At 42.9% G+C, this 57671-nt stretch carries 55 protein-coding genes and 1 pseudogene (2 of these 56 only partly in view); 30 read left to right on the top strand and 26 right to left on the bottom strand.

The genetic code is table 11. The annotated features are described in order from the left end of the window. The 7 genes from RMY31_RS17675 to RMY31_RS17645 all read left to right on the top strand — a co-directional run. Positions 1-409, top strand: the 3' portion of a protein-coding gene (locus tag RMY31_RS17675; protein WP_322656736.1) for a hypothetical protein. It extends 260 nt beyond the left edge of the window; only the last 409 of its 669 coding nucleotides appear in the window; its start codon lies off the left edge, out of view; its stop codon occupies positions 407-409. Next, a complete protein-coding gene (locus tag RMY31_RS17670; protein ID WP_322656735.1) occupies positions 396-1157 on the top strand; it encodes a class II aldolase/adducin family protein in 762 nt (253 codons plus the stop codon). The genes RMY31_RS17675 and RMY31_RS17670 overlap by 14 nt, the downstream gene beginning before the upstream one ends. 244 nt (positions 1158-1401) lie before the next feature. Further along, positions 1402-2523: a sulfonate ABC transporter substrate-binding protein gene (locus RMY31_RS17665; protein ID WP_322656734.1), complete on the top strand. Its 1122-nt coding sequence runs from the start codon at positions 1402-1404 to the stop codon at positions 2521-2523. A gap of 124 nt (positions 2524-2647) precedes the next feature. After that, positions 2648-3469: an NADPH-dependent oxidoreductase gene (locus RMY31_RS17660; RefSeq protein ID WP_322656733.1), complete on the top strand. Its 822-nt coding sequence runs from the start codon at positions 2648-2650 to the stop codon at positions 3467-3469. A gap of 13 nt (positions 3470-3482) precedes the next feature. Continuing rightward, a complete protein-coding gene (locus RMY31_RS17655) occupies positions 3483-4271 on the top strand; it encodes an SDR family oxidoreductase (RefSeq protein ID WP_322656732.1) in 789 nt (262 codons plus the stop codon). 167 nt (positions 4272-4438) lie between these two features. Further along, entirely contained in the window at positions 4439-5113 is a 675-nt protein-coding gene (locus RMY31_RS17650) for a hypothetical protein (protein WP_322656731.1), read from the top strand. A gap of 9 nt (positions 5114-5122) precedes the next feature. Next, positions 5123-5692, top strand: coding sequence for a hypothetical protein (locus RMY31_RS17645; protein WP_322656730.1), 570 nt, complete (start codon positions 5123-5125; stop codon positions 5690-5692). A gap of 47 nt (positions 5693-5739) precedes the next feature. Here the strand turns inward: RMY31_RS17645 and RMY31_RS17640 are convergent, their stop codons facing one another. The 5 genes from RMY31_RS17640 to RMY31_RS17620 form a co-directional block, all read right to left on the bottom strand. After that, positions 5740-7521, bottom strand: coding sequence for an alpha/beta hydrolase (locus RMY31_RS17640; RefSeq protein ID WP_322656728.1), 1782 nt, complete (start codon positions 7519-7521; stop codon positions 5740-5742). A 672-nt stretch (positions 7522-8193) separates the two neighbouring features. Further along, complete coding sequence (locus RMY31_RS17635) at positions 8194-9111, bottom strand: DMT family transporter (RefSeq protein WP_322656761.1); 918 nt, start codon at positions 9109-9111, stop codon at positions 8194-8196. Positions 9112-9322: 211 nt separating this feature from the next. Then, the gene (gene eis, locus RMY31_RS17630) at positions 9323-10501 is read right to left on the bottom strand and encodes an enhanced intracellular survival protein Eis (RefSeq protein ID WP_322656727.1); all 1179 of its coding nucleotides are present in this window, start codon (positions 10499-10501) and stop codon (positions 9323-9325) included. Between the two features lie 419 nt (positions 10502-10920). Continuing rightward, entirely contained in the window at positions 10921-12279 is a 1359-nt protein-coding gene (gntT, locus tag RMY31_RS17625) for a guanitoxin biosynthesis MATE family efflux transporter GntT (RefSeq protein ID WP_322656726.1), read from the bottom strand. A gap of 263 nt (positions 12280-12542) precedes the next feature. Next, complete coding sequence (locus RMY31_RS17620) at positions 12543-13337, bottom strand: DUF2993 domain-containing protein (protein WP_322656725.1); 795 nt, start codon at positions 13335-13337, stop codon at positions 12543-12545. Between the two features lie 129 nt (positions 13338-13466). Here RMY31_RS17620 and RMY31_RS17615 point away from each other — a divergent pair, with 129 nt between their 5' ends. Further along, positions 13467-13859, top strand: coding sequence for a hypothetical protein (locus tag RMY31_RS17615; protein WP_409878040.1), 393 nt, complete (start codon positions 13467-13469; stop codon positions 13857-13859). 124 nt (positions 13860-13983) lie between these two features. Here RMY31_RS17615 and RMY31_RS17610 read toward each other — a convergent pair whose 3' ends face one another. Next, positions 13984-14124, bottom strand: coding sequence for a hypothetical protein (locus tag RMY31_RS17610; protein WP_409878039.1), 141 nt, complete (start codon positions 14122-14124; stop codon positions 13984-13986). Between the two features lies 1 nt (position 14125). Here RMY31_RS17610 and RMY31_RS17605 point away from each other — a divergent pair, with 1 nt between their 5' ends. Next, positions 14126-14308: a hypothetical protein gene (locus RMY31_RS17605; RefSeq protein ID WP_322656722.1), complete on the top strand. Its 183-nt coding sequence runs from the start codon at positions 14126-14128 to the stop codon at positions 14306-14308. A 26-nt stretch (positions 14309-14334) separates the two neighbouring features. Here the strand turns inward: RMY31_RS17605 and RMY31_RS17600 are convergent, their stop codons facing one another. Both RMY31_RS17600 and RMY31_RS17595 read right to left on the bottom strand, forming a co-directional pair. After that, positions 14335-14514 (bottom strand): helix-turn-helix transcriptional regulator, encoded by a 180-nt coding sequence (locus RMY31_RS17600; RefSeq protein ID WP_322656721.1) that lies wholly within the window; start codon positions 14512-14514, stop codon positions 14335-14337. A gap of 113 nt (positions 14515-14627) precedes the next feature. Continuing rightward, positions 14628-14816 (bottom strand): hypothetical protein, encoded by a 189-nt coding sequence (locus tag RMY31_RS17595; protein WP_409878038.1) that lies wholly within the window; start codon positions 14814-14816, stop codon positions 14628-14630. Positions 14817-16707: 1891 nt separating this feature from the next. On the opposite strand from RMY31_RS17595, the gene RMY31_RS17590 reads away from it, so the two are divergent. Continuing rightward, a complete protein-coding gene (locus tag RMY31_RS17590; RefSeq protein WP_322656719.1) occupies positions 16708-18615 on the top strand; it encodes a choice-of-anchor Q domain-containing protein in 1908 nt (635 codons plus the stop codon). A 224-nt stretch (positions 18616-18839) separates the two neighbouring features. On the opposite strand, the gene RMY31_RS17585 is transcribed toward RMY31_RS17590, so the two are convergent. From RMY31_RS17585 to glyA, 3 genes are all read right to left on the bottom strand, one after another. Next, positions 18840-20093, bottom strand: coding sequence for a competence/damage-inducible protein A (locus tag RMY31_RS17585; protein ID WP_322656718.1), 1254 nt, complete (start codon positions 20091-20093; stop codon positions 18840-18842). Between the two features lie 326 nt (positions 20094-20419). Further along, the gene (locus RMY31_RS17580; protein WP_409878037.1) at positions 20420-20668 is read right to left on the bottom strand and encodes a hypothetical protein; all 249 of its coding nucleotides are present in this window, start codon (positions 20666-20668) and stop codon (positions 20420-20422) included. A gap of 121 nt (positions 20669-20789) precedes the next feature. Then, on the bottom strand, positions 20790-22073 hold the full coding sequence (glyA, locus tag RMY31_RS17575) for a serine hydroxymethyltransferase (RefSeq protein WP_322656716.1): 1284 nt from the start codon (positions 22071-22073) through the stop codon (positions 20790-20792). Positions 22074-22664: 591 nt separating this feature from the next. Between glyA and RMY31_RS17570 the strand changes: the two genes are divergently transcribed. Together RMY31_RS17570 and RMY31_RS17565 are read left to right on the top strand one after the other, a co-directional pair. Then, the gene (locus RMY31_RS17570; protein ID WP_322656715.1) at positions 22665-22862 is read left to right on the top strand and encodes a hypothetical protein; all 198 of its coding nucleotides are present in this window, start codon (positions 22665-22667) and stop codon (positions 22860-22862) included. A 152-nt stretch (positions 22863-23014) separates the two neighbouring features. Continuing rightward, positions 23015-23491, top strand: a complete 477-nt coding sequence (locus RMY31_RS17565; RefSeq protein ID WP_322656714.1) for a Tic20 family protein — start codon at positions 23015-23017, stop codon at positions 23489-23491. A 3-nt stretch (positions 23492-23494) separates the two neighbouring features. Here RMY31_RS17565 and RMY31_RS17560 read toward each other — a convergent pair whose 3' ends face one another. Continuing rightward, positions 23495-24268 carry a fumarylacetoacetate hydrolase family protein gene (locus tag RMY31_RS17560; protein WP_322656713.1) on the bottom strand — a complete coding sequence of 258 codons (774 nt, stop codon included), beginning with the start codon at positions 24266-24268 and terminating at the stop codon, positions 23495-23497. Between the two features lie 480 nt (positions 24269-24748). Between RMY31_RS17560 and rpsF the strand changes: the two genes are divergently transcribed. Together rpsF and RMY31_RS17550 are read left to right on the top strand one after the other, a co-directional pair. Continuing rightward, positions 24749-25075 (top strand): 30S ribosomal protein S6, encoded by a 327-nt coding sequence (gene rpsF, locus RMY31_RS17555; RefSeq protein WP_322656712.1) that lies wholly within the window; start codon positions 24749-24751, stop codon positions 25073-25075. A 209-nt stretch (positions 25076-25284) separates the two neighbouring features. Then, positions 25285-25836 carry an Npun_F5560 family protein gene (locus RMY31_RS17550; RefSeq protein WP_322656711.1) on the top strand — a complete coding sequence of 184 codons (552 nt, stop codon included), beginning with the start codon at positions 25285-25287 and terminating at the stop codon, positions 25834-25836. Between the two features lie 750 nt (positions 25837-26586). On the opposite strand, the gene RMY31_RS17545 is transcribed toward RMY31_RS17550, so the two are convergent. Next, positions 26587-26940 carry an STAS domain-containing protein gene (locus tag RMY31_RS17545; protein ID WP_322656710.1) on the bottom strand — a complete coding sequence of 118 codons (354 nt, stop codon included), beginning with the start codon at positions 26938-26940 and terminating at the stop codon, positions 26587-26589. A gap of 463 nt (positions 26941-27403) precedes the next feature. On the opposite strand from RMY31_RS17545, the gene RMY31_RS17540 reads away from it, so the two are divergent. Further along, the gene (locus tag RMY31_RS17540) at positions 27404-28033 is read left to right on the top strand and encodes a DedA family protein (RefSeq protein ID WP_322656709.1); all 630 of its coding nucleotides are present in this window, start codon (positions 27404-27406) and stop codon (positions 28031-28033) included. Positions 28034-28087: 54 nt separating this feature from the next. Here RMY31_RS17540 and RMY31_RS17535 read toward each other — a convergent pair whose 3' ends face one another. The 4 genes and pseudogenes from RMY31_RS17535 to pheS all read right to left on the bottom strand — a co-directional run bounded on the left by RMY31_RS17535 (position 28088) and on the right by pheS (position 31380). Then, entirely contained in the window at positions 28088-29284 is a 1197-nt protein-coding gene (locus tag RMY31_RS17535) for an argininosuccinate synthase (RefSeq protein ID WP_322656708.1), read from the bottom strand. A 549-nt stretch (positions 29285-29833) separates the two neighbouring features. Beyond that, the gene (locus RMY31_RS17530) at positions 29834-30055 is read right to left on the bottom strand and encodes a transposase (protein ID WP_322656707.1); all 222 of its coding nucleotides are present in this window, start codon (positions 30053-30055) and stop codon (positions 29834-29836) included. Positions 30056-30169: 114 nt separating this feature from the next. Further along, positions 30170-30259, bottom strand: a pseudogene (locus tag RMY31_RS17525) (hypothetical protein); the annotation flags it as partial. Between the two features lie 119 nt (positions 30260-30378). After that, positions 30379-31380: a phenylalanine--tRNA ligase subunit alpha gene (gene pheS / locus RMY31_RS17520; RefSeq protein ID WP_322656706.1), complete on the bottom strand. Its 1002-nt coding sequence runs from the start codon at positions 31378-31380 to the stop codon at positions 30379-30381. A 319-nt stretch (positions 31381-31699) separates the two neighbouring features. Here pheS and surE point away from each other — a divergent pair, with 319 nt between their 5' ends. From surE to RMY31_RS17475, 9 genes are all read left to right on the top strand, one after another. After that, positions 31700-32509 (top strand): 5'/3'-nucleotidase SurE, encoded by an 810-nt coding sequence (gene surE / locus RMY31_RS17515; RefSeq protein WP_322656760.1) that lies wholly within the window; start codon positions 31700-31702, stop codon positions 32507-32509. A gap of 388 nt (positions 32510-32897) precedes the next feature. Next, entirely contained in the window at positions 32898-33794 is an 897-nt protein-coding gene (locus RMY31_RS17510; RefSeq protein ID WP_322656705.1) for an MBL fold metallo-hydrolase, read from the top strand. A gap of 258 nt (positions 33795-34052) precedes the next feature. After that, positions 34053-35135, top strand: coding sequence for a bifunctional riboflavin kinase/FAD synthetase (locus RMY31_RS17505; protein WP_322656704.1), 1083 nt, complete (start codon positions 34053-34055; stop codon positions 35133-35135). Positions 35136-35285: 150 nt separating this feature from the next. Beyond that, on the top strand, positions 35286-36194 hold the full coding sequence (locus RMY31_RS17500) for an AAA family ATPase (RefSeq protein ID WP_322656703.1): 909 nt from the start codon (positions 35286-35288) through the stop codon (positions 36192-36194). A gap of 790 nt (positions 36195-36984) precedes the next feature. Further along, complete coding sequence (locus RMY31_RS17495) at positions 36985-37578, top strand: cytochrome C (RefSeq protein WP_322656702.1); 594 nt, start codon at positions 36985-36987, stop codon at positions 37576-37578. A gap of 339 nt (positions 37579-37917) precedes the next feature. Then, complete coding sequence (secA, locus tag RMY31_RS17490; protein ID WP_322656701.1) at positions 37918-40710, top strand: preprotein translocase subunit SecA; 2793 nt, start codon at positions 37918-37920, stop codon at positions 40708-40710. A gap of 148 nt (positions 40711-40858) precedes the next feature. Next, positions 40859-41317 carry an aspartyl protease family protein gene (locus RMY31_RS17485; protein WP_322656700.1) on the top strand — a complete coding sequence of 153 codons (459 nt, stop codon included), beginning with the start codon at positions 40859-40861 and terminating at the stop codon, positions 41315-41317. A gap of 629 nt (positions 41318-41946) precedes the next feature. After that, positions 41947-42441 (top strand): hypothetical protein, encoded by a 495-nt coding sequence (locus RMY31_RS17480; protein WP_322656699.1) that lies wholly within the window; start codon positions 41947-41949, stop codon positions 42439-42441. A gap of 116 nt (positions 42442-42557) precedes the next feature. Next, positions 42558-43850 (top strand): hypothetical protein, encoded by a 1293-nt coding sequence (locus tag RMY31_RS17475; RefSeq protein ID WP_322656698.1) that lies wholly within the window; start codon positions 42558-42560, stop codon positions 43848-43850. A 62-nt stretch (positions 43851-43912) separates the two neighbouring features. Here the strand turns inward: RMY31_RS17475 and RMY31_RS17470 are convergent, their stop codons facing one another. Together RMY31_RS17470 and RMY31_RS17465 are read right to left on the bottom strand one after the other, a co-directional pair. Next, entirely contained in the window at positions 43913-44425 is a 513-nt protein-coding gene (locus RMY31_RS17470) for a hypothetical protein (RefSeq protein WP_322656697.1), read from the bottom strand. Between the two features lie 149 nt (positions 44426-44574). Continuing rightward, positions 44575-44739 (bottom strand): hypothetical protein, encoded by a 165-nt coding sequence (locus tag RMY31_RS17465; RefSeq protein WP_322656696.1) that lies wholly within the window; start codon positions 44737-44739, stop codon positions 44575-44577. Positions 44740-45012: 273 nt separating this feature from the next. Between RMY31_RS17465 and ftsH2 the strand changes: the two genes are divergently transcribed. After that, complete coding sequence (ftsH2, locus tag RMY31_RS17460) at positions 45013-46899, top strand: ATP-dependent zinc metalloprotease FtsH2 (RefSeq protein ID WP_322656695.1); 1887 nt, start codon at positions 45013-45015, stop codon at positions 46897-46899. Between the two features lie 95 nt (positions 46900-46994). Here ftsH2 and RMY31_RS17455 read toward each other — a convergent pair whose 3' ends face one another. Then, positions 46995-47303, bottom strand: a complete 309-nt coding sequence (locus tag RMY31_RS17455; protein WP_322656694.1) for a DUF4278 domain-containing protein — start codon at positions 47301-47303, stop codon at positions 46995-46997. A 274-nt stretch (positions 47304-47577) separates the two neighbouring features. On the opposite strand from RMY31_RS17455, the gene RMY31_RS17450 reads away from it, so the two are divergent. The 3 genes from RMY31_RS17450 (at position 47578) to RMY31_RS17440 (ending at position 50189) form a co-directional block, all read left to right on the top strand. Continuing rightward, positions 47578-48834, top strand: a complete 1257-nt coding sequence (locus tag RMY31_RS17450) for an ADP-ribosylglycohydrolase family protein (protein WP_322656693.1) — start codon at positions 47578-47580, stop codon at positions 48832-48834. Positions 48835-49171: 337 nt separating this feature from the next. Next, positions 49172-49318 carry a hypothetical protein gene (locus tag RMY31_RS17445; RefSeq protein ID WP_322656692.1) on the top strand — a complete coding sequence of 49 codons (147 nt, stop codon included), beginning with the start codon at positions 49172-49174 and terminating at the stop codon, positions 49316-49318. Between the two features lie 325 nt (positions 49319-49643). Continuing rightward, positions 49644-50189, top strand: a complete 546-nt coding sequence (locus tag RMY31_RS17440; protein ID WP_322656691.1) for a hypothetical protein — start codon at positions 49644-49646, stop codon at positions 50187-50189. Positions 50190-50246: 57 nt separating this feature from the next. On the opposite strand, the gene RMY31_RS17435 is transcribed toward RMY31_RS17440, so the two are convergent. Beyond that, a complete protein-coding gene (locus tag RMY31_RS17435; protein ID WP_322656690.1) occupies positions 50247-51557 on the bottom strand; it encodes an aminopeptidase P N-terminal domain-containing protein in 1311 nt (436 codons plus the stop codon). Between the two features lie 263 nt (positions 51558-51820). On the opposite strand from RMY31_RS17435, the gene RMY31_RS17430 reads away from it, so the two are divergent. Continuing rightward, positions 51821-51973, top strand: a complete 153-nt coding sequence (locus RMY31_RS17430; RefSeq protein WP_322656689.1) for a hypothetical protein — start codon at positions 51821-51823, stop codon at positions 51971-51973. Between the two features lie 167 nt (positions 51974-52140). Here RMY31_RS17430 and RMY31_RS17425 read toward each other — a convergent pair whose 3' ends face one another. After that, positions 52141-52866 (bottom strand): DUF4386 domain-containing protein, encoded by a 726-nt coding sequence (locus RMY31_RS17425; RefSeq protein ID WP_322656688.1) that lies wholly within the window; start codon positions 52864-52866, stop codon positions 52141-52143. 111 nt (positions 52867-52977) lie between these two features. Then, a complete protein-coding gene (locus RMY31_RS17420) occupies positions 52978-53586 on the bottom strand; it encodes a cupin domain-containing protein (RefSeq protein ID WP_322656687.1) in 609 nt (202 codons plus the stop codon). Between the two features lie 247 nt (positions 53587-53833). Here RMY31_RS17420 and RMY31_RS17415 point away from each other — a divergent pair, with 247 nt between their 5' ends. Then, a complete protein-coding gene (locus RMY31_RS17415) occupies positions 53834-54847 on the top strand; it encodes an AraC family transcriptional regulator (protein WP_322656685.1) in 1014 nt (337 codons plus the stop codon). A gap of 535 nt (positions 54848-55382) precedes the next feature. Here RMY31_RS17415 and RMY31_RS17410 read toward each other — a convergent pair. The 3 genes in view from RMY31_RS17410 to RMY31_RS17400 are tightly spaced (at most 16 nt apart) and all read right to left on the bottom strand, a layout consistent with a single transcriptional unit that may run on beyond the window. Then, positions 55383-56435, bottom strand: a complete 1053-nt coding sequence (locus RMY31_RS17410; RefSeq protein WP_322656684.1) for a glycosyl hydrolase — start codon at positions 56433-56435, stop codon at positions 55383-55385. Between the two features lie 16 nt (positions 56436-56451). Further along, complete coding sequence (locus RMY31_RS17405) at positions 56452-57615, bottom strand: FAD-dependent monooxygenase (protein WP_322656683.1); 1164 nt, start codon at positions 57613-57615, stop codon at positions 56452-56454. Positions 57616-57624: 9 nt separating this feature from the next. After that, positions 57625-57671, bottom strand: partial view of an NAD(P)/FAD-dependent oxidoreductase gene (locus RMY31_RS17400; protein ID WP_322656682.1) — the final stretch only. The gene runs 1279 nt beyond the window's last position; the window shows 47 of its 1326 coding nt (coding positions 1280-1326); the start codon falls outside the window, past its right edge; the stop codon is at positions 57625-57627.

The raw sequence follows: 57671 nt of genomic DNA, 5'->3' as shown, positions 1-57671 counted from the left end.
CCGTTCTCTTACAGTTTTCAGCTTGGTAATTCCTCCTGATTCAACAACTCCTATCCACGATCATCTGGCTTGGGGATTAATTGGTTTATACAAAGGCAACCAGCAAGAGACAGTCTATCGCCGTGTAGATAGCGGTGATTCCGAAGGACATGCAGAATTAGAAGTAGTTGAAGTGCGATCGCTGCAACCGGGTGATATCTACCGTCTGTTACCCCCAGATGGTGATATTCATGCTGTCAAAACCACATCCCAGACTGCATCTGTATCTATCCATATTTTAGGTAACGATACTGGCTGCATCTTACGTCACCAGTTTATCCCAGAATTCCACAGCGTTAAATCGTTTCGCTCTGGATATTCTAACGCTCCTTGCAAAGAGGAGGAGGAAAAAGAACATGCCCAAGTATGAAAGACCGCAACCCCCTGTATTCGAGCAAGTTGAAGACGAACGCTTGCACCGCAAGCAACGCCTCGCAGCTGCCTTTCGCCTGTTTGGGCGGTTTGGATTCAGCGAAGGAATTGCAGGACATATTACAGCTCGCGATCCGGAGTTTACAGACCATTTTTGGGTGAATCCATTTGGGATGTACTTTGGTCATATTCGCGTCTCTGACTTAATATTAGTTAACAGAGAAGGCGATGTAGTTAAAGGCGATGCTTCTGTAAATCGAGCTGCCTTTACGATCCATTCCCAGCTGCACGAGGCTCGAACCGATGTGATAGCTGCGGCACATGCTCACTCAGTATACGGTAAAGCCTGGTCTAGTTTGGGTCGCCTGCTAGATCCTTTAACTCAAGATTCCTGCTCGTTCTATGAAGATCATGCGTTGTTTAATGACTATACAGGTGTCGTGTTAGATACCTCCGAAGGACAGCGACTGGCGGAAACCTTGGGCAATAAAAAGGCAATCATATTGCAAAATCACGGCATCTTGACTGTGGGACACACAGTGGATGAAGCTGCCTTTTGGTACATTACCTTAGAGCGATCGTGCCAAGCGCAACTGCTGGCAGAAGCTGCAGGTAGACCCCGTATCATCAATCACGAAACAGCACGTTTAGCACAAACTCAAGTAGGGTCGCATTCAAGTGGGTGGTTCAGCTTTCAGCCACTCTATGAGAGGATTGTGCGCGAAGAACCCGATTTACTGGAATAGTGCTGTATTTTTGGCATTAGAAAAAATAGGTAATTATATAAATTAGTAATTTGTAATTAAGATACATAGATATCGACTGTTTACAATACTTTGTTAATCAAACAATACTACCTATCTCGATTGGATATTATTAGATAGCCTTAATCTATACTGCTCTTGTATCAAATTTTCCTGACATTTATCCATATACTACTATAAGTCTATAGATTTATAGTATTTATCAGAATTTGGAGAAATCATGCTGATGGTTAGACTAATTTTCCGTCGCTTAGTTGCGAAATGGCTCTCATTAACAAAATTTAGTAATCTTCGATTTAATAAGCAACAGAAACTGCTTTTTGCTAATTCCCGGTTAACAGTAACAGGTGCTTTTCTTACAGGTCTTTGTTTAAGCTTATTATTTGCTGCCTGCTCATCGCCCTCATCTGTCAATTCATCCAATTCCAGTGCGACATCTGTTATTAATTCTGCTCCTATAAAAGCGAGTGTATTACGATTTGGCTATCAGAAATCTAACATTCTGCTGAAAACTAAGGGAGTATTAGAAAAGCGCTTGTCACCAGAAGGAGTATCTGTAGAGTGGATTGAATTTCCAGCAGGACCACAACTTCTAGAAGCCATGAATGTGGGTAGTATTGACGTTGGACACGTAGGAGAATCACCACCGATATTTGCTCAAGCAGCAGGAGCATCACTCACTTACATTGCGGGAATTGCTGCTAGTCCTGCTGGTTCAGCAATTCTGGTTCCACAAAATTCATCAATTCAAAACCTAACTGACCTCAAAGGCAAAAAAATTGCTTTTCAAAAAGGTTCTAGCGCTCATTTATTGTTAGTCCAAGCTTTAGCAAAAGCTGGATTGAAATATACTGACATTGAGCCTAAATATTTACCTCCAGCTGATGCCCGTGCTGCCTTTGTCAAAGGTAGTGTAGATGCCTGGGTAATTTGGGATCCGTTTTATGCAGCGGCGCAAGAGGCAACTAAAGCTCGTGTCCTCATTGATGGTACAGGTATTAATAAACAAGGAGGATATTATTTAGGGTCTCGCAAGTTTGTGACTGAAAATCCCCAAATCGTCAAGGTAACTTTGGAGGAAATTCAAAAGCTAGAAGAATGGTCTAAACAGCATCGCGAAGAAGTAGCACAAACTCTAGCACCTGTGCTAGGAATTGACATAGAAACAATGAGAAAGGCAACTAATAGACGAACTTTTGGTATTGTGCCAATTGATGATAATCTGATAAATTTACAACAGCAAGTTGCTGATACTTATTATCAATTAAAATTGATACCCAAGCAGCTTAATGTCAAATCAGCAGTGTTGACAAAAGAAGAATACGCTGCATTTTCGCCCAAAATTTAAAGTCAATTTGTTGACTGTAACTTTTAACGGTCAATGTGGAATTTTCTTGGTGTGATAGCTGGCAAAGAGCGATTTTGAATTGTTTTACCACTTCTTTCTTCAGACTTGATAATTCACACTTACTATGACTAATCCTACAGAACTGTTGCGATCGCGCTATGGTGAGATTCCCTTTAATTCAGAAATTAACTGGAATGAATCTCTGACAACACTGTTATCTCACCGCTCAATTCGTGCTTATCTAACCGATCCTTTACTACCAGGAACTTTGGAACTCATAGTTGCAGCGGCTCAATCTGCATCTACTTCTTCAAATCTGCAAACCTGGAGTGTAGTAGCAGTAGAAAATCAAGAACGCAAAGAAGAATTATCAAAGCTGGCGGGAAATCAAGCGCACATTAGGCAAGCTCCGTTATTCTTGGTTTGGTTAGCAGATTTAGCTCGGATAGCTCGCGTTGCTGATAGTCGTGGCATATCTCATGATGCTCTAGAATACTTGGAAATGTTTGTCATGGCCACAATCGATGCCACATTAGCGGCGCAAAACGCAGCGCTAGCGGCTGAATCTCTTGGGTTGGGAACAGTATACATTGGTGGCATTCGCAACAAGCCGGAAGAAGTGGCAAGGGTAATTAATTTACCTGCTTCTGTATATGCTGTTTTTGGTTTGTGTGTGGGTTATCCCAATCCAGAAGTGTCGGCTGCGGTGAAGCCACGTTTGCCCCAATCAGCTGTACTGCACCGCGAAACTTATAAATTATCAGACCAAGAAGAGGCGATCGCCCACTACAACGACATCATCAAAGAGTTCTATACTGAACAAAAGATGGATGTTGCTGGCGATTGGTCAGAACATTCAGCCCAGCGGATTGCAACTGTAGAGTCTTTGAGAGGACGCGAACGCTTGCGCGAAGCTCTCAATAACCTTGGCTTTCAGTTGCGTTAAGTAGGAAAAAACTATGGATTTGCAACTCACTGGCAAAGTAGTCTTGGTGACAGCTGCTAGTAAAGGTCTAGGCAAAGCTACAGCACGGCAATTTGCCCGTGAGGGTGCAAAAGTTGCTATTTGCGCCCGCAGTGAAATAGTTGAAAAAGCCGCAGCGGAAATTGAAAGCGAAACTGGTACAGAAGTGTTGGCAGTACGTGCAGATGTCACTCAACAAGCAGATATTGAGAAGGTGATTAATGCCACCGTGGAGAAATTCGGCGGGTTGGATATTCTGGTCACCAATGCAGGTGGCCCGCCTGCCGGCACTTTTGATGACACTGATTTAGCAGCTTGGGAAGCCGCGGTTAATTTAAATTTGCTGAGTGCAGTTCGCTTAATTCAATACGCTTTACCTCATTTACGACAATCTACAGCGCCTGCGATATTGACAATTACCTCAACTTCAACCAAACAACCAGTCAAAAATCTCGTTTTGTCTAATTCAATTCGACTAGCGGTGATTGGTTTAACGAAAACGCTCAGTCAAGAATTGGGTAGCGATAGAATTCGGGTCAACAGCATCTTACCAGGCTGGACATATACAGAACGAGTGGAAGAATTGATCGCTGCTCGGACAGCTAAAAGCGGTCAGACAAAAGAAATAGAAATTGCTAATATCAATGCCGCAGTTCCTTTAGGTCGGATGGGAACCCCAGAAGAGTTTGCCAATGTGGCTGTATTTCTGTGTTCGCCTGCTGCGTCATTTGTGAATGGAGTCATGCTGCAAGTAGATGGTGGACTCAACCAAGGAACATTTTGATTGGCAAAAAGTCATACTTGCAAAGTAAAAAATTGCACATTCAACTAATGTGTAATTATTTGTATTAATTCCCCAAATACTAGTTTGCGGAATTAGTAAAATGTTTAATAAGCTACTATTTATAGTTAAGTATATAAAACAATCTTTTGGAAAGTTGAGTTATCGCAATGCGGAGAGCAGATCGCCGAAATTCTAATGATGACAACGCCGCTAAATATCCTCCCCCTCCTCGTCGGCCAGAACCACCTTCTTCTCATGAGCTTAAACAGTTGTTAATGACTGTTCGTGCCCAACGTGATGAATGGGAACAAAAAGCGAAAGAAAATCAGGAAGCTGCATCCCAACTTGTTCTTGTTCGTCAAGAGAACCAAACTTACAAGCTAGAAGTTATTGAGCTGAAAGAAAATGTCGCACAAAACGATCGGCTTTATCAACAGACTCTCTGCCTCTACAACGACGAAAAAGCCAGAGCAACTGAATTACTTGCCAAATATGAGACAGCAAGTTCTGAGCGAGAGAGGTATTTGACTCTATACAATGAGGCAAAAGCGGAACTTAAGCATGAGCGACGTTCAAAAGCTAGTATCAAGGGATGGGAAACTCGCCGTAAAGCTGAGAACGCAAGACTAAAAAGGGAAATTGCTGACATGGTTGTGCTACTGCAAGAATCCCTAGCAAGTAAGGATGAGGCTGTAAACAACCTCTACGTTGTAGCAGAACGTATGGATCGGATTCAATCTTTGGTTGATTCGGTAGAAGAGGAAACAACAAGCAATCCTGTGGGTCTGGTACAGAAATTTAGACGCATCTGGCTTGCTATAAAAGAAATCATTTCCGAATAGAGAAGTGTTATGAGCAAAAAATCAGTACCTACCACACGAACTCAACACAAAGCAACGTTGGGAGAGCAAATTCGTAGTATTGCAGATCGGCTCAAACAAGAGACTGATGTACAAATAAAAGCAACTTCTCGAATTTTAGGAGCTGCTGCTCAGATTAGTGAAAATCATGAGCGACTTATTAACGAAGTAGTTGATATGGTTGAAGAAGACCTTGACCAACAAACTCATAAATCTCAAAAAGACATTTATACTATTGATATTCTGAAGCGGGATTTTAAAACATTCAGTGAAGCAAAGGTTCACTTTAACCTGAAAGCCAATAGTTGGGAATCCCTTGTGAATAAACTAAATGAGCCATCTTTTCAAAAGTCTATTTCTAAGAATGAAATCCAATCAGAACACGATATAAAAAGTATCAATATCAAAAAAGTTGAACAAAGACAAAAGAATATAAAAAGAATTACTGTTCATTTAGAATCCGATGTCGCTGAGATGTTTCCTAATTCTGAAGCAGTAAATGAAGCTCTGCGTTTTCTGATTAGAATTACAAAATCAAAGGCGTTGATAAATAAGAATTAAATTCTGATGGTCAGTTGGGAGGGTTAGGCGATAACCCTCCCATTAAGTTAAATAAAAATCGTTACATCTAGTAGTGCAACACCAACATCCAACATCCAAAATCCAAAATTAAGTATAGATTGAGGAAATTTTTGTTTAGAAGGTTGAGGTTTGTTCGTGTCACAATCGGACACTTGTGCTAATTCGGTTGTACTCAGGGACTGGACAAGACTTAAACCAAGAGACTGACTAGAAATAGTTTTGGCATAAGCGGCATTAAGATATGGTCTGTATTGTGACCTTCCCGCTACATAAGTTTGAAAGAAAGGCAAACTCAAAACATTCATGTAAAGACGTGCTTGGGAAACATCACCAACTACATCAGCAGGTAATGAAACTTGTTGGCTTGCAGGGTTACTATTGCCAATTGTGGAAAAATGGGTTCCACCCAGAAGCATTACAAGATACTTTGGTGAATTAGCAAACCAGGAGAAAGGTAAAATTTGTTCGTATAAGGCTGGTGCAACAGTATCGTCACTACTACCAACGATCATTACAGGAGTTTTAATTTGGCTTAAACCAGCTTTGCCGAAAATAGAACTAGTAACTGGGTTAACTGCGATCGCAGCTTTCACTCTCTTATCCTGCAAGTTATACTTTTTACCAGATTTGTTGCTATTCAATGCCAAAGCACTACATTGGAATTGTAAAGACATATTCCAGGTATTATGCAACGACTCTGGTTTACAGTCTTGTTTTAGTTGCTCAAAGTTAATCTTCGCGCCAGCCAATGCTAAAGCTGTGTAGCCACCCATAGATTGACCAAAGACACCGACTTGTTGCAGATTTAGCCGACCTTTAAACTGGGAATCAGACTGATTACTCTTCTCTAGTTGATTCAATACATATTTAACATCTAAAGGTCTATTTTGAAATTCATCTGGTTCTACTAGTTGATTAGTATTTCCATTCAGCGATAGTTGCAATTGTTTGGTATCGCTACCTGGATGATTGGGAACAACGACAGCAAATCCGTAGGAAGCAAGATGAGTGGCTAAATATTCAAAGTTACTGCTGTCTAAACCTAGACCGTGAGAAACTACAATTACAGGTGCAGGACGAACATTGGGAATGTAAACATCGGTTAGTAAAATCCGATTGCGTGTCAAGTCAAAAAACTTAAATGTATATTTTTGCGACTTAAACTTTCCCTGACCCCGTAATTCTGGTAACTCGGAGAATATAGATTTTGGAATAGTAGCAGCTTCTATATTAGACTTTTTAGCAATTGTGGCGATCGCTTGCTGGGTTTGATTAACCACTTTCTCTAGTTCCGCAGCTATGGCGAAACTACGCGCTAAATCAATCCGGATGCTGCTGCTGGGATACTTGCGTAACAGATTTAATAGCGTTAAACCTCCTGGTTCAGCAGAGGCAGAAATTAGCGCCGACCGTAAGTCTTGTTCTGGTTGTGGTTGATGAGACTTGGTTTTAATTGCTGCTGCCAAACGGCGTAGCAAAGTTTCTCCTTGCGGTGTGTAGAGAAATTGGGAAGCTACCATCGGACTCACTTTCACAGAAGTGAGTAAAATACGCTGCAATTCTTGAAACTGTTTTTGTGGCAAGTATTGCCGATAAACTGCTAATTCGTCCTCAATTACGCCGTTCTTAGCGTAGTTCTCTAAAGCAGCAACTGAAATTGACATTTCTAGTGCTGAATAAGATGCATAAATTCGCTCTGCTGCCATTACAGAAGTACTAATTCCAAATGTTGGCAGTAGCATTGATAGAACCAGCAAGAGCGAATTTTTTCTCAGGGTGCTGGTCCAATTACCAAACAAACTATTCATCGCTCAACTGTTTCTGTGATGTTGTTTCACGAGGCGTTGGCTTTGGTAGTTATTCAGACACCCTAGTTAATACCAATTCGTAATTAAGAAAGTCAGATTGCATCTATTTTGCATATTTTAATCTGTAGCTTTCTTTTTTAAAATTGGTGTAACTTAATATTATTCGCCTCAACGCTTATAGATTTTTTGTCTTTTTTCTCTTGATTCCAAGGTGAAAATTTAAATGTGATAAAGACACATAGGTAGACAAAATATGCACCTAACAAGAGATTTGTATCACGTCCATTTTTATATTTATCATTAGGACTGACGCGGTGAACCAGATCTGTAGAAGGGTTTCCCGACCTAGACGACTGGTGTTAGCGCAGCGTTAGCGACGTTAGGAGCGTCACCCGAAGGGAGAATCGGAAACGCGGAGAGTTTTTTGATAAATAATTAAGTGGACATGATATCACTTCATTCGCTTGCACTTACTTGTAAAATCATAACAAATGAAAAATCACATTGCCTCAGTATTTATAATATAATTTTAAGTATTAATTCAAAAATAATGTAGGATATATAATCAATAAATGGCAGTTTTTTGTACTAATTAAAACCTCCGCTTATTCTCGATAAACGGAGGTTTTTTAATAATATATTAATCTACTAGTTTTAGAGAAATTTTCTTGATTAATTAGATTTTTCCAAGGCGATCGCCACCGAACCACCTACTACTAAACACGCTCCTAATATTGCGATTAGGGTTAAGTGTTCTACTGGAATCAGAGAGGGTACTATTACTGATACAAGCTCAACTGATATGATTGTCACAATAGGGGCTAAAGCTAAGACTGCACTTACTCTCGATGCTTGCCAATGCTCTAATGATTCTGCAAAAGCACCATAAGCAATGAGAGTATTCAAAGCACAAAAAAGCAACATTCCCAAATGCAAACTATCGAGTGTAAAAATTGTTTCTACCCTAGCAAAGGGAGCGAACAATAAAGCACATCCTCCGTAAATAATCAACATGATGTTAGCAGAAGATAAAGATTGCAATAGTTGCTTTTGTGCCAAAGCATAAACAGCCCATACTGCTGCCCCTAACGCAATCAAACTGCTGCCAAAAAGATATGTGGCACGGGCCGTAAGTAAATTAGTTATTTGTTCGTTAAAAAACAAAATATAACCAAAAATCAGTACACTTACACCAATCCATTGATGCAGCGTATAACGTTCTTGAAAAACAACTAAGCCTCCTAAACCTAATAAAAGAGTAGCTAATTGAATAATTACTTCAGCGTTAGTAGGTGTTGTCAACGCTAAACCTTGCATAAACAGAAAGTAATTAGCCGCTAACATGAGTGTAGCGAGCGCTAATAATTTCCCAGAACTAGAACGCAATTGTTGTAGCGTTGGTAATTTACCACGCACCCCTAAATACACAGCAAGTAATACAAACGATGTCAAAAAGCGAAACCAAATAACGGTGTAGACATCAAGTGCTTGCAGCGTTACTGTTAGTGCAATAGGTAGAATTCCCCACAAGAAAACAGTCAACAGTGACAACGCTAGTCCTAAACGCCAGCGGCCGGAACTGTGATGCATAGTATGCATAATAATAAGTCAATTAGATTTTTTAGGGTCAAGGGTCGAGACACCTCAGAGGGTCAGGGGGGCAGAGGAGCAGGGGGGAAAAGGTTAAAGAGAAAAGGGATTTTTTTCCCTTTGCCCTTAACCCCTTTCCCTGCCCGTTCGCGTAGCATCTCCGACAGGAGAAGGGCTTTGACTCCTAACTCAGTACTCTTCAGTCCCCAGATTAAAAGAAATTCGTCATCCAAGGAGACTCACCTGCGAATATTTGCGTGGCTGCTGAGAAGGCTGTTTCTGTAGCATTGAGTTTGCCTGCCATCTGCAAATGGTGGGGAGTAAACAAGCTTGTGTATAGTGGTGCTAATGCTCTAATGTCTAACTGGAACTCACCTTTGCCGCCTTTTATGACTTCACCCCGTCCATTGGCGACAGACAAAATAAATTTACCGTTGTTTGCAGCTAGCAGATCGTCTTGAACTGCCAAATGCAATTCAGCTTGGATTCCTGGTGGATAACCCCGCACCTCTAGCGCTTTGACTACATCTATTACTCGCAACATCCAACGTTCGTGACTGTGGATTTTGGCAGTTTGCTCTGGTAGTAGCAATGTCAGGGAGTCAATAACAGAACTCTTCCATCGTACCTGTTCAATTTGGGAGCGATGATTGCTTACAAAAGACCAGAAAGTTTGTGCGGCAGCCGCCGTGAGAATTACCCAATCTCTCACTTGCAGAATTGCCCCATCCTTTGTCGAATGTTGGCTGACGATGATATAGCCTTGAGGTTGTTCTTTAGTACCTATCAAATACCCATATACAGTTTCTTGACTGTCTGGTCGAATTAATCCTTGCCAGATAACTTGATTGCGGTCTAAATACCCATGAATGAGTTTTGCTTGCTGGTGATATAGGTCATGAAAGATTTCATGATTGCTGACATCTACAGATTGTAGAGGTAGTGTTTGCTCTCGCACCTGGACACTTTCAGTAGGAATTTCCCAAATGCAAAAACTGCCAGCTTGCTCGTACCCTGCTTTCCGATACAGCTGTTGAGTAGCTGGATAGAGAACAGAAATAGGTACTTCTTGAGTATAGAGTTCCTGGAGCGTGTGCTGCACTAATGCGATCGCAGCTCCACCTCCACGATATTCTGGAGCGATACCCACTGCGGCAATACCAGCCATCGGTACCCGTTGACCACCCCACCACTGACCCATTGAAATAATTCCCAGTCCACCTGCAACTTGCTCGTCTCGATAGATGATGCGAAAGTTTTCTGAACCAACACGATTAATGTATGTTTCACTGTCACCGGGTGACATGATAAAACACTGTTCGAGGATACTCCCTAGTTGCTGAATCTCTTCTGTTGCGACAAGTGTGGTGTATTCAAATTTAGCTATCATATTAATTCGTAACTAAGACACAGCGAAAAGTGCGCTCTTGGAAAGACACTGCGTTACCGGGGTTCCTCAGTTGTAGACGCGCTTTGCGCGGCTACTCTTCTCCTGACAGAGACGCTACGCGTAGCTTGCTTCCCCACAAGGGTACGAGTTCTCCAAAGGAGTACCCGCAGGGTAGTAAGTACCGTCTTTGCTCAAGAGAAGCAACTTTTCAAGACACAGAAAAAGCTTGATACAGGGACTTTTCAATCTGTCAACCTGTTTGTGAAACAATGCATCTTTTTCCAATTTTGTGTCATCGCTTTTACCGTTAGTAGTACGAAAATACAATTATACTACAACAAAGAGTACTTTTAGCACTTCACTAATTTGAGACTAGGAACCAGTCCCCAGTCCCTGGTTTCATGAGAACTGCTTTCCGATCAAGAGCTTGGCAGTAATTCCTGATTCTGGAGGTTTTGGCTACCAAAAGTCCGGGGCAACTTTAACCCAAGTACTACAATGATAGTCATCATATAAGATACAAGAGCCATCCATAACAGATGGTTATTGTGGAAATACCATGCTGCAATAGCTAGTGGGATAAAACCTAATCCAAATGCTATTAGGACGGCGTTACGTAGGATTACACCCTCCTTTAAACCAATGAAGTAGCCTTCTAGCATGAAGGCAACAGCAGTAAATCCCAGAAGAGGCAGCAACCAAATTATGTAGTTACCTATGTGTTTGTTGACCTCTGTATGATTAGTCAGCAATCCAAACACTGCATCTGGGAACACAATAGATATTGTTGCAAAAGCCAGTGCCATAAGCAAACTAGTCAGTACAGAGATACTCAGCAGTGGAACCATTTGTTCTGTGGTTCCTTTGCCCAGAAAGTTTCCGGTTAGGGTTTGGGTCGTCATTCCTACGCCTTGAATCGTAAACTGACTCAAAAGAGCAATCTGGAGAAGTAACCCATTTTCTGCAAGGACGATTGTTCCCATCCCCGCACTTAGATTCGTGAAAATAGCATAGGCAGAAATCAGGGCTAAAAATCGCACCAAAATGTTACTCTTGAGTGCAACAGCATCTTTGAGAGCTGCCCAATCAAACACTTCTGGCAGGGCGGCTGGTAATGCTGTCCACGAAATACTAAAGCAGACCCCAATTAAACCAATTGCTAGCGCTAGATACTGACTAATGGCTGTTGCTAGTCCAGCCCCCATACTTTCCCAGCCCCAACGGACAATCATGAGATAGTCAAGCAACACATTGGAACCATTACCAATAAGAGAAATCAACAGCACTACACTATTCATTTCTCGCCCTAGAAACCAACCAATCAGAACAAAGTTGAGCAAAACAGCGGGCGCTCCCCAAATCCGGCCACAGAAATAATCAATCCCAGAGGCTTCAATGTCTGGAGAACCACTAAGGATGGTAAATCCAATTTTTTGCAGAGGATATTGCAGCAAAATAATAAGTAAGCCGATTCCTAACGCAATTAAACCACTGCGTAGTCCCGCCAGCAAAATAGCTTTGGAGTCATCTAAACCAACAGCTTGTGCAGTCAGCGCATTGGTGCTTGAGCGCAAAAATTTCAATACACGGTAAAGGTAGTCAAAAAGGATAGTTGCCAGGATGACTCCAGCTAAGTGACGAATATCTGCCAAATGTCCTAAAAAGGCAATGTCAACTAGACCTGCTAGGGGTACCATCATGTTAGAAAGCACACTGACACTTGCCAGCCGATAAAAGCGAGGCAAGAAGTTGTACTGGGTTGGAACCACAAATGCCATAGATTGCCTGTGCTGGAATTTATCTAAGTTAGAATTCTTTCAGTTTATGCGACTAAACTACTAAGAATTTATTTTTTTCTAGTCATAGTATGGTTTGTGAAGCGATAGTTGATAAAGTAATCATACAAATACGTTGATAGGAACACAGCAATGGTCATGCCTCTACCAACGTTTTTATTAAAGCGAAATTCCATTACCCCAGTTCTCTAAATTAGCCCTAGAAATAATTTTTATCTGCTCCCTCATCTCATCCTACTTACTGATTAAGAGCTACGCGGTATACGTTCAATCTCAGCGTATCCACTGAAAATTAATTTTTTACCCTCAGTTTCTAAACGATTGAGCCGCATTTTCACCCCATCAAGGTCAAAGCGATCCAAATCGACCATATTGTCTAAAATTTCTGCCAGTGCCATGCTCAAGGTTCGGGATATTTCTTGTTGTGCTTCTGGCACGAGGTCAAGTTCAGTTTGTGGGTCTTTGAAAGAAATTCGCCGCCGTCGTTCAACGGCTATGGTTACAGTCATACTCAGGGGTATTAGTTCGCCGTTGTTCAAATCTGCCTTTGCCATAATCCGCAAGCGATTTTCCGGCAGGAGTTGTACCTGAACCTCAGTAAAGGATACTGGTTCACCGCCAGATAATGCCGTCAAGGCAGGCAGAGAGAGGTTTACCAGTCGCTTTCTCACTAGTTCGGCATTAAAAGATTGGTTAATGCCTGCTTCTGACAAAATTACTTGAGCGATCGCTTGGGTAGGTTGTTTGAGATTCAGTTTGCCACTCAGGACTGCTCCAAAGTCAATGGCCACTGCATCAGTTTCAAACGACATCTCCTCTACCGCGAATTCTCTACGGATGACCAAGCCACGACCGCTCATTTTGAAGCTATCAATGCTGCCTTGCAACAGTTTGCTGGAGGGATAGCAGCGCACAAAGACTTCTACTGACTCGCTTTGGGTAAACAGGTGGCGAATCGTTTGGCTAGCGACTGTATTGAGCATCCGCTCCCCCCAGTCTGTGCCTTTAGGATCTGTTAAACCAGTAAGTCCGCCGAACATTTGGTTTTAGTCTCTAGAAGTTCTTTGTACTTTTGTAACAAAATGTGAACAATACAGCAAGTGCCTGAAGATTGGTTGTGCTGATAAGCAAGCGTGGGATGGCTGATAGCTAATATGTTATTGTGTCTGATGTTACTTTGTAGCCTAAGGTTTGTAGTCCCGCTTATTTATGATGGATTAACTAATTTAGGTATCCAATCTTTTAAAAATATCAAAATATCCGGTAGAAAAATAAGAGAAGAGTTTCCAGACTGGCAACAAGAATTTGAGCTAGAAGTACAGGTAAACTCACCTTTAGCAATACCTCAAGCAGATGACGAAGTGGAATGCTCAACTGCTATTAATAACACAACAATAGATAATAAATTAAATATACAAAAATCATCTTTTTTAGGTTCACTGTTTGGAGCAGTTGGAGTAACTTCGGGTGTAATCAGTGGCGCTGCTGTTCAAGCTGGACAAGTTGTCACAGGAGCAGATGTAGGCATCGGTGGGGCTATTGGTAACGCAGCTTTACAATAGCTCTTTTATCTACCTGTTCAACTTCTCTAAAAAGTCGGATTTCGGGGATGCGATCGCCACCTCCTAGGTAGAGTTTGACAAATTCAACAGCTGCATCTTGGTTAAGTCCCCTAAGGATTGTGGATTAAATAACCTGTAACTCTGGTTGAGCGGTGTAATGCCATTGCGGCAAGAATTCATCAAAAACAATCTTCATATTTGATTTGAAGTCAAGAGCCACTTTTCGGCCCGTTTGATAGGTTTTATCGAGAATCGTCGTAAACACTTTGAGTCCTGTACGAGTGGTTGCCGTTGCCCGCCGTACCCTAGTTTTACCGCTTCAATCGCGGCATATCGGCGGCGATCCTTCTGTGACAACGACTCATAATATCGTTGCATTTGAACCTCAATCTCACCAGGGTAAGTTTGCATCATCTACCAGTTCATCCATTTACCCCTCTAGTGTATAGATATCATTGGCAGTATTACACCTTATTTAATCCACGATCCTTAGCGCTTTAGCAATCTCAACTATTATCTCGCCAGCCAGGTCAGTTAGCCCATGTACCCAACGACCAACATCCCATCGCCGGATGTCGATTGTCATTGCCAATTTGTTCTGGCTAATACTGTAAGTTGCTAAAACCCGCTTGAGTGCTTCGCCTGCCTTTCCCATGTCTCATTCATCTTCACTCAAGTAAAGTCTGATAAATTCCTCAGCGGCTTCTGGATTGATTTTCTGTAAACCACTGCGGATTTTTAATATTGCATCAGACTCTAACAATTCTCCTAATCGGCTGCCGTCAAGGTATCAACAGCATTATTCATTGACTGTATTGCCTTGGCTTTACCGAAGTAGCAGCCTGGGGTAAGCCACAAGTTTTCCCCAACAGCAAGGACAAAGAAGTGATGAGTATCACTATCAAGCAAGTGACTTTGAACCGAATAGAGAAAGCGATCCATTGAGGGCGATCGCACTGTCCATACAAAAATGCGATCGCTAATCAGCCCGATCGATGCAACAATAGCAAAAAAATATAATTACTAGATCATGATTTTTTTAAGATTGGTAGTAAAAAATCCGTACGCGATCGTGCAAATGAGACCATTATTGCTAGAAAGAGAATCCGTAAGGTAATAGCATATAAAACGCTGAATATAACCAATTTTGCTTTTTTAAGAACGAAAATCTGTTCAGACATCATAGCCACAGAAAAGCTACAACACGATGAAAAATCAGTATTTCTACAGAACTAGACTTGTCCCTGCTGTTGAGTTGCATAAATTAGGCCAAACAATATAGCTTTTCGCAATGCGATGCAAACTCAATGAAGAAAAGATGAGCTTATCTGAATTCAATGTTAGCGATCGCCTTTTAGCTAAAACAGTATCAATTTTAATGTATTCGAGTGGAGTGATTGCTCATTTACTTTTTTCTTCTTCCAATAATTTAAGTTTTATAAATGTGATTTTTTAACTAAGATTAAAAGCTTTTCCTGTAGAAGTATCCTGGTGCAAATATGGACTCTTTTGTAATTACGGTAGATTAAGAGAGCCAATACAGCGAGCATCATTTGACAGATTGGTGTAAAGTCAATCAAATCAAGGCTTTCAAGTGCTGCTTGCTATAAGAGGTGGTTTAAGCATAAAGAATCGATGACCAGCTTTTTCAAGGTGGTACAAGCCATTCTCATTTTGGTTAAAAGCCTTACGGTAAATGAATTCAGCGCTACTAACCTCTAAAAACCGAGATGCGATCGTGGGTGCAGGTAAGGAAGTCATTGGCTTTGCAACTCACCAGCATAAAACTAAATTCATGATTTTGTTATAAAAAAATCAAAAAATAGATTCTTATTTTATCAGATAAAGTTTTGAAACAGAGCCTGAATAAGGGCTACAGATTTTATTAGTAAAATTTATTGTCTTTAATTTTGTTTACAAATACAACTAATTAAATTTTATAAATAGAACAATCAACTTTCCAAGACTGCGTATTTAATAATACAAACCAATCTGGTTTTAGATACTATTAATTTACTAGATTGTCTAGAATTCAACAAAAATAATTAAAATTATTAAAAATACTTTTATTACAAGTATATCTTTCATGTTATAAGTTTCATATTCTATTGATTAAATTATATTTCAAGTGATTTTGGTGAAATATTTCAATTGCAAATAAAAAAATACCATGAGGAATGAATTATATTGCCAAAATTCTCTTAATACATCGTCGCTAAAAATATTATAAAAATTTAACTAATATGGGAAAATATTCAATTTTTCAAGCTTAAAAATCTTTTCTAAGATTTTGATAAAAAATTACTAAAATTTACATTAAGCTAATACAGAACTTAATTTACTATATTTATAACTGCTTCTACATTCTAGACAATTAATTATTTTACGGATGTAAAATAATATTATCAAGCTATAAAAACCCTTACTGGCAAATAATTAACATATAAATTACTATTTATTTTATTTGTATAAAAATATGATTATCCGATTTTATAGTTTATAAAAAATATTCATATCATCAAAGTTATCTTTTATATATAAATAACTGAAACCTCAAGAAATTCAGGTCTAAAGTACCTGAATTTATTAACTATAAAAAATAGGACATTTTTTTATTTAAAACTAGAAAATCAGTTCTTAACCTCAATTTAAGTAGATTTACGCTAAGGCTTTTTTAAGTGGATTCACCCTTAGATTTTAGTTTTTTACAGGTTTATAAAAAAGGCAAGTCAGGGTGTTCTGAATACCATCGTTAAGGACGATGGCTAGACCACTGCCAAGTCATAAAAAGAGTGATTTTTTCCAAAACGTAGATCTGAAAACGTTGAGCTAAAAGGAAATTAAAAGCATGGCTATCATTAACGTTACTACCTCCGCAGACAGCGGAGCAGGTTCTTTGCGTGCAGCGATCGCCTCTGCTCAAGCGGGGGACACCATCAAGTTTGCTTCTACTCTTGCCAACAAGACCATTACACTTACCAGTGGGCAACTTAGTATTACAAAAAACCTGACGATTGATGGCACAGGAGCAGCTAATTTAAAAGTTAGTGGTAACAATACCACAGGAGTATTTATTGTCGAGCGTCAGATTGGTGCTACGTTTAAGAACCTCACTATCGCTGACGGTCTGAAGAGTACGACTGGAAAAGGTGGTGCAATTCAAGTCTATGACTACGGCAGCATCACGGTTGATAACTGTAAATTTAGCAACAATCGTGCTGGCACAGGTGGAGCCATCTACCTTGGTTACGGGGGTCGTTCCACAGTACTTAACAGTAGCTTTGATGGTAACGATGGTACTTCAGCAAAATCTGGCTGGAGCGGTGGAGCGATCGCCACTTGTGGTGCTGGCGATCTCGTTGTCAAAAACTCTACATTTACCAACAACAAAGGGGTAAATGGCGGCGCGATTTATAGCATATTAGGTAAATTGACTGTAGAAAGCTCGGTCTTTAAAGGCAACAGTTCAGCAGGTGATGTTGGTGGTGGTGCAATCTTCACTGATGGAGCAACTCCCATAGGGCCTGGTTCTCCAGTAGCAGGTACAATTACCGTCCGTGGCAGTTGGTTTGAAGATAACCATACCAAAGGTGAAGGCGGCGCACTTTTTCTCTATGGTTACGCTAAAGACAAAGTCATTCTTGAAGACAGCACTATAGTCGGCAATAGTGCAGGTTACAACGCTCAAGGGGTATCACGAGGAGGAGGGGTACGAGCTAACAGCGCAATCACAATCAAGAACGTCACTATTGCTAACAACACCGCCGAAAAGCAAGGAGGAGGCTTGTGGATAGATAGAAGTTCGTCGGTGGACATCATCAACAGCACCTTTTCTGGAAACAAGGTGACCAAAGATGCGGGTGGAGCAATGTTCTTGGACACCGATCCTACCGCCCCCGTCAATATAGTCAATTCCACCATCGTTAACAACTTTGCTGGACGCGCTGCTGGGGCAGTTATGTTCGGTGGTGATAAGAACATAACCCTAACTAACTCGATTGTTGCTTACAACACAGCAGGCGATCGCTACCAACAGCAAGTCGCGTTTTCACTCAAAGATGGCGGTGGTAACATTGAATATCCTGCCCCCGCATACAGCGCTCGCCGAGTTGTAGCGGGCAGTCGGATTGTGGATCCTCTTCTTGATTCCTTAAAAAACATCGGGGGAGATTTAGTGCATCCCCTGAAAACAGGTAGCCCTGCCATCAACACTGGCATCAAAAATGCGATCGTACCTACCATTGACCAAGGAAGAGTGTTGCGGGACACTCAACCGGATGTTGGAGCCTACGAAGTAGCTGCTAATAGATCTCCTCAACCGATTAGTCCCATTAATTCAGAGAAATTTGCCATATATGGCACTATAGGTCACGATGTCCTGACTGGTACTAGTGGTAACGATATCCTCATGGGAGGCTATGGTAACGATACTCTGATTGGTGGTGGTGGTATCGATATCTTAATTGGTGGAGCGGGTAACGAGCGATTTGTCTACCAAAGCTTTTCAGACAAGGGCGACTATATCATCGGTTTTGACCGCACAAAGGAAGTAATAGACCTCAGTCAAATTATCGATGGGTCTAATTTCAAGAGTGCCAATCCTTTCACTGACTACATAAAACTAGGGCAGGTTGGTAGTAACACAGTTGTTAGCATTAATCCAAATGGTGACTCCAGCCCCAATGAATTTCAACAGTTTTTAACGTTGAGGAGCGTCACAGCCAGCAGTTTAACTGTCAATAACTTCGTTTTGTAAGACCAAGTTGCAATCTCAGATCGGTTGTACTTGTTGAAGTGGGCTGTCGAATACTAAACTTTTTTTCTGAGTTTTCGTAATTATCGTGCTACAAGAACACAGTCAACATAGCCACATTGTTGCCCTCTAGTTAAGATATCGGTAAAAGGAATTCATAACCAACTTATCTCCTCTTCGCTAGCAAAGAGAGATTGGGGATGAGTCAAGAGAAAATTTTGTTTGCGTTACAATCTTGTCAACAACTGCCGCCGCAGCAAATCCAAGGCTGTATTCGCACTCAAAAGACGAATTAGAGTCCGACCTCGCATTGTTCCAAACCGATACTCAAAACTCCCCACTTCGTCCTTTGGCCCAGCTAAACCAATGTAAACTAAACCCACTGGCTTTGTGTCCGTTCCCCCAGTTGGGCCAGCAATACCAGTGATACTCAATCCCCAAGTGGTTAAGAGGCGCGTTTTTACCCCAACTGCCATTTGCTCTGCAACAGTAGCACTTACCGCCCCAAATTTGTCTAAGTCTTCTGGTTTAACCTGTAATAATCCAACTTTCACTGAGTTTTCATAAGAAATTACCCCACCCCAAAAGTAATCTGAACTCCCAGAAATCTCGGTCAACATTTGCCCCAACCCCCCACCAGTACAGGATTCTGCAACAGACAGACTTTCTTTTTTTGCTCGCAACAACTCACCGACCACAGAAGCCAGAGTTTGATCGTCTGCACCGTAATAATCCAGTCCAGCAATTTCTTTAAGTTGTTTCTCAATCGGCAAAATCAAAGCTTCTGCTGCAAGTTCTGAAGTAGCTTTAGCAGAAATCCGCAATCTGACTTCACCCTTGCCTGCATAGGGCGCTACTGTGGGGTTAGGCAAGTTGAGATAAGGAGCAACTTTTTCCGCCAACGCAGATTCACCAATACCCCAAAACTTTAAACTCCGGCTGTAAATAATTTCTTTACCCCAGCCTTTATTTTTGAGAAAGGGTACCGCGGTTTCTCGCCACATATAATGCATTTCTGATGGCACACCAGGGAATGTAAAAATTGTTATGTTGGAGCGCGGTTGCCAGATGATACCGGGTGCTGTTCCAGTTGGGTTAGGTAAAATGTCTGCACCTTGAGGAATCAAAGCTTGCTTGCGGTTACTTGGAGTCATAAGCCGACCGCGCCCTGCAAATTTTTGAGCTATATCTTCAATGATTTCCGGGCGTTCTACCAAAGGGACACCAAAAAAATCAGCTATGGTTTCGCAGGTAAGGTCATCTGGCGTGGGCCCAAGACCACCAGTGAAAATAAGAATTTGCGCTCTTGAGGTAGCGATTTCAATAACTTGCTTCAATCGTTCTGGGTTATCTCCAACCACGGTTTGATAATAGTGCGGAATACCTAGTTGCGCTAATTGTTGCGCCAGAAATTGAGCATTACTATTGAGGATATCTCCCAGCAGTAATTCAGTACCAACACAAATTATTTCTGCACTCATCGTATTAGGGATTAGTGATTAAGGATTGGGGATTAGGAATAAATTACTAATTATCAATGATGAATGACTAATTGAAGACAAGTTAAGAATGCTTTATTATTCTCCCAGTCCCCAATACCTAGTACTTAAGATTGTCTAGAGATTTTCCACAAACGCCAAATAGCGTAACTTAACAGTGAAGTTGCACCACAGGCGTAACAATGCCGCTGGGGATACCAGCAATGGCTAATTCCAAACTCCCTTCGGGTGACGCTTGTGACGCTCGTCGAAGACTCGCTCTAAGCGAAGCTATGCTGTTCGCGCAGCGGCGACCTTAGGAGAAGGCTTTACGCTGCGCTATTGCGTAGCCTCCTACGCCACTTGACGGTAGCCGCTACAACGGGGAGGCAGTCCGTTGCGGAGGTTCCCTCCGTTGAAGTAACTGCCGTCAGCTTTGCCGACTTGTTCGCTCTTAACGTTCCCGTACCCCTGCGGGGAAGCAAGCTAGCAAGAGCAGCGACCTTAGGAGAAGGATAGGAACTACCGTGGGAACTCCCGGAACGCACTGCCTCCTCCACTTGGGGAACCACCCTCATGGGTGGGTCTCCCGACTTGTAGACGCTTTGCGGCTTCCCGCAGGGTGGGGAGTGGCGTGAGACCCCAAGACCGCAGCACTGGTCTCACCTTTTGCCTCTCTAATCCTTAATCCCCAACCACTTATGCTAGGGCTGGGACGGGAATCTCTAGGTGAGGGTACAAGGGGAAGCGATCGCACAATGCTGCTACTCGTTGCCGACAATCAACTGCCACTGTATCGGAATCAGGAGAAAGCAAGCGATCGGCAATAATATTACCAATTTCGGTAAACTCTGCGACTCCTAAACCTCTTGTAGTCATTGCCGGAGAACCCAACCTCAAGCCGCTAGTCACGAATGGTGACTCAGGATCGAAGGGAACTGTATTTTTGTTAGTAGTAACATTCACAACACTCAAGTGCTGTTCCGCCAGCTTACCTGTGATGCTAATAGACCGTAGGTCTACCAGCATTAAATGGTTATCAGTGCCATTTGACACTAGCTTGAAGCCCCGATTCAATAGTTGTTCTGCCAAAGCACGGGCATTTTCAATAATTTGGGCAGAATAGGTTTTAAACTCCGGCTTCAGGGCCTCTCCAAAAGCTACTGCCTTCGCCGCGATGACATGTTCCAATGGTCCACCTTGAGAACCTGGGAAAACAGCTTTATCAAGTTTTTTACCTAGTTCGGCATCGCGAGTTAAAATTATTCCAGCCCGAGGCCCGCGTAGAGTTTTATGGGTAGTTGTGGTTACTACATCACAATAAGGAATCGGGTCGGGATGCAAACCGCTAGCAACCAAACCAGCAATATGAGCAATGTCTGCTAGTAAGTAAGCGCCGATTTCATCAGCGATGCTACGAAACTTTTCAAAGTCAATTACACGAGGGTAAGCAGAATAACCGCAAATTAGAAGCTTAGGACGCTCTCTCAGCGCCATGTCCCGAATTTGGTCGTAGTCTAATTGTTCTGTTTGTTGGCTGACACCGTAATGGCGAACTTGGAACCACTTACCCGACACATTTACCGGGGAACCGTGGGTAAGATGCCCCCCATGAGACAAATCCATACCCATGATTTTGTCTCCTGGTTCTAGTAGTGTCAGGAAAACTGCAAAATTTGCTTGGGCACCAGAATGTGGTTGTACATTGGCATGAGCAGCACCAAACAGTTGTTTAGCACGGTCGATCGCTAGTTGCTCGACTTTGTCGATAAATTCACAACCGCCATAGTAACGTTTACCAGGCAAGCCTTCGGCATATTTATTTGTCAATACCGAACCTTGAGCAGCCAGTACAGCAGCAGAGGTAAAGTTTTCGCTAGCAATCAACTCTAAGTGGTCGCGTTGACGCTGTAGTTCTTGGTTGAGTAATTCCGCGATCGCGGGATCGGAGGCAGCAAGAAAGTCTGAATTAGTCCTAGTCACTTCAATTATCCTGAATGGAAATTTGCACAATGGTTGCTTTTGACTTGATGCAGCACCTAAGTAATAGCCTACAGTCCAACATTTTTGTGATGCTAACTATTGATGTTTACTGATGCTGATTTATTTATTATTAGATACCAGCTTGATTAGTGCGTTAAAGATCATATATGCAAATAGGGAGTGGGGAGTAGGGATAAAACATTTTCATATGCGGTAGCGGCAATTTTACTATAACTATCTTTGGTAAAAGGGATTAGGGATTAAAAGAATTTAAACTATATTTCTCCGAGTCCCAGTCCTTAGTTCTCTGTACCCAGAATTTATGTATAAGTTTTAACCAAAGAACTCAATCATAAGACACACAACATACAATAGATAAAGATTCACTAGGCAATTTTTTGTTATTACCCCCATTTTTACCAAAAAGATAACAGAGGATGCTTTGAAGCGTCTTCCGCAATTGAAAATTACAATAGTTTATAACGCGCAGCGCGCGCCCACTCTGCCTTTAGCCTATTTTTGGGTATCTACGAAGCGTTTCCTCCTCTGGACAAATACGGGTAACTAACGAAGATTTACAGGAGGGATTGGATGCTAGTCATTTTAACAGGCGATCAAATCCTTGCCCCCGAGCAGGTTTGCCAGTCTTGTTTACTCGCTGACGCAAGCGGTCAGCCTCGTTGGCGTGGGGGTCAACTTCGTTGCGGCCAAGCCATTCGCAAACTCACTGAACAACAACCAGAGCAGTACGAGTGTATGATGGGCTTCCGCATCGCGTACATAGAATAGTTGACTGTTGACAGTTAAGTGTTAACTGTTAACAGTCAATAATTTACTAGAGTCAAGCTGCAATTTCAAGGCGTAATAGCTGAGCAAGACCAAGCAACTGCGTTATCCTAGGCTCAAGTAACTCTCGAAATTTAGCCACAGGAGAATGCACAATGACTTGGCGCGGGTCTACAACTGTTTCCGACCGGGTTTTTGCTTGTTTACCTTACCTACTTCCTCTAATTGAGGTTTTTGCCTTCGGTCAATTTTTGCTAGCCCAGTTTCCACCACTGGGACTGCTGTTTCTGCCCCTTCTCCCATTGCTAAGAATTTATTATGGTGTCCGTTATGCAGGACTGATTATTTTCTTTGCTTTATGGCTTTTAGTGGTGAGAAACGAAAAAATCAGTCACTTTATACGTTTCAATACCATGCAGGCAATACTGTTGGATATTATTATCTTTTTGTTTAGCATCCTAACCGATGTTATTGGACTAGTTCCTAGTAGTGGTTTTGCCATCCAAACCCTATACACAACAATTTTTCTAGGTATTCTAGCAGCAGTTGCATATTCCGTTATCCAGTCCCTAATTGGACGTTATGCAGAAATTCCGGCAATTTCTGATGCAGTGTATATGCAAGTGCGCTAATCGTTAACGGGATGCCACGGTGTTTTCTAGGCGACCAATACCTTCTATTTCAATGCGGACGCGATCGCCTCGGTGTAATGACCCAACACCCTCTGGCGTACCCGTTAGCACCACATCCCCTGGTAGTAATGTCATAACCTGACTGATATAAGACACGAGAATATCGGGGGGAAAAACCATCTGATCGATACAGGCAGATTGTAGAGGATTGGCATCGTCATTGACGAAAGTCTGCAATCTGGCTCCAGGATTTAATTCTCGGACAATCCAAGGGCCTAGAGGGCAGAAAGTATCAAAACCTTTAGCTCTAGTCCATTGACCATCTTTTTGTTGTAGATCCCGTGCTGTAACATCATTGGCGATGGTGTAACCCCAAATTTTAGTTTGAGCTTCTTGTGGCGTGCAGTTAAAGGCGCGATCGCCAATCACTAATGCTAACTCCCCTTCGTAGTCTACCCGTTGCGATTGGGGAGGATACTTAATTTCTGTCTCAGAGGCGATAATAGATGTAGATGGCTTGAGAAAAATTAATGGCTCATTTGGTACAGTAGTACCCATCTCTGCCGCATGGTTTGCATAATTTTTGCCTACCGCCACAATTTTTGAAGGAGCGCAGGGAGGAAGAATTTGGTAATTGTCTGGGTTTAAAATTAGCTCTGTGGCTTGTCCTTGTAACCAAGGTGGAGCATCCAACACCTGCACGTTGAGGGACAGTTGTAGCAACCCATAGTAAACCTTGCCTTCTAGATTTTGAACTCGCACATAGCGCTGCGCCATAAGCTTAATTAATATCCTTTTGTCTGCGATTAAAAGCTGTTAGCTCTTAGCAATCTTCAGTCAGTGGTAGAGGCTTGAGCCTGAAACTGAGTTGCCATCAACGATGTTAACTGAGGTATGGGGAAGATAAAGGAAATCAGAGACATGAGGAAGATATTGCTTCCTCATATTCACGGCATTTGCACTCAATCAGAACACCTCTGTTTGGTTAACGCTCAAAAGCGTCAGGGCTTTCCGCAGGCTAGGATACAGTCCCGAAGGGGTTTCCCTAGGGTGGGTTGGCTTCCTCCCTAGCCGCCTGTAGGGAAGCTTCTCGTTAGAGATGGAAATTTCAGTAGATTTGGCTAATGATTCAAATTGAAAACTGGTAAGATTATAGTTCCTTGTTGCTTCAGATGTTGAGCAATACTAGTATTTTTGTAAAAATATCGGTATGAATCGACACTAGCAGCCATTTTGTCCATAGGGAGACTTAAAAATATGTCCACAGTTTACGAAACAATGTACATTCTGCGTCCTGACCTGGGAGACGAACAGGTAGAGCAAGCAATTGCGAAATACCAAAACTTGCTCCGAGAACAAGGCGCTGAGGATATCCAAATTCAAAATCGTGGGAAGCGTCGTCTGGCTTATGAAATTAAAAAGCATCGGGACGGCATCTACATCCAGATGAACTATACCGGGCCAGGAACTGTGGTTGCTCCCATGGAACGTGCAATGCGTTTAAGCGAAGAAGTATTTCGCTACCTGACAATTAAGCAGGAACTCCCTGAAGAAAAAACAGACAAAGTTGCTGTAAGCGCTTAAGGAAATTTCTGAGTAAAAGGTACTGAGTGTCAAGGTTTTAGAGCCTCAACCCTCAGTACTGAACAAGTTAAGTCTAAAAAAATTTTTATTTTGTGCCTTTTTTTTGATTTGGTTGGGAATGCTAAATTAACAAGTACTTGCTAAAAGCAGTACTATCGCAGTTATACCTAGAATTCGACAAGATTTGTCAATGGGAGCTGTAAGCCACTGTGAGCCAAACTGACACACCCAACATTCAAGCTCTCTCTAGCGAAGTCTCGCAGCTGCGCCAAGAGTTGCAGCTTCGCGATCAATTAGTGCAACAGCTTTCTCAAGAACTCTTCCGGCTAGTGAAGGGCAATACTAATTTTATGCCCCAGCGAGCCGAGCCTGATGTGGATATGAGTCAGTTGCAGGCGTTGCGAGAACAGTTGCAAGCTGTTGAGCAGCAGGTGACGTTCTATCAAGAACAGATTACTACTCGTGATGCCGAAATTTACCAACTGCGACAGTCAGTACAAGAACTAACCGATCGCAGTCGGATGTTAGAGCAAGTAGTACAGGAGTTACCTCAAATTTATCGTCGTAAGTTCGAGGAACGCATGGCTCCTGTGAGAGAAAAAGTAGCAATCCTACAACGGGAAAATCGCCAACTCCAAGCAGAACTGCAAAGTGTGAGTTATCGTTTGGCACTCAAAACCCGCAATGCCAGTCATAGTGGCATTGACCTGCCAAACTTTCCTCGCCCAGCATCCAGTCCAAGCAACATTTCTGCTGTATGAAATGCCTAAAGCTGTAATACTAATTCGTAATTCAGCTCCACAGCTAAATGCTTGATATGAGACTCCTATGTAATTGGGTGAAAAAACAACCTATTCCTCTATCTATCTGCTTTCTTGTTCCCTATTCTTTCCTTGATAAGTAAGTTCTCTAATCAAATCGGACTGCTATACGAGCTTTTTTAGATAGTTTACCTAGTTTCTGAAACAATACAATAAAGAAAAATTCTCGTGCTTCTAATAACCTGAAATAAAATAACTGTGCTGGCACTCTCAAGAACTTACAGGACAATGTTTTTCGTCCGCGAACACCTTTACTTAAGATTCACCTTGTTGTAGAGTGCCAGACCTTATGCTCAGAGAGCATGTAGAACCCATTTGGAAAATGTTTGCAACAGATGGATGTACACAACCAACCTCCAGAGTTGAATTTCCAATCGAAAATCCACAATGGTATAATTTTCTGAAATTTTTATCGAGTATTCAGTTACATACTGGGTGCAGTTTGGGTAGCAGAAGAGTAAAATTTGCTATGACTGTTTTGTTCATTTCCCACTGCACCCCCTTAGCTGGCGTTAGCATCTGACAACCAAGTTTCTTTGTCTGTCATTAACACTACTCGCTGCCAAGCCATAGGTTGAACTCTAACTACTGTTTTTGTAGTTGTGCGATCGCTGGTGATGGTGAGTAACGCTAGGTAAAAATCACAAATGTTTTTTGCTTGTTAGATACATTTGTATGTAATCTATAAGACTAGCCTGCTAGCACCAGATTGTTATGGTTGAAGTTAGAAAAAATATCCTCGTAAGTGTTAAAAATTTCAAACACCGAATCCAGTTGAGTCAGTTCCAAGATTAACCGCACAGGGGCTTGGACATTGCAGAGAACTAAGCGACAACCGCTTTGACGGGCAGATGTTAGACCTTTGACCAGTGGGACTAATCCAGAACTATCCATAAAATCCACCTCTGACAAATCAATAACCCAGAGTTGATCGGGCTGAGGCACTATATCAACCATCTGTTCGCTCAAAGCTATACCACCCTCCAAGTCTATGCTTCCTTGGGGCTTGAATAAAACTACTTGCAATTCTTGTGAGATATTCATGTATTTGACTGGGTAATTGAAACACTCAACAAAAACAGAAATTTGGCATCAACGCTAGTGCAGCTTCAACGGCAAAACTACTGCTTCATTCACTTATTCAGGAATTAACAGCGATGCAGTTGAGACAGCTTGCTTCAGTATCCATGCCGTATAATTTGTGTTAACTTTTATAAATATAGGCATAAACGCCTAAGAATTTTAGTATCAAACATATCTTTTACCAGATTTTTATATTTTGATGGGATATTTATAAATTTTTCATAAAAACTTATTGTTTTATGTCCACAACTATGTGCTTGTGGTACTAACTGGTTAGTAAACAATCGTCAATACTCAATAGGCAATAAATAATATCTATAAATAGTTATAGACTATCATTTCTATTTAAAGGCTTGATTGACACCCCAGACACAAACGAGCCAAGATAGAGTAAAGGTAAAAAATTGTAAAGCGGCGGTGCGGGATGTCTCTCGATCTAATTTCACTAGAAAACATCCAGGATTTTGCCCATCAGTACGGTTACTGGGCAATTTTTTTGGGAATTTTGCTAGAAAACTTGGGCATTCCCCTTCCTGGTGAAACTGTGACCTTAGTGGGCGGGTTTCTAGCTGGTAGTCATGAACTGAGTTACTGGTTCGTTCTGGGTAATGCCGTTGCGGGTGCTGCGCTCGGTGGTACTGTTGGCTATTGGATTGGTAAAGTCGGAGGTTGGTCTTTTCTGCTACAAGTAGGCAAACTCTTCCGAATTTCTGAAGAAAAATTGCTAAATATTAAAGAACAATTTAGTCAAAACGCTGCTAAAGCTGTATTTTTTGGTCGCTTTTTTGCATTACTACGGATTTTTGCTGCGCCACTTGCTGGCATAGCTGAAATGCCCTTTAGAAAATTCTTTTTGTACAACTTAGCAGGAGCAGGGACTTGGGCTAGTGTGATGGTGACATTAGCTTTCTTTGCTGGCAGAGTTATCTCTTTAGAACAATTGGTTGCTTGGGTAAGTCAATTTGCGATCGCTGCCTTGCTGATTCTTGTAGTCTTGATTGTTGTGCCTTTATGGTTAGAATCCCGTCAAGTTAAGCGGGTAACGGGAGAGTAAACAATTAAAAATTAAAAAGGCAAAAGAAAATATTATCTCTTTTGCCTTTTAACTTTACTGCTGCTGTGCCCAAATACGAGTTGGGAGTCCCCAAACGTAAATAAAGCCTTCGGCTGCCTTATGGTCAAACTGGTCTTCAGAACCGTAAGTTGCCAAGTCAGGGCTATAGAGTGAATTGTCACTCCAACGCCCGACTATGGAGGCATTACCTTTAATGAGTTTTACCCGCACGATTCCCGACACTCGTTCTTGTGTCTGTTGAATAAATGCATCCAATGCGCTTTTGAGTGGACTATACCACAGACCGTTGTAGACTATTTGGGTATAAGTCTCTTCAATGCCCCGCTTGTAGTGACTAACATCTGCCGTCAAAGTCAAGCTTTCTAAATCCCGATGTGCCTGAATTAGCACTAACATCGCGGGTGATTCGTAGATTTCTCGTGATTTGATACCCACTAAGCGGTTTTCTATCATATCAATCCGCCCAATGCCGTGATTTCCTACCACCTGATTAAGTTGTTCAATTAGCTCAACTGGGTTTTTGGGTGTACCGTTGAGGGTGGTCGGAATACCTCTATTGAAACCAATTTCGATATACTCTGGTTCGTTGGGAGTATCAGCGATCGCTTTGGTCATCTGATAAATTTCTTCTGGTGGTTCGGCTGCTGGATCTTCCAGTACACCAGCTTCGATGCTACGACCGAGTAAATTCTTGTCGATACTGTAGGGAGAAGATTTTTTGACTGGTGCGGGGATGCCAAACTTTTCACCATAAGCGATAGTTTCCTCTCGGCTCATGCCCCATTCCCGCGCTGGTGCGAGTATCTTGAGATTGGGATTAAGAGCAGCACAGGAGACATCAAAGCGAACCTGATCGTTACCTTTGCCTGTACAACCGTGAGCGATCGCATCAGCACTGTATTTTTCGGCAGTTTCTACTAGTATTTTTGCAATCAGCGGCCGGGCAAGGGCAGTTCCTAGAGGATAGCGATTTTCGTAGAGAGCATTGGCTTGAATCGCTCCAAAGGCATAATCTTTAACGAAGCTATCTTTAACATCCGCCACTAGGGATTCTCTTGCACCTGATTTCAGGGCTTTTTCTCTAATTGGTTCTAATTCATCTCCCTGACCTAAATCTGCTGCTAATGCGATTACTTCTTCTACACCCCATTCATGTTTGAGATAGGGGATGCAAACTGAGGTATCTACTCCGCCAGAATATGCCAGAACAACCTTTTTGGCGCGACCCATTGGTTTCTCCAGTTAGGAAAACAAAGAATGAGTCATTATTATATCTAAACTAATACACGTGTATAGCAATCCTATCTAGTTTGTGAGAATTACTTTTTAAACGAGCCTCCAAGTACGCCAAGAAAAGAAACAGAAAATTTCATGAATCTTTGATGATTCCTGTATTTTAATTGAGAAATAAATTTATTAGAAAATTAAGTTACTATTTCCACAGCACAAGCTATTTGGGTTAAGATTCGATGATTATCAATCATGTTTTCCTAACAGAGCGATCGCTTTTTTATCTTTCTCTAAATTTATTGGTCATCATGGTATTAACAACAAAATTATTAAAATTAATACATTTTTAGGTTGGCAAATATTTTGAACTTACTTGGTTATAAATTCTCACTCATTCATTATCGGGATTGATGTGATACCTCTCTCAACTCGATTAATCGATCGGCATGAAGCATTCCTCTGCTGATTGCTTGAACGATATAGTAGTACTTATACTCATCTAAATTCCCCACTAACGGAATTTAGACAAAAATTAAGCCCAAATAAAGCCTAAACTGATTTCATCATTCGCAAGTCACGTTCGGCTTGATTATTAGTAAAGGGAACATCCGGTTCTGTGAGAAACTGTAAAACATCCCGCTTATAATTTTGAAACCGCAATAGCAAATTATGACCAACTCGTCGTTTCACCCGTCCTCTATTACCTTTACGGATTAACGGTGGTTGGAAGGAGTGAAAATCAAGCCCTCGTTTGAGAATTTGCTCATACAATTGATAGAGACGAGCAACAATATCTTAGGAAATACCTTTGGGATAGCGATGTTTATAATTGCAAGCTAACAGTAAAACCTTTTTCATCGACTTCGCCCAAGATTCTTGCTCGATTTATTCTAAGGCTTTAAGTTCTCTCAGATAATGTGCGTTACACAAGGCGTGATTCACATCTTCGAGTTGATAATAGGGATTCCAGTGGTCGTGAACTACTACGAATTAGTTGGGTTGCGATCGCTGCTCCTATTATTTAAGGATAAACAGGTACATTGTAGAGGAAGTGGTATCCAAGAAGGCAACTCCCTCACGAATTACGAATTTTTCTAAAATTGCTGCAAGAACCGCAAATCACTGGCGTATAAGCGGCGAATATCATCGATTTGATGTAATACCATTGCAAACCGTTCCACACCAAAACCGGCAGCAAACCCAGTGTAAATTTCTGGATCGTAACCCACGGCTTTAAGTACATTCGGATCGACCATACCGCAACCCATCACTTCCAACCAGCGGCCATTCCATTGCAAATCTACCTCAGCGGAGGGTTCCGTAAATGGAAAATAACTAGCACGGAAGCGAATTGGCAACTCGCCAAACATTTCTTGCAAAAACACCTTAATAGTGCCTTTGAGGTCTGTAAACGTCAGTCCCCGATCGATCGCTAAAAGTTCTATTTGATGGAATACCGCTGAGTGAGTGGCATCTACATTGTCTCTTCGATAAACTCGCCCTGGAGCAACAACCCGGATGGGTGGTTCTTCTTTTTCCATGTAACGAATTTGTACCGATGAAGTATGAGTCCGTAGTAGATTGCCATCTGGCAGGTAGAAGGTATCCTGCATATCACGGGCAGGATGGTCAGGCGGAGTATTCAGAGCTTCAAAATTATAATAGTCGGTTTCCATTTCTGGGCCTTGAGCTACGGTGTAGCCCAAACCGACAAAAATATCCAATGCCCGATCGATGATTCCGTTCAGGGGATGGATGCGACCTTGGGGACGATAAAATCCCGGCATAGTGACATCGAGAGTTTCAGCCTCTAGCTGGGAGCGAATTTGTGCTGCTTCTAAAGTAGCACGTTGCTGGTCTAGACTAGTTTGCAGGGACTCCTTGACTGTATTGGCGATCGCCCCAATTTTCGGTCGTTCCTCTGCACTCATCTGCCCCATGCTTCGCAATAGCGCCCCTAGTTGCCCCTTTTTACCCAGATAGCTAACTCTGAGTTCCTCTAGTTGTTCTAGAGTGTCGGCGGCTGCGATCGCTTTTTCTCCTTCTTGCCGCAGTGCTAAAAGTTGAGCCTCTAAATTATTTAAATTATTAGTCATTAGTCAATAATCAATAGTCATTAGTTTAAAGCCGGGGACTGCTCGATAAATAACCTTACCAAGTATGCCATTAATGAACCAAAGGCAAAAGTCAAAACTACACCTCTTTTTACCAGTTTAGAGGCGATTGAACATGTGAGTCGGTTTTTTATTCTTGGCTTGTGACATCAGGCATTGACAATTAGCTTATGACTGTTAACTATTGACTATTGAACGCCAGTCGCCTGAATCGGGACAATGCCACTTGCTAAAACTTTGGCAACCAAAGCAAGCCAGTGGCTACCCTGCTTCAGCGCTGGCTCCTTTTGACTATTTGCACATGAAATTACTCATTAGCAATGATGACGGTATTTCTGCTTTAGGTATTCGTACCCTAGCAAACTGCTTGGCAGAAGCCGGTCATGATGTAACCGTAGTTTGTCCCGATCGGGAGCGATCGGCAACTGGACATGGATTAACAATGCACCAGCCGATTCGCGCTGAAATTGTCGAGTCACTTTTTGATCCCGCAGTCAAAGCTTGGGCGTGTGATGGTACTCCCTCAGACTGTGTGAAATTAGCGCTGTGGGCTTTGCTAGAGTCGCCCCCTGACTTGGTGCTTTCTGGCATTAATCAAGGTGCAAATTTGGGAACCGAAATTCTCTATTCTGGCACCGTTTCCGCGGCCATGGAAGGCTTGATTGAAGGTATTCCCAGCATAGCGTTGAGTCTTACTAGCCATACGTCCAAAGACTTTCAACCTGCTGCTAAGTTTGCCAAAATTTTAGTAGACCAACTCGCAGCAAAACCCCTACCTAATTTGATGTTGCTCAACGTTAATGTTCCTGCTGTCAAGTGGGAAGAAATTATTGGAGTGATGCTGACACGTCAGGGAGTGCGGCGCTATGTTGATGTTTTTGACAAGCGAGTCGATCCCCGTGGTAAAACATACTACTGGTTAACTGGGGAAGTGATAGAAGATGTGGAACCTCCAGAAGGCTTAAATCTTACACATAATGTGCCTCTTGACGTGCATGTCATCCGTAAAAACTACATTAGTGTAACACCTCTGCAATACAATCTTACCTATGCCAACGGACTAAATCAATTGTCTGAGTGGGGATGGGGAGATGCGGAGTGGGGAAAATGAGGGAGATGAGGGAGAAAAAACAGACGCAGCTACGTGGAGAGTTGTACTGAAATATTCCCCGTGTACCTGTGTCCTGTTCCCCTACTTTTCCACTTCTTGCTTAGTCCCCAGTACCTAGTACCCAATCTCTAATACCCAGTTAAATGCATCACAGCAAAATTTAAGCTATAAAGTAGTAGCACTCTCGATATTACGGATACACGTACTTTTGGAAAATTTGGGGCAACTGCCTTACAGTACCTCACCTGTGTGTACACAACTAGCTAAATAGAGTATGCTGTTTTACCAAAAAAACACCTTCTACTAAATGTGGTAAGACAGCATAAACTTAACAAAGGAAGTAACATTTTTATTGTCGATCGCCCGCTCAGTCCAGTAAGCAACACCCATGTCCAGGATAAAAAACCAATTTACCGTACAATTTTGGGGCGTTCGCGGGAGCATCCCCAGTCCAGGACCACACACCGTCCGCTATGGCGGTAACACCCCTTGTATTGAGATGCAAGCGGGCGGTAAACGCTTAATTTTTGATGGTGGTACGGGACTGCATGTTTTGGGGCAATCTTTATTGCGCCAAATGCCGTTAGAAGCTCATATATTTTTTACCCACTCCCACTGGGATCACATGCAGGGGTTCCCCTTCTTTGTCCCAGGATTTGTCAAAGGCAATGATTTTCATATTTATGGTGCGATCGCTCCTGATGGTTCCACCATAGAACAGCGCCTCAATGACCAGATGCTCCACCCAAATTTTCCGGTGCCCTTGCAGATCATGCAGGCAAATTTGAGTTTTCACAACATTAAACCTGGGCAACCAATACATATCAATGACATTACCATAGAAACGGCGTCCCTAAATCATCCCGGTGAAGCTATAGGATACCGAGTCAACTGGCAAGGTGGTGCTGCTGTTTACATCACTGATACGGAACATTTCCCAGATCGGCTGGATGAAAATGTGTTGTGGCTAGCTCGCAATGCGGACATCCTCATCTACGATTCCACCTATACTGATGAGGAATATCACTCACCAAAATCCCCAAAAATTGGCTGGGGACATTCTACTTGGCAAGAAGCGGTAAAAGTGGCTAAAGCAGCTAATGTCAAGACTCTGGTAATTTTTCACCACGATCCTGCTCACAATGATGACTTTTTGGATTGTGTCGGAGAACAAGCGTCTGAGAAATTTCCTGGTGCAATCATGGCACGGGAAGGAATGGTGCTTCAGGTTCCCACCTCAGTTTGCCTATCAGAATCTTTTTCTGCAAGCAAATTTTCTGTGTAAAGGTTGCAATCGAAGCGATTCTCGATTTTAGATTAGATTGGTGATCGAGAGCTGTTAGCGCGACTGACCTCACAGTTGTGCCGCAACTATAGGAGGCAGGGGGAGCTGAGGGGGACAAGAAGGACAAGGAAGAGAATAATAACTCCTAACTCCTAACTCTAACTTCGCACTCCCCAGACACTATGCCCTCCTCTAGGCGACTAACCGTAAGGTAGCTTGTAGCTGACAGCTAAATAAACCTAAAATCCCAGAATCCACGTGCTAAATTTGTCTCAAAATGGATGTTCTGTGTGGGTTGCTTCCTCGACTGAAGGGCTGCTAACACCAACTGCTGTTGCTCTTGGCAAATTTGATGGTGTGCATCTTGGCCATCACAGGGTCATTCAACCAGTTTTACACGCTGGCGATCGGTTATCGGTAGCGGCGCAAGGTCTTGTGCCCGTACAGGAGTCCAATGACAACCAACAACTGACAGCTGACGAAGGACAACTGACAAATAAAGAACGTACATACTCGACAGTTGTCACTTTTCATCCCCATCCACAGGAGTTTTTTACGGGGCAACCCCGTGCTTTATTAACACCTTTGGATGAAAAAGTTCAACAATTGCGATCGCTTGGTGTCGAACAACTAGTACTACTACCCTTCGACAAAGAATTATCTGCTTTGTCTCCCGAAGATTTCGTAGAAAAGATTCTAGTGCAACAACTGCAATGCCAGCGAATTAGCGTTGGACATGATTTTTGTTTTGGCAAACAGCGCCGTGGTACCGCTAGGGATTTGCAGTTACTTGCCGCCAAGTACGATATCCCCGTTACCATCGTTCCCTTACAAACTTATACAGACAGCGCCCCCACCCAGGAGATTCCCATTAGCACTTCATTGATTCGGCACTCTCTCGAAAGTGGCGACATCAAAAACGCCAACTTACTCCTAGGTCGCCCCTACAGCCTCATTGGTGTTGTCGTTCAAGGTCAACAACTGGGGAGAACTATTGGTTTTCCTACTGCCAATATTCAATTACCACAGGACAAGTTTTTGCCCCGTAAAGGTGTCTATGCTGTCCGTGTTTCTATTTTGAGTAAAACATCAGATGAAACTGTACCTCAGCCTCAAAACTTGGGTGTGATGAATATAGGCGATCGTCCCACAGTCAATGGTACTTGTTCATCTGTGGAAGTACATCTGTTCGATTGGTCTGATGATTTGTATGGTAAAAAATTGGCTGTGCAGCTAGTTGAATTTTTGCGACCCGAACAGAAATTTCCTTCACTAGAAGCCCTAAAAACACAAATTCAACTTGACTGTACCGTTGCTAGAAAAGTTTTAAGTGTTGACTGATGACTGTTAACTGATGACTGTTGAGTGCTGAGTGGGAACACTGTAAATGGGAGTATTGGGAATCAGGTATCAGGGATTGGGAAGGATTTTTCCCAATCCCCAGTCCCCAGTCCCCAATCCCTAGTCCCCAGTCCCCAGTCCCCACACTGCATGAGAGAAAAAATTGACGCTCTAACACAAAATCTTGCTCGTACCATCGTTGGTAAAACTGATGCCATACGTTTAGTGCTAGTCGCGCTGCTAGGTGGTGGTCATGCTTTACTAGAGGATGTCCCAGGAGTTGGCAAAACTCTCCTCGCTAAATCTCTAGCTCGTTCGCTAGATGGTAAGTTTCAACGGTTACAATGTACCCCCGATTTACTGCCAACTGACATCACTGGTACCAACATCTGGAACCCAAAAAGCGGCGAATTTAGTTTTATGGCAGGGCCAGTATTTGCCAATGTGCTGCTAGCTGACGAAATCAACCGCGCCACACCCCGCACCCAGTCGGCTTTGCTGGAAGTGATGGAAGAACATCAGGTGACAGTTGATGGTGTCTCTCGTACAGTTCCCCAGCCTTTCTTTGTCATTGCTACCCAGAACCCCATTGAGTACCAAGGCACTTTTCCTCTGCCAGAAGCACAAATGGATCGGTTCATGTTGTCGTTGAGCTTAGGCTATCCTTCTGCTACAGAAGAACTTGAAATGCTGCAAAATCTCCAGCATGGTCTGAATGTTGGCGATTTGCAGCCTTGTATTACCTTGGCAGAAGTGGCTCAATTGCGTAAACTTTGCTTCCAGGTACGAGTGGAGACATCTTTGCAACAGTACATACTGGAATTGGTACGGGCAACGCGGCAAGATGAGGAAATTACTCTAGGTGTTAGTCCTCGCGGTAGTGTGGCATTACAACGAGCTACTCAAGCGTTAGCTTTTCTATTAGGGCGTGACTATGCCATTCCCGATGACGTAAAATTTCTTGTACCTCATGTTCTTTGTCATCGCATTATCCCCAGAGGAGGACGGGGTGCCAGAACTGTTATTGAGCGATTATTGCGATCGCTTCCCATTCCTTAAAATAGGGCTGAATATAAACTTCAGGTTCCTTATCCTGCCTAGATTTCGGCGTGTTAAGATCTCCTACAAAAACAGGTAGCAACAGATGAAAGCGATCGAAGTTACTGGCAGGATTGACGCTCAGGGAAATCTAGTTTTAGATGAGCCGATTCAGAACCAGTTTGAAAAGAGCCTTGCAGCAAGCAAAAATGGGTCAAACTAGACCAATTAGTGAGCTATAGGACAGAATTTATACAGAGTGATGATGCGGTTTCAATTCGGTTCTCCGATGAGTTTGAGGAGGAACTTTAGAGATTCTCAAAGATATTTGGCAATATTCGCTCTGATGTTCAACCGATTATTGAGCAATTGCGACAGAAATCTTTGTAGGAGATAGAATTGCGGGCATTGGTGACGATTATATTATTTATAAGGTAAAGGCTCGCAACAGTAATATCCAAAAAGGTAAGAGTGCTGAATACCGATTAATTTATCAAGTCGAGTCTTCTACAAGTAGTTTGCTACTAACAATTTATTCAAAGTCTGACCGAGAAGATATTAGTGCTAATTAAATCCGAGATATTATAGCTAATTTGTATGGTGAGTAAAGTTAAAAATACCAGAATATTATTCCTTTGGTAAGTATTTAGAAACTAATGGAACTTTTACAAAGTTGCACAGCCGTAATTAAAAACTTTCTAAAATCGTTCCCTGCACTGTAAAGGAGTTACGCAAAACTTGAAACACCATCAAGCCTGCGTAAGTCCTATTATTAGCTACAAGCGCCATATCGCATTTGGAAATGTGAGGAATGTCAAATTTTGTTAAGCGTAAATCTCGCGAGAGCGAACCGCTATGGCGTTCGCCCCTAGCGTTGCCGAAGGCTAGCGTCGAACGCCGACTTAAACGCCGTCCCTTGGGATTAATTTTGGTAATTTTGGCTTGGAGTCTGGCTATGGGTTGGCTTCTGGCTTCGGTAACTAGTGTTCACAGTGCCACTCCTACCGCTGAAATTGGCACTGTAGACGTAGTACCTGCACAGTACCAACTAGGGCAAGAATTGTATTTAGAAAACTGCTCTACTTGCCACATTGCTTTGCCACCAGCTGTTTTACCTACCCAAACTTGGAAAAATCTCCTTGAAGACTCACAGCACTATGGGGCACAACTTAAGCCTTTAGTCGATCCGCCCCGCATTCTCGTGTGGAGGTATCTTTCCACTTTCTCTCGCACTCAATTATCAGACGAAGCAACACCATATCGCGTCAACAACTCTCGTTACTTCAAAGCTTTGCATCCCAAAGTCGAGTTGCCGCGTCCTGTTCAAATTGGCAGTTGTGTTAGCTGTCATCCCAGCGCTAGTGAATACAATTTCCGCCGCCTCAGCCCGGAGTGGGAGAAGTAGGGAAGCTGAGGATAATGCGGGGGAATACTATAATCTTATATTTACTTGTTCACTTTCCCCTGCCCCTTTGCCCCTGCTCTTCAAAAAGGTCGGGCGATCGCTACCTCTCATGGTCGGCGTTCTCTGCTTCAGTAGAAGGCAGAATGATACTATAAAAAGAGTTTCAGATTTAAACTATGAAATAAAACCAATCATTTAGTAAACTGATTGGATCTAGTTTTTGAGCAAATTCCCATTTCATAGCCCATCCATAACAAGATGGCTGTGTTCGGTTAAATTCTTATAATCAATACCAAACCTTTAGTCCTCATCCCCCTCCATTTAGTTCTATAACCTGCCATGCTAAAACTCTTGTTGGGCGATCCCAACGCTCGTAAGCTTAAAAAATACCAACCTTACATTACGGAAATTAACCTCTTAGAGGAAGAAGTTCAAGCTCTTTCTGATGAGGGTTTAAAAGGCAAAACAGTAGAATTTAAACAGCGGCTTGCTAAAGGCGAAACCCTGGATGATATTCTGCCAGAAGCCTTTGCTGTGGTAAGAGAAGCAGGACGGCGAGTCTTAGGATTACGGCATTTTGATGTTCAGTTGTTAGGCGGTGTAATTCTGCATAGTGGGCAAATCGCGGAAATGAAAACTGGGGAGGGTAAAACCCTAGTTGCTACATTACCGAGTTATTTAAATGCCCTGAATGGAAAAGGCGTACACGTAATCACTGTGAACGATTACTTGGCTCGTCGGGACGCGGAATGGATGGGACAGGTGCATCGCTTTTTGGGTTTGAGTGTGGGGCTGATTCAAGCAAGCATGACTCCCAGCGAACGCCAGAAGAACTATGAGTGCGACATCACTTATGTCACCAACAGTGAAGTAGGTTTTGACTACCTGCGGGACAACATGGCAACATCCATGGCTGATGTGGTGCAACGCCCGTTCAACTATTGCGTAATTGACGAGGTAGACTCGATTCTTGTTGATGAGGCGCGGACACCACTGATTATTTCCGGGCAGGTAGAAAGACCTACGGAAAAATACCTGCAAGCAGCTGAAATCTCAGTGACGCTAAAAAAAGATGAGCATTACGAGGTAGATGAAAAAGCCCGTAACGTGCTGTTGACAGATGAAGGCTTTGCAGAAGCAGAAAATCTTTTAGGAGTAACAGATTTATTTAACCCAGACGATCCGTGGGCGCACTTCGTGTTCAATGCCATTAAAGCCAAAGAACTTTTCCTCAAGGATGTTAACTATATCGTCCGTAATGGGGAAGTGGTAATTGTAGATGAATTTACTGGGCGGGTATTGCCAGGACGGCGTTGGAGTGATGGTCTGCACCAAGCAATTGAAGCCAAAGAACATGTAGAAATTCAGCCGGAAACTCAAACTTTAGCAACAATTACTTATCAAAATTTGTTCTTGCTCTATCCTAAATTGGGTGGCATGACAGGAACAGCAAAAACAGAAGAACCAGAGTTTGAAAAAATTTACAAATTGGAAGTTGCTGTAATTCCTACTAACAGACCTAGAAACCGCCAAGATTGGTCTGACATGGTGTTTAAGACAGAAGTAGGTAAGTGGGGTGCGATCGCTAAAGAATGTGCTGAAATGCACCAACTCGGTAGACCAGTATTGGTAGGAACCACTAGCGTAGAAAAATCTGAATATCTCAGCCAGCTCCTCAAACAGCAACAAATTCCCCACGAGTTGCTCAACGCTCGACCAGAAAACGTGGAACGGGAAGCAGAGATTGTCGCCCAGGCAGGACGCAGAGGGGCTGTAACTATTGCGACTAACATGGCTGGTCGAGGTACAGACATCATTCTTGGTGGTAACTCCGAATACATGGCGCGTCTGAAGTTGCGGGAATATTTCATGCCTCGGATTGTCATGCCAGAAGATGAAGATGTATTTGGCGTGCAAAGAGCTGCTGGGTTGCCTACAGGACATGGTGGTGGTCAAGGTTTTGTTCCTGGCAAAAAAGTTAAAACTTGGAGAGCTTCACCAGAAATTTTCCCCACTCAAGTTTCAAAAGAAACAGAACAGCTATTGAAAGAAGCGGTAGAATCTGCGGTACGGGAGTATGGTGAGCGCAGTTTACCAGAACTAGAAGCAGAAGACAAGGTAGCAGTGGCAGCAGAAAAAGCTCCCACGGACGACCTTGTAATCCAGAAATTGCGGGATGCTTACAACCGGATTAAGCACGAGTACGAAGGATTTACTAGCCGCGAACACAACGAGGTTGTGGAATTGGGCGGTTTGCACGTAATTGGTACAGAACGCCACGAATCACGGCGAATTGATAACCAGTTACGAGGACGCGCAGGACGGCAAGGCGACCCTGGTTCAACAAGATTCTTCCTGAGTTTAGAGGATAACCTACTGCGGATTTTTGGTGGCGATCGCGTTGCTGGTTTAATGAATGCCTTCAACGTCGAAGAAGATATGCCCATTGAATCCGGGATGCTGACTCGCAGTTTGGAAGGCGCACAGAAAAAAGTCGAAACTTACTACTACGACATCCGTAAGCAGGTGTTTGAGTACGATGAGGTGATGAATAACCAACGTCGCGCCATCTACGCCGAACGCCGTCGGGTGTTAGAAGGTCAAGACTTGAAAGAACAGGTAATCAAATACGCCGAAAAAACGATGGATGACATCGTTGACTACTACATCAACCCAGACTTGCCCTCAGAAGAGTGGGAATTAGAAAAGTTGGTTGAGAAAGTCAAAGAATTTGTCTATCTGCTAGCGGACTTGCAGGCAACCCAATTAGAGGATATGTCTGTTACTGAGATTAAAGCCTTCCTCCACGAACAGGTGCGAATTGCCTACGACCTCAAAGAAGCGCAGATTGACCAAATTCAGCCTGGACTCATGCGGCAAGCCGAACGTTTCTTTATCTTGCAACGGATTGATACCCTGTGGCGGGAACACCTCCAACAAATGGATGCCTTGCGCGAATCAGTGGGATTGCGTGGCTACGGTCAAAAAGATCCGTTGATTGAGTACAAGAGTGAGGGATACGAACTCTTTTTGGATATGATGGTCAACATCCGCCGAGATGTGGTGTACTCATTGTTCATGTTCCAGCCTCAGCCTCAGCCAATGGTACAGGCTTCGTCTGAGATGGTGTAGGAAGTTAGAGAGAATGTTTCACGCAGAGACGCAGAGGACGCTTGCGTGCGGGGGTAACCCCCGTTGAGCAAAGTGTCCGTCGCACAGAGAGTGCTTTTGCGTCTTTGTATATAGTTGAGAAATACAGCATTTTCAGGAGTTTGCTGAAATGGGTAAGCTAGTATTGCCAAATCTTCAGGGTAAGCAAATGGGGCAAGTAATAGTTACCCTCACTGTCACGAATCGAATCGATCGAGTGCTGGCTCAAAGAGGCTTCATTTCTCAAGAAGAAATTCGCTCTTGTACTCTAGATAATGTTTTAGTTGATACAGGTGCGACGTTGCTATGCTTACCTACTAACATTATTAGTCAACTAGGTTTAGTTCAAGGTGGAGAAGCCCAGGTAGAAACTGCTGCTGGTGTACAGCAAGGGCGGATTTTTCGAGATGTTGAACTGTTTATTGGAGAACGGCAAGGAACTTTTGATTGTCTGGAACTCACAGAAGTACCTTATGCGCTTTTGGGTGTCACGCCAATGGAAGTTTTAGGGCTAGAACCAGACTTAAAAAATCGGAAATTACGGATTTTACCGATGAATTCTGAGCAAACTTACTTGACTGTTTTATAAACAGTAGTGTGTTTTCTACTGAAAGCAGGCGCTAATTTTTCAGATATGAGTTAAAAGGTTATTGCTGGTGCGATCGCTCCTTTTGGGATACCCTTCATAGCACAGCTACAATAATGAGCAGGAAGAAACACTCCAGGAAAGCGGACTATGCCCAGAATCACTCTGGAAGTAGCAGAGGAAGTATCTCAACAAATAGCACAACTAGGCATCGCCCAATACGCTTCGGTTAGGTGCATAGTCCTTGAAGATCCCCCTTAGTCCCCCCTTAAAAAGGGGGGAAATAGAGCCATTCTTAGCCCCCCTTAAAAAGGGGGGTTGGGGGGATCAAGTCTTATCCGAACCGTATTGAGGCATCGCCTACCTGAACTACTGCCTTTAAGTCTTCAACAGCACTACTAGCACAAGTTTACCGATACATCCTTGACTTTCTTGCTAGTAACCCCACTCCTGAACAAATTGCTTTAAACCCATACCGGAAATGTAAGCATGATTGCTCCTCTACCTTTCTTTGGTCAGTGTGCGATTCAGTAAACCCTTTATCCTTCATAAGTAGTCAATTTCTCTCATCTGGGGAACTTGGTGTGTAAAATTAGTGTCTTTCAAAACACTGAGAAATATATATAATTACAATGTCAAGAACAGCGCTAAATAGAGGGATAAGATTATCGTTGATAATAGTTACACTGTGTGTCACATCGACAATTCATGTCGTAGCTGATGCTCAGGAAGCACCACCGATATTTGGAGATGTAACTATCGACCACCAATTTTCCCCAGATCCCTTGGTAGTTAGAGGTATGAGTGGCGGTTCAGTGTCTGAGAACCAAATTGCTGGAAGAACTGAAACACCCACTGGCCCATGTACTGGATTTGTAGATGAAGCCCCAGACCACACCCTGGTACTAACAAGTAAATTTGATTACTTGAAGCTACAAGTTCAAAGTCCTGAAGATACCACCATCGCGATCAAAGGCCCTGGTGGCACTTGGTGTAACGACGATTTTGATGGTAAAAATCCTGGCATGGTTGGTGAATGGCTTCCTGGAAACTACCAGATTTGGGTAGGTTCATACGAAAAAGGCAAGTATTTCCCTTACACTTTACAAATTACGGAAGTTAAGTAGGTGACGGTGGCAAGGAAGATAAAGCAATACAAAGCTTTTGTACGGTGAAATTCCACAACTACGTAAAACACATTAAAAGCTCAAGTTATTTCAAACAGATATAGAGTAAGTATTCAATGACATCTAAAAAATTACTGTTGATTTCCGTCGGTTCGTTGCTAACAGTCGGTGCAATTTTTGGTGTCATGGGGCAAAAGGCAATGACCACTGCTTTTAATACTACCGTCTTAGCAAACACTCCTGTAATTCTAATAGAGGAAGATAGACAAGAAGCAGTTTTCTTAGAAGTGCCAAGTCAGAGACAAAAGAACCAATTGAGCCAACTACTTGGGCAAAACCCTCGGCTAACTGAAGAAATAAACGTGCAACGTAGAGTGTACAAAACAAAAATAATTGGTTTTAACAAGCAGCAAAGAAAGCAATTTAGTAAAACATTTAAGCGTCATGAAGTAAAATTTAAAGATGAAATTAATGGTCAAGAATACACACTTGACTTGCTTTCTTATGACCGTAACAATAGACTAAATTATGTTGCTGAACCTGGTTCTAAAACTCCACTTTTGATTCCGAGTCCAAGTGATAATTCGCAACAGTTATTTCAATATAACAATGCTTTATATATCCTGGATACAAAAACATTGCAAGTAAAAGCGCTCAGTAATGAGCAGGTTCGAGCTGCTACTTCCCAAAGGAAAAAAGATTTGCCTAATTTAGGTATTGAGCATGGGCGGATTCTCTACTGGGCACAACAGCCGAAATGGTCGCCAGATGGTAATGCGATCGCTTTCATTTCAAACCGTAACCGAATTGAAAGTAACCGCATTGGTGTATGGATTTATGATGTTGCTACTGGTCAGGAGTCCCAGGTATATGAAAGAGATAACTTTACTCCTCACGTCCTTGGTTGGACAATAGATAACCGAATTTTAATTAACGAGTTTAACCATGCGAATGGAAAGGGCGCTTTGGTTGCTATTACTCCTAAAACAAAGCAAATACAAGAACTTGCAATTGGTAACTTTGTTGCTCAAAGTGACAATGGCCAAACCGTGTTGTACAGCAAAAAAATTGCCCCAAATAGCCCTGATGTCGAACTGTATGCACTTTCCATTTCTACTGGAACATCCCAGTTACTGTATAAATCAACTGCTGGAGAATTTTTGAATTCTTACAGAGCAGACTTTTCCGAAGACGGGATGCGTATTGTAACCGACCTCACTAACAGAAAAGGAACACAACTCTTATTCATTTATAATCTCCAAACTAAAGAAGCAAAACGTTTGATATTGCCGATAGGAAAAACAACGTCTGTTGATGTGAAATGGGTTGGCAACGATTTAGTTGTACCAATCCAAAGTTTGAACCTACGAAACCTAACATCAGAAACACTTTTAATATCAGGATTTTAAACTAGCTATTAATTGCTAAGTATTTTTATATTTTAAAAATTGCAAATTAAGTTGTTCTTTAGCTATTCAGCAGCTATCCAGCGAACGTAGGGACGGAATCCACCTGTTCCTTGATACGTAATTGTGGTATTCAGCGTTGCTTGGTTCAAATCCAGGCGAAAATAAGCCTTTCCATTGCGAAACTGGAAACTGTACACGCGAGGTCTTTCTGACTTAGCACTACCAACACAAGATACATAAGATTGTCGCAATGGTGCTTCGTATTCTAAAAATTTTTCACCAGAGGCTAACAACATAGCATTCCTAATGTCAGCAACAGCAGTATGTTCAGCACCACCTTCAAAGGGGAGTAAGAAAGTCCAAATACCAACTGTTTGAGGACATACCCCAGCCTCGCGTTTTACGTTGAGTATCATGTTGGGCCGCTCAGATGGCCCAATGAAGGTTTCTACTTGGGCTTGAGTAAGAGTTGTTGTAGTTTCGCTTTTACCTTGAACACAGGCAGTTAATATCCCTAAACTCACAAATGGAAGAACTAGGGCTAAAGTCAAGTGTTTGAGACTTTTGGAAGACATTTTTGTAGTTAAATTGATTAATCTTTTTTTGTAACAATGAAGTATCAAATGTTGCAATTAAACTTTAACCTGCTTAATAAAATGTATATTTTATGACCTATCTCAGAATTTGAAAGTTGCACACCTCCAAAAAATCACCTCGCTCACGATTAAAATCCAAAAGCATTACGCGATCGCCACCACAATCTTCCACTATTTAACAAAATTGGTTTCTGTCTTCCCCTAGCGATGGCGATCGCTATCTTAAATTTTCTGCTGGTTAATCCAAGCTGTATTAAAATTAAGTTAACTTTAATTAAGATTCTTGTCGGCACCGCTGTAATGCCCCAGTGGTTCTATAGCTTTGCATGACTGGACATCAGATTAAACAAAATGGATTAAGAAACATCCGTTGCAAACTTAATCTAGTAACTAAGGTGAGACAGCGCGGTCTTGGGGGACACCTTAATGAGCGACTGACGTTAGCGCAGCGATAGCGTAGCATTAGCGAGTCCTCTCCCAAGGGTAGCCACTGTAAACCGGGAGGGTGATATCACCATCTTTTGCTAGAGATGAATAATTGTAATGGCATCTAGAGGCAAATTAAAATGAAATTTTCCTGGAAAGTCCTAGCACTGTGGACATTGCCAGCTTTAGTAATTGGCTTTTTCTTCTGGCAAGGAGCGTTTGCTAATGCTCCTGCCGACATGGGTAAGAATGCAGCCAATACCCGCATGACCTATGGTCGCTTCCTGGAATACTTGGATGCCGATCGCGTCACTAGTGTGGATCTGTACGAAGGCGGCAGGACAGCAATTATAGAAGCAGTCGATCGAGACATTGAAAATCGCGTCCAACGCTGGCGAGTGGATTTGCCGATTAACGCTCCTGAGTTAATTAGCAAGCTCAAAACCAAAGGAATTAGTTTTGATGCTCACCCGATGCGGAATGATGGCGCAATCTGGGGACTGTTGGGCAATCTGATTTTTCCCATTTTATTGATTACTGGACTGTTCTTTTTGTTCCGTCGTTCTAGCAACCTCCCAGGCGGTCCAGGTCAAGCGATGAACTTTGGCAAATCCAGAGCGCGTTTCCAAATGGAAGCAAAAACTGGCGTGAAATTTGATGACGTAGCAGGCATCGAAGAAGCTAAAGAAGAACTGCAAGAAGTCGTCACCTTCTTGAAGCAGCCAGAAAGATTTACTGCTGTAGGCGCACGCATTCCCAAAGGAGTGCTGTTAGTCGGGCCTCCAGGAACTGGTAAAACTTTATTAGCAAAAGCGATCGCAGGAGAAGCTGGCGTACCATTCTTCAGCATTTCCGGCTCAGAATTTGTGGAAATGTTTGTCGGTGTGGGTGCATCCCGCGTCCGCGATTTGTTTAAGAAAGCTAAAGATAATGCTCCCTGTATCATCTTTATCGATGAAATCGACGCAGTAGGACGGCAACGGGGTGCTGGTATCGGTGGCGGTAACGACGAGAGAGAGCAAACTCTTAACCAGTTGCTCACCGAGATGGACGGTTTTGAAGGTAACACAGGTATCATTATTATTGCTGCTACTAACCGTCCCGATGTATTAGACTCAGCCTTGTTACGTCCCGGACGCTTTGACCGCCAAGTCACAGTCGATGCACCTGATATCAAAGGACGTTTGGAAATATTGCAAGTCCACGCGCGCAACAAGAAACTAGACCCTAGCGTATCCTTAGATGCGATCGCTCGCCGGACTCCTGGTTTTACTGGCGCTGACTTAGCCAACTTACTCAATGAAGCTGCTATTCTTACCGCCAGAAGACGGAAAGAAGCTATCACCCTCCGCGAAATTGATGATGCCGTGGATCGGGTAGTCGCCGGGATGGAAGGCACTCCCTTGGTGGACAGCAAGAGCAAGCGCTTGATTGCTTACCACGAAATCGGACACGCCTTAGTGGGAACCTTGTTAAAAGACCATGACCCAGTGCAGAAAGTCACCTTGATTCCACGAGGACAGGCACAAGGTCTGACTTGGTTTACTCCCAACGAAGAACAGGGGCTAATTTCCCGTTCCCAACTGAAAGCTCGGATTACTGGGGCTTTGGGTGGTCGCGCCGCTGAAGAGGTGATTTTCGGCCCTGCGGAAGTGACAACTGGTGCAGGTGGAGACTTGCAGCAATTGTCGGGAATGGCACGGCAGATGGTGACCCGATTTGGAATGTCCGATTTAGGACCGCTGTCACTGGAAAGCCAACAAGGAGAAGTATTCTTGGGTCGTGACTGGACGACAAGATCGGAATATTCTGAAGCGATCGCCTCCCGCATCGATGCTCAAGTGCGGGCGATCGTTGAAGATTGCTATCAAACCGCTAAAAAGATTATGCGCGACCATCGCACTGTTACCGATCGCTTAGTCGATTTGCTCATTGAGAAGGAAACCATTGACGGCGAAGAATTCCGTCAGATTGTAGCTGAATACACTGATGTACCAGAAAAAGCTCAGTATGTACCGCAACTGTAATTGTTGACTCTTTTCTGGGCTGTTGCCTGGAAATGGGCAAAGGAACAAAAATAAAATGGGGATGGTATTGACTATCCTCATTTTTTATTGCCAAGTTATTCTTGAAAATTTACTTCTTCCAAAACGGGTGTCCCAACTTTTGAAGTGCTTGCTGGTTGAGAGACGACAGTAACTTCTCCGTGTGTAGTTCTGTTTATCAAGTAGGTGAGTCCCCTATAAATCAATTTATAAGCTGGTAGTGATAAAGGATCTTCAGCTGATTGAGCATTGGGATCGACACGATAAGTAACCCCACGATACATCAGGTCATAAGCTCTTCCTGATTTAGGAACTGGCTGAAATGGTTGTTTTGCTTTTTGGTTTGGGTCGTATTCGTAGCTCAGACCACGATAGTGAAGTTTCATATTTTTGCCTCCAGAATACTTGTTGATATATTTATCAGAGGCTAATTAAAGACTTATGCAAGCTCGTAGTAAGTTTACACTTTTATTAACTTTATTCTGCTACTTCCGCGACTCAGCAATATTTACTTTCGATTGCGCGAATGCTGAGTTATCTACCAATTCATCCAGTCGGCAATACAGCTAAATCTCGAATAATCGGAAGTTCCAAGCTAAAATCTTTTATATTACTGATGTAGCTTTTGTACTACAAAAAATATCCGTCCAACAGGAACTTATGAGCAAAACTAATGATACTCGCCTTCTTTGCGCCCAATGTTCTCTTGAAGGTTTATCGGTAGGAGATGCTTTTGGAGAGCGATTTTTTCTCCATCCAAATGTCGTGGAGAGTTTAGTGGCAGCGCGTGCCATCCCTGCATCGCCTTGGTATTACACTGACGATACTCAAATGGCACTCTCAATTGTGGCAATTCTCAGAGAATATGGAGAGATTAATCAGGATAAGCTAGCAGAAAGCTTTGCAAAACAATACGACAGCCAACGGGGTTATGGGCCAGCAATGCAAGGACTGTTAATGCAGATACGGGAGGGCGAACCTTGGCAACAGGTGGCGAGTAGTCTGTTTGGCGGACAGGGTTCTTATGGCAATGGGGCAGCAATGCGGGTTGCGCCCATAGGGGCATTTTTTGCTGAGGATCTGGATTTGGTTATCAGTCAAGCCCGTGCTAGCGCCGAAATTACTCATACCCATCCAGAAGCGATCGCTGGTGCTATTGCGGTAGCAGTTGCCGCTGCTTGGGCTTGGAGACTCAAAAATTCTTTGCCTAGCAAAGAAGAATTTCTCAACCTTGTGCTGCCTTACGTTCCAGAAAGCGAAGTGAGTTCAAAAATCCGCTTGGCTCGTGATTTAGCCGATACACCAGTGCCGTCAGCTGCTGCGGTGCTGGGAAACGGGACACATGTCTCAGCACAAGATACAGTTCCCTTTGCTCTGTGGTGTGCTGCACAGCACCTCGATCGCTACGAAGAAGCACTTTGGTTAACCGTGAGTGGCTTGGGAGATAGAGATACCACTTGTGCGATCGCTGGTGGCATTGTAGCGCTATCTACAGGTGGGGAAGGCATTCCTACAACATGGTTGCAAGCGCGGGAGCCTTTGCCCAGTTGGGATGCAGAAACAATTACACTCTACCGTCCTACTGGGCCAAAGGAACTAGCTTTGATTAGAAAAAGTGGCAATCACGAATTTCCGCCCCGATTACCAGAACAGCCTATTTTCTACCCAGTATTAAATGAAGAATACGCCATGCAAATTGCCCGCAACTGGAATGCAGCAAGTGTTGACACGGGATACATTGGCTATGTAACCCGCTTTCAAGTGCGTGCAGACTTTTTAAGTCGCTACTCAGTCAAAACAGTAGGCGGTTCCATACATCAGGAATATTGGATACCTGCGGAAGATTTACCGGAATTCAATCGTAATATTGTTGGTTTGATTGAAGTAGTAGCTAAGTTTCACCTATCAACGGATTAGGCTTTTTGCAGAAAAAATATACTTACTAAATCCACAACAAAAAAGTAATTGCTTATGTCATCAAAAAAGATAAATTAATGCTATTTATAGATACTGATTTTACTAAAACTAGAGTATAATTACTTAGCTATATAGTTTTGGTTAAATCCTAATTATAGCTACATTAATTATATTATTTACGCATAATTACCCATACACTTTGCTATTAATCAGTATATAAAAAACATATATTACTAGCCAATCAGTAATTAGACAACTATTTTCACCAGGTGAAACAATGTTTTTGCGTTTTGCATATATTGGATTGTGCTTGTTATCGATTGTAATGTCTTTCTATATGAAAAGTAAACTTGAAAAATTTTTAGAAACAAATACAGCGATCGCAAAAACTGGTAAACCAGTTGGTTTGATTATTCCCATCGTATTTTTTAGTCAGACATGGGAAGGATTTAAAGCTATACAAGTATTAAAGTCCAAAAGTTGAAGTATCAGTTTCAGGAATAGTGATGTTGGTAATGTGCTTGTTGTTTCTAACTGATACTGAAGCTGGATTTTTGTAATACAGGTATTTGCACTACCTGAGACTGCGATCGCAAAATCTTCGACCTACCGATTACGAGTTATTTACTGTTGATTAGTACCGAATTTAGCCAATCAAGATTTATCTGCCTAAATTCATGTTTATCAATAATCGCTGCTGAAAAGCAAAATGTGAATTATAGAGATTGTATGGCTTTAAGAGAAAAGTCTGAAATTGGTAGAATCAGTTTTGTAGATAAAACTATACACGTGTTTTTACGTCAAAAATCATGAATAGTAAAGCTAAATTATTGACTCTCGCCACCACAACACTTGTCTTTTCTTCTCTAAGTGTCGGGATAGTGCTAGCACAAGCGAAACTGACCAACCAATCCAAATTGTTCATCAATGGTGTCGGACAGGTTCGAGTTGGCATGAGTGTCTCCCAAGCGACAAACGCTTCTGGGACTAAGTTAGTTGGCGAATCGCCGAATAATAATTGCTACTACGTCAAGCCAAAGGCGGAACCGAAGCAGGTTGGTTTCATGGTGACAGAAGGTCGCATATCCAGGGTAGATGTGTGGAAAAATAGCAAAATCACTACCCTTAAAGGCGCAAAAATAGGAGATAGCGAAGCCCGAATTAAGTCACTTTACCCAGGGCAAATTCAAGTTACTCCTCATAAATACGTCCAAGGTGGACACTACCTGACATTTATCCCGAAAGACCGCGTTGACCAGAATTATCGTTTAGTATTTGAGACTGATGGCAAGCGTGTCACTCAGTTTCGCTCAGGTAAACTGCCAGAAGTTGAATATGTTGAAGGATGTAGTTAATTGTTGAGCGTTGACTTTTAACAGTCAACGATCGCTAAATGGATACGCAATACTAGCTTATCTCTCCACTTCATCTACTTCTTTGGGAACGCCAGCAGTTAATACTTCATGTCCATTAGATGTAACTAACACATCATCTTCAATACGAATCCCAATGCCAACCCAGCGGGGATCGGTTTCTGGCTGGTCTTCTGCTAGTTTCGTATCTGGGACAATATAAAGTCCTGGTTCCACTGTCAGAATTTGACCGGGTTGTAAAATCTGTGGTTTGTCCTCACCGTGTTGGTAAACACCCACATCATGGACATCCAAGCCTAACCAATGACTGGTGCGGTGCATGTAATATGGCTTGTATTTTTCTTCTTCTATTAACTTGTCAATTTCGCCTTTGAGGATACCCAGTTCCACTAAGCCTTCAGTTAGGACGCGCACTGCGGTATCGTGAACTGATTTGAATGTATTCCCTGGTTGCACTTGAGCGATCGCCTGTTTCTGTGCTTCTAAAACAATTTCGTACAATGTCTTTTGTTCTGGCGTAAACTTACCCCCTACCGGAAATGTCCGGGTAATATCGGAGTTGTAATAACTGTAAGCACAACCAGCATCAATTAGCAGCAAGTCCCCATCCTGTATCTGACGCACATTCTCAATGTAGTGCAGGACGCAGGCGTTGACACCGGAAGCCACAATTGAAGGATAAGCTGGCCCCATTCCACCCCGTAGGCGAAAGATGTGTTCTATTTCTGCCTGGATTTCGTACTCATAACGTCCAGGCGCGGCGAATTCCCGTGCGTGATTGTGTGCTTCAATAGCGATCGCCGCAGCTTGCCGCATCAATTCCAACTCAGCTTCACTTTTGATTAGTCTCATGCTACTGAGAATTGGCCCGGTGTCTTCAATGGCAATTGGCCCTGTGCCGCGTTTGGGATAAGTTTGCAGTAACCGCTGGTAATGCCCCAAAATTTGGTCATTAAAACTGCGATCGCGTCCTAAATGATAGTAAATGCGATCGGCTTTTTCCAAATATTGTGGCAACTTTTCATCCAGTTCCGTGATGGGGTAAGCTTCATCTGCACCATAAATTTCCTTTGCTGCATCTACTCCACAGCGATAACCAGTCCAAACTTCCTTTTCTCTATCCTTGGGTTGGACAAACAGCACAAACCGATGTTCTGCATGATGCGGCGCTAACACCGCCACTGCTTGAGGTTCATTAAAACCAGTCAGATAGAAAAAATCACTATCTTGGCGATAAGCGTATTCGACATCGTTGTGCATCACTGCCATTGGCGCACTGCGAAAAATGGCTGTGCCATTACTAATTTTTGCCATTAACTGCTCGCGACGTTGCCGATATTCTGCTTGCATAGCTACTTTATATCTCAAATTATGTTGATTCTTAACGTTTGCTAACTACAGATTGCACATATTACAATTTTTATAGATAGTTACTGTTGAAAGTTATTTGAGGCAATCTGTGTTTATTTTACTAGCAGTTGCTGCTTGATATCGTCCTAACAAGAGCGATAGATGGTCAGCGCCCAATCGTAAACAATGAAAATTATTCTGAAAAAATAATTGACATAGATGGTCAACGCTCGATTGCTAAGAGCAATTTTTAGGAGCATAACATGCTAACTTTAGACGGAAATCGCCCAGTCGAGCCAAATGATTTGCAGGTCAAAGACATTCTTGACATAGATGGCAAATGTCCGATCGCTAAGAGCAATTTTCAAGTTGAGGATATTCTTGAGATAAATGCATCGCCCAATCGTTTCAGATAACGCTGCTAATCTTGAAATTACAAAGGACTATGTAGACTAAAATTACAGGCGTTCCATAATAGTGGAATAAATTTAGACACGCAGAAATAAACAGAATAATATGACACGGTAAATTGCCCTCCGTATTCAATCAGAGAGCGATCGCATTACCCACATCATTGCTAAACTTACTTTGCTACTAGTGCAAGTCGTTGACTAGGTACTCGCAGTAGAGAGATTCCCACAACAAGTAACCAAACTTCCCACATCATAAATCCTATAGGGGTGGTTTTTAGCACGGGCATAGTGGGCATTACCGTGGCTAATAGCTCACTTTGCCCCAAGAGTAACAACGGTATAGTTACCAATCCCAACCAAGCAACCCAGGATTTGAATAAGGGCGATCGCAGTATTGCCAGTCCTACCCCCAGTGTCCAGCAAACTAGCAACGTTTGTCCTAGATGTTCGCCAATTACAACACCACCATATTGATGGACTGCTTGGTAGACGACAACCACTGCCTCGCGTGTCGTTGCGCTGGTAGTTGACGTGTATAAATCTGCCAACACAGGAATCACAAACACCCAGCGCATTAACCCAACAGATTGAAGTATGCCGGAAAGTGCGCCCATTACGGTGGCAGTTGTCAGATAAGGAGTATCATCGCGTCCAATTACTTTGTGCAGAAGCATACTTGCAGGAATAAATAACAATGCTGCTAGTCCAAAGACAAACCAAGTGAAAATTAATTCTGCTCCGCCTGCATGAAACTGAGTTAAAACGTAGTCAGTAGGCTTACGAAGAATATCATCATACTCAAAATTTTGAATCAGCAGTGTGTAAGGTATATTCAGTAGCACAACTAGAAAAACGAACAAAATACCCGTGGCTCTGGCTAGTTGCAAGCGGTTCATCGAATTTTTCTCCTAATAGTGTTAATGCGATCGCAAATAATCCTTGAAAGTGGGTGTAGGGGAAATAGGGAAACAAATTCTTCCTAATCCCCAGTCCCAAGAACATCTTTGTTATTTGTTATTCCAGTACTTGAGGAGCGATCGCTCTACCCCTACCCAGTTAGCTATTTGTACTAGGGTGTTAACCAGTAGCTTTTGTACAAACAGCGGTGGCCCAACCAAGATTGTGTCTGCTTTCTTCAGCAATAAAGCAAAGTGCAGCAGATTAGTTGGCATACCCTCGCCATTAACTTTGCCATCAATTGCCAGACCGTACATGCCTCTGATAAATTGTTCAAACTGTCCTGGGGGCTGATTTTCACTCGTAAACGTGACCCAATCGTTAGAGATATTGCAAAAACTATGCTGTACCCCAGCAGGAACCCGCAGACTTTCTCCTGCCTTTAGTGTGCGTCGGTTTCCCTTGCGACCGATTTCCATTTCCAGGCAACCCCTCAGCACTGTAAATGTTTCATTCATGTTGGGGTGATAGTGTAGTGGACTACCTTTCGCTCCTGGGGGTAAGTCAAAACATATTTTTACATAGGTGCCAGCGCTTTCATTAGTCGAATGCAGGATAGTCATGCGATCGCCAGTTACAGGATTTATAATCAATTCTGGTTGTACAGCAGCTGTTGCGATCGATGTGTTGGAGTGAGTTTGTACATTCATCGGTTTCATCTTGGGAAATCTCCTTTTGGTTACAATGTCAATGCATCTCAACCGCTGTGTCTTTGTCTGATGCATTGCTGCTTGACTACATTTCCAGAATATTTTTTCTGCTATGTTCTGAATTGACACGTCCCGCCAATAAGTTGACCGATTGTGCCGTTCGAGAGTGCGGGAGTCGCGACGCGCTTAATCGCGTCTGTACAGGAGTTATCTCTTCGCTTGTCTTCAATACCCAATTCCCGTCCACGCAAAGCGCATGAAAGAAGCTACCTTCTCCGTCTACATCACGCGAGGCATTGTCCAATATGCGGCGGCGAGATATGGGGTCGATTCCGATCGCCTCTGCACTGCTGTTGGGATTGAACCTGCTTTATTAACAATGCCCGATCGCCGGATTTCTGGAACGCTGCATAGTGCAGTATGGCGAGAAGCGGTTAAACGCACAGGTGATGAAAATCTTGGCTTACACTTAGGTGAGGTCTTTAATCTAGCGACGTTTGGTATCGTTGGTTATGTATTGGTCAATTGCCAAACTTTTGAAGAAGTCTTAGAAAAACTTTCTCGCTACACCCATTTGTTTAGTCAGGGAGCTTATATTCACTTTTCTGTATCTGATGGAATGGTATTCTGTGATTGCGATATTGTAGACGATTTAAAAAATTATCTATTAGAACAACCTCGATATGCAGTTGACAGCACTTTTGCCTCACTGATGAAAGCAACCCAAACACTGACAGGAAACGTACTTTATCCCCATGCTGTTTGGTTTCAATATCCACGTCCTGCCGATACTGCCGAACACGATCGCATCTTTGGGACAGGCTTGCATTTCTCGATGCCAACGAATCGCATTATTTTCGATGCCAATTGTCTCAAGTGGCAGGTACTATCGGCAAATGCCAGCTTGCTTTCGGTTTTTGAGCAACATGCAGAAGCGATGCTTGATGCCATGAATCGACAAGATGATTACACTAGACAAGTTGTACAGGCGATCGCCCAAAATTTAAAAGGGGAACTGCCATCAATAGAAGCGATCGCTCGTAGTTTGGCTATCAGCGTCCGCCAGTTGCAGCGAGAATTACAAGCCGAGGGTACATCTTACCAGCAACTTCTAGATGATACCCGCAAAGAACTAGCCCTGCGCCATTTGAAAAACCCAAATACTCCGATTCACGATGTCGCCTTTCTGCTGGGTTTTTCTGAACCTAGTGCCTTTCACCGTGCTTTCAAACGCTGGACAGGACAAACACCAAGAACTTACCGAGTCTAGTTAGTGTAAGGTTTTTGTCTCTAATAAGCCAGCGCTCTCCCTGCTGGCTTACGGCTATCGTTAACACCATAGAGCAACATAGAGCAAACCTGTTTTAGGGTTCACTAAAATAGACTCAGCTGCACCCCAACAGGTAAAGGGAACAACCCTGTATCCCATTGACCAAAGTTCTGATACCGTTGGCGAAATATTGCTTAACAAAAAAATAGCAGATTTACCGTGTATTACATGATTAGAAAGAGCAAACCTACAGTGTATTACACGGGGAAGAAAAAATTAAGTTAGCTGCTCAAATAATCAATAAACTAGAAGAAATACCTGTGGAGAAAAGTATATGTGCTTACACTCCCAAGAAATACCTCCTGTACCTGAACAAAACAGCGTGTATAGCTAAAGCCGTGTTCCCAAAAGGTAAGTAGTCTTGGCTTATGGTTGGTTGAGCGCTGAACCTTTACCTCTCAAGCAATTGAATGCGAAATCAATCAACTCAATCTCAAAGAGTTAAGCCTAGATGCTGCTAAACACTCAGCACTTCTCACTCACCCCAGCGATGCCATTGGCGAAAATTAGCTCCAGCACTCACAGCCAAACCAATCTGATGCTGTGACGAAAGCTCATCATGTCCGCCTTCGTTAGCGCCAATGTAGTACATACGGAAACTACCATCGTCCATTGGCACTACACAAGGCGTGCCTATTGCCCGTGCATCCCAACGCCCAGAACCCTTTTGGGCATGAGAAAACACAGCGCCTCCGGGTTGCTCGCCTTTATCTTTTTGCCAATGAATACCGTCGTCAGAAATAGCTAGACCAATGGAGTGATAACCACTGGTGTTAACACCTTCGTAAAACATTACGTACTGTCCATTTATTTTGAGGACAGTGCGAGTACCAATGCCTCTCTCATCAAAACTGCCAGATTCACCTGGCCCCAAAATCTGACCGACTTTCTCCCAACGCAAACCATCGGGGGATAAGGCTAAGCCAACTAAGAATCCTTTATCCGGGTTTAAGGTGTGGTAGTACAATTTCCAAGTTCCATCATCATCAGGTAGCACTTGGGGCCACGCGCAGAACAGTGCATCAAACTCCCCCGGCTTACCCAAATCGAGAAAAGCTCCTTGATAAATGCTTTCCAGCCGTACCCAATTCACGCCATCACGCGAGATAGCACACCCAGGGCGCATATTTAATCCTTTAGCTTTAAACTTTCCCAAATCAACAACCGTGCGATCGCCACCAAAGTACCACATCCAATAAAGATTATTGTGGAAGTGTACATTGCTCACACCGACATGGGCTGAGTCAAACCGATTAGGATCGGGGTGAGGCTCAAACACAGCGCCCATCGTTAATGGTCCTTGTACGCGTTGCCAGTGAATTCCATCTGCGGAAATTGCTAAACCACAGCGACCAGTTGGCAAATTAATCTGTCTATCAAACGAGGCATCCCGACCGTAATACCACATCTTCCAAGTTCCATCGGGACAGTGCAATACATGTGGTGAAGAAACTCGTTCGGAGTCCCACCAGCCTTCTGGTCCTGGTGCCAAGACAAGTCCAGGTTGATTCATGTGTTCGTGACTCATAATCTACAATTTAGCTTTATGTATAAGCTGCCACAGATGGTTTGTAGTTATAAAGCCATTCCTCAAATTCGCGATCGCTTACTTGCGCTTTCTCCAACATACCGCGAAGATATGTCTCACTATCAGCTTTATAAGAGCGGTTTGCCTGTACTGCGTTGCGAATCTGAATGATTTGTGTACGGGGTTTGCGACTATTTTCGTAGCTAACAAGAGCGTCGGTAATACTGGGGGCATGGCAAAGGTGCTGAGAAAGTTCCCAGGCATCTTCAAACGCTGTATTTGCTCCTTGCCCTAATAATGGCACCATTGGATGGGCGGCATCACCCAAAAGCGTTACCCTGCCTTGGCTCCAGTTTTGCAATGGCGGTCTGTCGCATATTGGTCGTTCTACAATGTCCTCAGCATTTGTTGCTTTAAGAATCGCTTGCACTGGTTGTGCCCAATTCAAGAACTTTTCTTGAACGCGGGACTTAGCATCGCCAGTATGGATAATAGATTCGTCTGGCCATAGCGACGTAGCAGCCCAAAACATGTATCCGCTACCCAAATCAAAGAACCCAAAAATTTTGCCATCGGGTGCTGTCATTGACATGACTTCGTTGGCAGGTAGCATTTCGTGGCTGTATTTAAGAACAGCACGCCAAGACATACGACCAGCATAGCAAGGCTCTCCATCACCAATCATTGTCTGTCTGACTGCTGAGTTTAAGCCATCAGCACCGATTAATAAGTCTGCCTGTACTTTATCTCTGCCATCAAAGTAGACTTCGACACCTTTATCATTTTGCTCAAAGCCAATGCATCGACGATCGAGATGGATAGTTTCAGGTGGCAGTGCAGAGGCGAGAATCTCTTGCAGACGCGACCACCGAATCAACAACATTGGCTGCCCATATTTCTCCATGAGGGTGACAGCTTTTTGAGCAATCATCTCGCCAGTGCTTTTTTTCAAGGTCAGCATCTGAGTTTGGCTACCTGCGCCCTTTAGTGACTCGGTGATGCCAGGAGCAATTGCTTCGAGACTATTCAAGCCGTTTGGTACAATACTTAGACCAGCACCAACTGAGTGTAAAAAGCGTGCTTTTTCGTAGACTTGGGCGTTGATGCCTTGCTTATGAAGTGCGATCGCTACTGCTAAACCACCAAGTCCACCACCGATAATAGCTACTTTTTTCAGCATGATTTAGAACTACTCCTGTTCCGCTGCAAGAATACTTGATTTTTTGACTTTGGATA

Source organism: Dendronalium sp. ChiSLP03b, from assembly GCF_034531165.2.
GTDB classification, from domain to species: Bacteria; Cyanobacteriota; Cyanobacteriia; order Cyanobacteriales; family Nostocaceae; genus Dendronalium; species Dendronalium minutum.
This window is presented reverse-complemented; position numbering and strand designations above follow the sequence as displayed.

What these genes read in the sequence shown, in the direction of transcription:
- RMY31_RS17670 (WP_322656735.1), top strand. Translation starts at nt 396, where the DNA reads ATGCCCAAGTATGAAAGACCGCAACCCCCTGTATTCGAGCAAGTTGAA.
- RMY31_RS17665 (WP_322656734.1), top strand. Translation starts at nt 1,402, where the DNA reads ATGGTTAGACTAATTTTCCGTCGCTTAGTTGCGAAATGGCTCTCATTA.
- RMY31_RS17660 (WP_322656733.1), top strand. Translation starts at nt 2,648, where the DNA reads ATGACTAATCCTACAGAACTGTTGCGATCGCGCTATGGTGAGATTCCC.
- RMY31_RS17655 (WP_322656732.1), top strand. Translation starts at nt 3,483, where the DNA reads ATGGATTTGCAACTCACTGGCAAAGTAGTCTTGGTGACAGCTGCTAGT.
- RMY31_RS17650 (WP_322656731.1), top strand. Translation starts at nt 4,439, where the DNA reads ATGCGGAGAGCAGATCGCCGAAATTCTAATGATGACAACGCCGCTAAA.
- RMY31_RS17645 (WP_322656730.1), top strand. Translation starts at nt 5,123, where the DNA reads ATGAGCAAAAAATCAGTACCTACCACACGAACTCAACACAAAGCAACG.
- RMY31_RS17640 (WP_322656728.1), bottom strand. Translation starts at nt 7,521, where the DNA reads ATGAATAGTTTGTTTGGTAATTGGACCAGCACCCTGAGAAAAAATTCG.
- RMY31_RS17635 (WP_322656761.1), bottom strand. Translation starts at nt 9,111, where the DNA reads ATGCATCACAGTTCCGGCCGCTGGCGTTTAGGACTAGCGTTGTCACTG.
- eis (WP_322656727.1), bottom strand. Translation starts at nt 10,501, where the DNA reads ATGATAGCTAAATTTGAATACACCACACTTGTCGCAACAGAAGAGATT.
- gntT (WP_322656726.1), bottom strand. Translation starts at nt 12,279, where the DNA reads ATGGCATTTGTGGTTCCAACCCAGTACAACTTCTTGCCTCGCTTTTAT.
- RMY31_RS17620 (WP_322656725.1), bottom strand. Translation starts at nt 13,337, where the DNA reads ATGTTCGGCGGACTTACTGGTTTAACAGATCCTAAAGGCACAGACTGG.
- RMY31_RS17615 (WP_409878040.1), top strand. Translation starts at nt 13,467, where the DNA reads ATGTTACTTTGTAGCCTAAGGTTTGTAGTCCCGCTTATTTATGATGGA.
- RMY31_RS17600 (WP_322656721.1), bottom strand. Translation starts at nt 14,514, where the DNA reads ATGGGAAAGGCAGGCGAAGCACTCAAGCGGGTTTTAGCAACTTACAGT.
- RMY31_RS17590 (WP_322656719.1), top strand. Translation starts at nt 16,708, where the DNA reads ATGGCTATCATTAACGTTACTACCTCCGCAGACAGCGGAGCAGGTTCT.
- RMY31_RS17585 (WP_322656718.1), bottom strand. Translation starts at nt 20,093, where the DNA reads ATGAGTGCAGAAATAATTTGTGTTGGTACTGAATTACTGCTGGGAGAT.
- RMY31_RS17580 (WP_409878037.1), bottom strand. Translation starts at nt 20,668, where the DNA reads ATGAGGGTGGTTCCCCAAGTGGAGGAGGCAGTGCGTTCCGGGAGTTCC.
- RMY31_RS17570 (WP_322656715.1), top strand. Translation starts at nt 22,665, where the DNA reads ATGCTAGTCATTTTAACAGGCGATCAAATCCTTGCCCCCGAGCAGGTT.
- RMY31_RS17565 (WP_322656714.1), top strand. Translation starts at nt 23,015, where the DNA reads ATGACTTGGCGCGGGTCTACAACTGTTTCCGACCGGGTTTTTGCTTGT.
- RMY31_RS17560 (WP_322656713.1), bottom strand. Translation starts at nt 24,268, where the DNA reads ATGGCGCAGCGCTATGTGCGAGTTCAAAATCTAGAAGGCAAGGTTTAC.
- rpsF (WP_322656712.1), top strand. Translation starts at nt 24,749, where the DNA reads ATGTCCACAGTTTACGAAACAATGTACATTCTGCGTCCTGACCTGGGA.
- RMY31_RS17545 (WP_322656710.1), bottom strand. Translation starts at nt 26,940, where the DNA reads ATGAATATCTCACAAGAATTGCAAGTAGTTTTATTCAAGCCCCAAGGA.
- RMY31_RS17540 (WP_322656709.1), top strand. Translation starts at nt 27,404, where the DNA reads ATGTCTCTCGATCTAATTTCACTAGAAAACATCCAGGATTTTGCCCAT.
- RMY31_RS17535 (WP_322656708.1), bottom strand. Translation starts at nt 29,284, where the DNA reads ATGGGTCGCGCCAAAAAGGTTGTTCTGGCATATTCTGGCGGAGTAGAT.
- pheS (WP_322656706.1), bottom strand. Translation starts at nt 31,380, where the DNA reads ATGACTAATAATTTAAATAATTTAGAGGCTCAACTTTTAGCACTGCGG.
- surE (WP_322656760.1), top strand. Translation starts at nt 31,700, where the DNA reads ATGAAATTACTCATTAGCAATGATGACGGTATTTCTGCTTTAGGTATT.
- RMY31_RS17510 (WP_322656705.1), top strand. Translation starts at nt 32,898, where the DNA reads ATGTCCAGGATAAAAAACCAATTTACCGTACAATTTTGGGGCGTTCGC.
- RMY31_RS17500 (WP_322656703.1), top strand. Translation starts at nt 35,286, where the DNA reads ATGAGAGAAAAAATTGACGCTCTAACACAAAATCTTGCTCGTACCATC.
- RMY31_RS17495 (WP_322656702.1), top strand. Translation starts at nt 36,985, where the DNA reads ATGTCAAATTTTGTTAAGCGTAAATCTCGCGAGAGCGAACCGCTATGG.
- secA (WP_322656701.1), top strand. Translation starts at nt 37,918, where the DNA reads ATGCTAAAACTCTTGTTGGGCGATCCCAACGCTCGTAAGCTTAAAAAA.
- RMY31_RS17485 (WP_322656700.1), top strand. Translation starts at nt 40,859, where the DNA reads ATGGGTAAGCTAGTATTGCCAAATCTTCAGGGTAAGCAAATGGGGCAA.
- RMY31_RS17480 (WP_322656699.1), top strand. Translation starts at nt 41,947, where the DNA reads ATGTCAAGAACAGCGCTAAATAGAGGGATAAGATTATCGTTGATAATA.
- RMY31_RS17475 (WP_322656698.1), top strand. Translation starts at nt 42,558, where the DNA reads ATGACATCTAAAAAATTACTGTTGATTTCCGTCGGTTCGTTGCTAACA.
- RMY31_RS17470 (WP_322656697.1), bottom strand. Translation starts at nt 44,425, where the DNA reads ATGTCTTCCAAAAGTCTCAAACACTTGACTTTAGCCCTAGTTCTTCCA.
- ftsH2 (WP_322656695.1), top strand. Translation starts at nt 45,013, where the DNA reads ATGAAATTTTCCTGGAAAGTCCTAGCACTGTGGACATTGCCAGCTTTA.
- RMY31_RS17455 (WP_322656694.1), bottom strand. Translation starts at nt 47,303, where the DNA reads ATGAAACTTCACTATCGTGGTCTGAGCTACGAATACGACCCAAACCAA.
- RMY31_RS17450 (WP_322656693.1), top strand. Translation starts at nt 47,578, where the DNA reads ATGAGCAAAACTAATGATACTCGCCTTCTTTGCGCCCAATGTTCTCTT.
- RMY31_RS17445 (WP_322656692.1), top strand. Translation starts at nt 49,172, where the DNA reads ATGAAAAGTAAACTTGAAAAATTTTTAGAAACAAATACAGCGATCGCA.
- RMY31_RS17440 (WP_322656691.1), top strand. Translation starts at nt 49,644, where the DNA reads ATGAATAGTAAAGCTAAATTATTGACTCTCGCCACCACAACACTTGTC.
- RMY31_RS17435 (WP_322656690.1), bottom strand. Translation starts at nt 51,557, where the DNA reads ATGCAAGCAGAATATCGGCAACGTCGCGAGCAGTTAATGGCAAAAATT.
- RMY31_RS17430 (WP_322656689.1), top strand. Translation starts at nt 51,821, where the DNA reads ATGCTAACTTTAGACGGAAATCGCCCAGTCGAGCCAAATGATTTGCAG.
- RMY31_RS17425 (WP_322656688.1), bottom strand. Translation starts at nt 52,866, where the DNA reads ATGAACCGCTTGCAACTAGCCAGAGCCACGGGTATTTTGTTCGTTTTT.
- RMY31_RS17420 (WP_322656687.1), bottom strand. Translation starts at nt 53,586, where the DNA reads ATGAAACCGATGAATGTACAAACTCACTCCAACACATCGATCGCAACA.
- RMY31_RS17415 (WP_322656685.1), top strand. Translation starts at nt 53,834, where the DNA reads ATGAAAGAAGCTACCTTCTCCGTCTACATCACGCGAGGCATTGTCCAA.
- RMY31_RS17410 (WP_322656684.1), bottom strand. Translation starts at nt 56,435, where the DNA reads ATGAGTCACGAACACATGAATCAACCTGGACTTGTCTTGGCACCAGGA.
- RMY31_RS17405 (WP_322656683.1), bottom strand. Translation starts at nt 57,615, where the DNA reads ATGCTGAAAAAAGTAGCTATTATCGGTGGTGGACTTGGTGGTTTAGCA.